Source organism: Aliivibrio wodanis, assembly GCF_052920805.1.
Genome location: NZ_JBREXA010000002.1, coordinates 2,996,677 through 3,054,347 on the forward strand (window position 1 = coordinate 2,996,677; position 57,671 = coordinate 3,054,347).

At 39.4% G+C, this 57,671-nt stretch carries 52 protein-coding genes and 3 pseudogenes (1 of these 55 running past the window's edge); 39 read left to right on the forward strand and 16 right to left on the reverse strand.

The window, feature by feature from the left end; genetic code table 11:
- Positions 1-665, forward strand: the final stretch of a protein-coding gene (gene aceB / locus ACU5DF_RS21935) for a malate synthase A (protein ID WP_045102745.1). 940 nt of this gene lie to the left of the window's left edge; the window shows 665 of its 1,605 coding nt (coding positions 941-1,605); its start codon lies off the left edge, out of view; the stop codon is at positions 663-665.
- 14 nt (positions 666-679) lie between these two features.
- On the forward strand, positions 680-2,008 hold the full coding sequence (aceA, locus tag ACU5DF_RS21940; protein ID WP_446714171.1) for an isocitrate lyase: 1,329 nt from the start codon (positions 680-682) through the stop codon (positions 2,006-2,008).
- A gap of 93 nt (positions 2,009-2,101) precedes the next feature.
- On the opposite strand, the gene ACU5DF_RS21945 is transcribed toward aceA, so the two are convergent.
- Entirely contained in the window at positions 2,102-2,548 is a 447-nt protein-coding gene (locus ACU5DF_RS21945; protein WP_446714172.1) for a CBS domain-containing protein, read from the reverse strand.
- Positions 2,549-2,790: 242 nt separating this feature from the next.
- On the opposite strand from ACU5DF_RS21945, the gene queA reads away from it, so the two are divergent.
- The 5 genes and pseudogenes from queA to secF all read left to right on the forward strand — a co-directional run bounded on the left by queA (position 2,791) and on the right by secF (position 8,463).
- Positions 2,791-3,843 carry a tRNA preQ1(34) S-adenosylmethionine ribosyltransferase-isomerase QueA gene (gene queA / locus ACU5DF_RS21950; RefSeq protein WP_446714173.1) on the forward strand — a complete coding sequence of 351 codons (1,053 nt, stop codon included), beginning with the start codon at positions 2,791-2,793 and terminating at the stop codon, positions 3,841-3,843.
- A 197-nt stretch (positions 3,844-4,040) separates the two neighbouring features.
- The gene (tgt, locus tag ACU5DF_RS21955; protein ID WP_446714174.1) at positions 4,041-5,168 is read left to right on the forward strand and encodes a tRNA guanosine(34) transglycosylase Tgt; all 1,128 of its coding nucleotides are present in this window, start codon (positions 4,041-4,043) and stop codon (positions 5,166-5,168) included.
- An 87-nt stretch (positions 5,169-5,255) separates the two neighbouring features.
- Positions 5,256-5,588: a preprotein translocase subunit YajC gene (gene yajC, locus ACU5DF_RS21960; protein WP_045102740.1), complete on the forward strand. Its 333-nt coding sequence runs from the start codon at positions 5,256-5,258 to the stop codon at positions 5,586-5,588.
- A gap of 53 nt (positions 5,589-5,641) precedes the next feature.
- Positions 5,642-7,498, forward strand: a complete 1,857-nt coding sequence (gene secD / locus ACU5DF_RS21965; protein ID WP_080889812.1) for a protein translocase subunit SecD — start codon at positions 5,642-5,644, stop codon at positions 7,496-7,498.
- Positions 7,499-7,510: 12 nt separating this feature from the next.
- Positions 7,511-8,463, forward strand: a pseudogene (gene secF, locus ACU5DF_RS21970) (protein translocase subunit SecF).
- 89 nt (positions 8,464-8,552) lie between these two features.
- Here the strand turns inward: secF and ACU5DF_RS21975 are convergent.
- The 3 genes from ACU5DF_RS21975 to map are packed head-to-tail and all read right to left on the reverse strand — an operon-like array spanning position 8,553 to position 12,459.
- Positions 8,553-8,933: a DUF3461 family protein gene (locus tag ACU5DF_RS21975; protein ID WP_446714175.1), complete on the reverse strand. Its 381-nt coding sequence runs from the start codon at positions 8,931-8,933 to the stop codon at positions 8,553-8,555.
- A 24-nt stretch (positions 8,934-8,957) separates the two neighbouring features.
- Positions 8,958-11,579: a bifunctional uridylyltransferase/uridylyl-removing protein GlnD gene (gene glnD / locus ACU5DF_RS21980; protein WP_446714176.1), complete on the reverse strand. Its 2,622-nt coding sequence runs from the start codon at positions 11,577-11,579 to the stop codon at positions 8,958-8,960.
- A 52-nt stretch (positions 11,580-11,631) separates the two neighbouring features.
- Positions 11,632-12,459, reverse strand: a complete 828-nt coding sequence (gene map / locus ACU5DF_RS21985) for a type I methionyl aminopeptidase (RefSeq protein ID WP_446714177.1) — start codon at positions 12,457-12,459, stop codon at positions 11,632-11,634.
- Positions 12,460-12,806: 347 nt separating this feature from the next.
- Between map and rpsB the strand changes: the two genes are divergently transcribed.
- From rpsB to ACU5DF_RS22095, 22 genes are all read left to right on the forward strand, one after another.
- Complete coding sequence (rpsB, locus tag ACU5DF_RS21990) at positions 12,807-13,538, forward strand: 30S ribosomal protein S2 (protein WP_446714178.1); 732 nt, start codon at positions 12,807-12,809, stop codon at positions 13,536-13,538.
- A 132-nt stretch (positions 13,539-13,670) separates the two neighbouring features.
- Positions 13,671-14,519: a translation elongation factor Ts gene (gene tsf, locus ACU5DF_RS21995; RefSeq protein ID WP_446714179.1), complete on the forward strand. Its 849-nt coding sequence runs from the start codon at positions 13,671-13,673 to the stop codon at positions 14,517-14,519.
- Positions 14,520-14,748: 229 nt separating this feature from the next.
- Positions 14,749-15,480, forward strand: a complete 732-nt coding sequence (pyrH, locus tag ACU5DF_RS22000) for a UMP kinase (protein ID WP_045102732.1) — start codon at positions 14,749-14,751, stop codon at positions 15,478-15,480.
- Between the two features lie 35 nt (positions 15,481-15,515).
- Positions 15,516-16,073, forward strand: coding sequence for a ribosome recycling factor (gene frr, locus ACU5DF_RS22005; RefSeq protein WP_446714180.1), 558 nt, complete (start codon positions 15,516-15,518; stop codon positions 16,071-16,073).
- Positions 16,074-16,197: 124 nt separating this feature from the next.
- Entirely contained in the window at positions 16,198-16,971 is a 774-nt protein-coding gene (gene uppS, locus ACU5DF_RS22010) for an undecaprenyl pyrophosphate synthase (protein WP_446714181.1), read from the forward strand.
- 3 nt (positions 16,972-16,974) lie between these two features.
- Complete coding sequence (locus ACU5DF_RS22015) at positions 16,975-17,814, forward strand: phosphatidate cytidylyltransferase (RefSeq protein WP_446714182.1); 840 nt, start codon at positions 16,975-16,977, stop codon at positions 17,812-17,814.
- Positions 17,815-17,916: 102 nt separating this feature from the next.
- Complete coding sequence (ispC, locus tag ACU5DF_RS22020; protein ID WP_446714183.1) at positions 17,917-19,119, forward strand: 1-deoxy-D-xylulose-5-phosphate reductoisomerase; 1,203 nt, start codon at positions 17,917-17,919, stop codon at positions 19,117-19,119.
- 2 nt (positions 19,120-19,121) lie between these two features.
- Complete coding sequence (gene rseP / locus ACU5DF_RS22025) at positions 19,122-20,480, forward strand: sigma E protease regulator RseP (protein WP_446714184.1); 1,359 nt, start codon at positions 19,122-19,124, stop codon at positions 20,478-20,480.
- Positions 20,481-20,509: 29 nt separating this feature from the next.
- Complete coding sequence (bamA, locus tag ACU5DF_RS22030; protein ID WP_045102726.1) at positions 20,510-22,936, forward strand: outer membrane protein assembly factor BamA; 2,427 nt, start codon at positions 20,510-20,512, stop codon at positions 22,934-22,936.
- Positions 22,937-23,010: 74 nt separating this feature from the next.
- Positions 23,011-23,526 (forward strand): OmpH family outer membrane protein, encoded by a 516-nt coding sequence (locus tag ACU5DF_RS22035; RefSeq protein ID WP_045102725.1) that lies wholly within the window; start codon positions 23,011-23,013, stop codon positions 23,524-23,526.
- Between the two features lie 8 nt (positions 23,527-23,534).
- The gene (gene lpxD / locus ACU5DF_RS22040; RefSeq protein WP_045102724.1) at positions 23,535-24,554 is read left to right on the forward strand and encodes a UDP-3-O-(3-hydroxymyristoyl)glucosamine N-acyltransferase; all 1,020 of its coding nucleotides are present in this window, start codon (positions 23,535-23,537) and stop codon (positions 24,552-24,554) included.
- Between the two features lie 128 nt (positions 24,555-24,682).
- Positions 24,683-25,135, forward strand: a complete 453-nt coding sequence (gene fabZ, locus ACU5DF_RS22045; RefSeq protein ID WP_045102723.1) for a 3-hydroxyacyl-ACP dehydratase FabZ — start codon at positions 24,683-24,685, stop codon at positions 25,133-25,135.
- Between the two features lie 2 nt (positions 25,136-25,137).
- A complete protein-coding gene (gene lpxA / locus ACU5DF_RS22050) occupies positions 25,138-25,926 on the forward strand; it encodes an acyl-ACP--UDP-N-acetylglucosamine O-acyltransferase (protein WP_446714185.1) in 789 nt (262 codons plus the stop codon).
- A gap of 74 nt (positions 25,927-26,000) precedes the next feature.
- Positions 26,001-27,152 carry a lipid-A-disaccharide synthase gene (gene lpxB, locus ACU5DF_RS22055; RefSeq protein ID WP_446714186.1) on the forward strand — a complete coding sequence of 384 codons (1,152 nt, stop codon included), beginning with the start codon at positions 26,001-26,003 and terminating at the stop codon, positions 27,150-27,152.
- A 4-nt stretch (positions 27,153-27,156) separates the two neighbouring features.
- Positions 27,157-27,780 carry a ribonuclease HII gene (gene rnhB, locus ACU5DF_RS22060; protein WP_446714187.1) on the forward strand — a complete coding sequence of 208 codons (624 nt, stop codon included), beginning with the start codon at positions 27,157-27,159 and terminating at the stop codon, positions 27,778-27,780.
- Positions 27,780-31,259 (forward strand): DNA polymerase III subunit alpha, encoded by a 3,480-nt coding sequence (gene dnaE, locus ACU5DF_RS22065; RefSeq protein WP_446714188.1) that lies wholly within the window; start codon positions 27,780-27,782, stop codon positions 31,257-31,259. Before rnhB ends, dnaE begins: the two co-directional genes overlap by 1 nt.
- A 51-nt stretch (positions 31,260-31,310) precedes the next feature.
- The gene (gene accA / locus ACU5DF_RS22070) at positions 31,311-32,270 is read left to right on the forward strand and encodes an acetyl-CoA carboxylase carboxyl transferase subunit alpha (RefSeq protein WP_045102718.1); all 960 of its coding nucleotides are present in this window, start codon (positions 31,311-31,313) and stop codon (positions 32,268-32,270) included.
- 73 nt (positions 32,271-32,343) lie between these two features.
- Positions 32,344-33,687: a tRNA lysidine(34) synthetase TilS gene (tilS, locus tag ACU5DF_RS22075; RefSeq protein WP_446714189.1), complete on the forward strand. Its 1,344-nt coding sequence runs from the start codon at positions 32,344-32,346 to the stop codon at positions 33,685-33,687.
- Between the two features lie 52 nt (positions 33,688-33,739).
- Entirely contained in the window at positions 33,740-34,051 is a 312-nt protein-coding gene (locus ACU5DF_RS22080) for a c-type cytochrome (RefSeq protein WP_045102716.1), read from the forward strand.
- A 196-nt stretch (positions 34,052-34,247) separates the two neighbouring features.
- Positions 34,248-34,931, forward strand: a complete 684-nt coding sequence (locus ACU5DF_RS22085; RefSeq protein ID WP_446714190.1) for an HAD family hydrolase — start codon at positions 34,248-34,250, stop codon at positions 34,929-34,931.
- Between the two features lie 84 nt (positions 34,932-35,015).
- A complete protein-coding gene (gene glnB / locus ACU5DF_RS22090; protein WP_045102714.1) occupies positions 35,016-35,354 on the forward strand; it encodes a nitrogen regulatory protein P-II in 339 nt (112 codons plus the stop codon).
- 90 nt (positions 35,355-35,444) lie between these two features.
- Entirely contained in the window at positions 35,445-36,311 is an 867-nt protein-coding gene (locus ACU5DF_RS22095) for an endonuclease/exonuclease/phosphatase family protein (RefSeq protein ID WP_446714191.1), read from the forward strand.
- On the opposite strand, the gene ACU5DF_RS22100 is transcribed toward ACU5DF_RS22095, so the two are convergent.
- The 3 genes from ACU5DF_RS22100 to gloB all read right to left on the reverse strand — a co-directional run bounded on the left by ACU5DF_RS22100 (position 36,292) and on the right by gloB (position 39,422).
- Positions 36,292-36,984: a YIP1 family protein gene (locus tag ACU5DF_RS22100; protein WP_045102712.1), complete on the reverse strand. Its 693-nt coding sequence runs from the start codon at positions 36,982-36,984 to the stop codon at positions 36,292-36,294. The genes ACU5DF_RS22095 and ACU5DF_RS22100 overlap by 20 nt on opposite strands.
- Positions 36,981-38,546 carry a lytic transglycosylase gene (locus ACU5DF_RS22105; RefSeq protein WP_045102711.1) on the reverse strand — a complete coding sequence of 522 codons (1,566 nt, stop codon included), beginning with the start codon at positions 38,544-38,546 and terminating at the stop codon, positions 36,981-36,983. Before ACU5DF_RS22105 ends, ACU5DF_RS22100 begins: the two co-directional genes overlap by 4 nt.
- A gap of 117 nt (positions 38,547-38,663) precedes the next feature.
- Positions 38,664-39,422, reverse strand: coding sequence for a hydroxyacylglutathione hydrolase (gloB, locus tag ACU5DF_RS22110; protein WP_045102710.1), 759 nt, complete (start codon positions 39,420-39,422; stop codon positions 38,664-38,666).
- Positions 39,423-39,472: 50 nt separating this feature from the next.
- Between gloB and ACU5DF_RS22115 the strand changes: the two genes are divergently transcribed.
- Positions 39,473-40,222 (forward strand): methyltransferase domain-containing protein, encoded by a 750-nt coding sequence (locus tag ACU5DF_RS22115; RefSeq protein ID WP_446714295.1) that lies wholly within the window; start codon positions 39,473-39,475, stop codon positions 40,220-40,222.
- Here the strand turns inward: ACU5DF_RS22115 and rnhA are convergent.
- Positions 40,210-40,683, reverse strand: coding sequence for a ribonuclease HI (gene rnhA / locus ACU5DF_RS22120; protein ID WP_446714192.1), 474 nt, complete (start codon positions 40,681-40,683; stop codon positions 40,210-40,212). The genes ACU5DF_RS22115 and rnhA overlap by 13 nt on opposite strands.
- A 37-nt stretch (positions 40,684-40,720) precedes the next feature.
- Between rnhA and dnaQ the strand changes: the two genes are divergently transcribed.
- Positions 40,721-41,449 (forward strand): DNA polymerase III subunit epsilon, encoded by a 729-nt coding sequence (gene dnaQ / locus ACU5DF_RS22125; protein ID WP_045102708.1) that lies wholly within the window; start codon positions 40,721-40,723, stop codon positions 41,447-41,449.
- Positions 41,450-41,460: 11 nt separating this feature from the next.
- Positions 41,461-42,723 carry a TIGR03503 family protein gene (locus ACU5DF_RS22130; RefSeq protein WP_045102707.1) on the forward strand — a complete coding sequence of 421 codons (1,263 nt, stop codon included), beginning with the start codon at positions 41,461-41,463 and terminating at the stop codon, positions 42,721-42,723.
- 378 nt (positions 42,724-43,101) lie between these two features.
- Here the strand turns inward: ACU5DF_RS22130 and fadE are convergent, their stop codons facing one another.
- On the reverse strand, positions 43,102-45,549 hold the full coding sequence (gene fadE, locus ACU5DF_RS22135) for an acyl-CoA dehydrogenase FadE (RefSeq protein WP_446714193.1): 2,448 nt from the start codon (positions 45,547-45,549) through the stop codon (positions 43,102-43,104).
- Positions 45,550-45,902: 353 nt separating this feature from the next.
- On the opposite strand from fadE, the gene lpcA reads away from it, so the two are divergent.
- Positions 45,903-46,484 (forward strand): D-sedoheptulose 7-phosphate isomerase, encoded by a 582-nt coding sequence (gene lpcA / locus ACU5DF_RS22140; protein WP_446714194.1) that lies wholly within the window; start codon positions 45,903-45,905, stop codon positions 46,482-46,484.
- A 74-nt stretch (positions 46,485-46,558) separates the two neighbouring features.
- Positions 46,559-47,386, forward strand: a complete 828-nt coding sequence (locus ACU5DF_RS22145; RefSeq protein WP_446714195.1) for a class II glutamine amidotransferase — start codon at positions 46,559-46,561, stop codon at positions 47,384-47,386.
- Between the two features lie 65 nt (positions 47,387-47,451).
- Here the strand turns inward: ACU5DF_RS22145 and purN are convergent, their stop codons facing one another.
- Positions 47,452-48,090 (reverse strand): phosphoribosylglycinamide formyltransferase, encoded by a 639-nt coding sequence (purN, locus tag ACU5DF_RS22150; protein ID WP_446714296.1) that lies wholly within the window; start codon positions 48,088-48,090, stop codon positions 47,452-47,454.
- 129 nt (positions 48,091-48,219) lie between these two features.
- A pseudogene (purM, locus tag ACU5DF_RS22155) lies at positions 48,220-49,261 on the reverse strand (phosphoribosylformylglycinamidine cyclo-ligase).
- Between the two features lie 226 nt (positions 49,262-49,487).
- On the opposite strand from purM, the gene upp reads away from it, so the two are divergent.
- Positions 49,488-50,114: a uracil phosphoribosyltransferase gene (upp, locus tag ACU5DF_RS22160; protein WP_446714196.1), complete on the forward strand. Its 627-nt coding sequence runs from the start codon at positions 49,488-49,490 to the stop codon at positions 50,112-50,114.
- Positions 50,115-50,203: 89 nt separating this feature from the next.
- Here the strand turns inward: upp and ACU5DF_RS22165 are convergent, their stop codons facing one another.
- Positions 50,204-51,454, reverse strand: coding sequence for a uracil-xanthine permease family protein (locus tag ACU5DF_RS22165; protein WP_446714197.1), 1,251 nt, complete (start codon positions 51,452-51,454; stop codon positions 50,204-50,206).
- Between the two features lie 206 nt (positions 51,455-51,660).
- Between ACU5DF_RS22165 and ACU5DF_RS22170 the strand changes: the two genes are divergently transcribed.
- Both ACU5DF_RS22170 and ACU5DF_RS22175 read left to right on the forward strand, forming a co-directional pair.
- On the forward strand, positions 51,661-52,338 hold the full coding sequence (locus ACU5DF_RS22170) for a DUF2066 domain-containing protein (RefSeq protein ID WP_446714198.1): 678 nt from the start codon (positions 51,661-51,663) through the stop codon (positions 52,336-52,338).
- Positions 52,310-52,828 (forward strand): DUF2066 domain-containing protein, encoded by a 519-nt coding sequence (locus ACU5DF_RS22175; RefSeq protein ID WP_446714199.1) that lies wholly within the window; start codon positions 52,310-52,312, stop codon positions 52,826-52,828. Before ACU5DF_RS22170 ends, ACU5DF_RS22175 begins: the two co-directional genes overlap by 29 nt.
- A 266-nt stretch (positions 52,829-53,094) precedes the next feature.
- Here the strand turns inward: ACU5DF_RS22175 and ACU5DF_RS22180 are convergent, their stop codons facing one another.
- The 3 genes from ACU5DF_RS22180 to bepA are packed head-to-tail and all read right to left on the reverse strand — an operon-like array spanning position 53,095 to position 55,371.
- Positions 53,095-53,529: a DUF2069 domain-containing protein gene (locus ACU5DF_RS22180; RefSeq protein WP_446714200.1), complete on the reverse strand. Its 435-nt coding sequence runs from the start codon at positions 53,527-53,529 to the stop codon at positions 53,095-53,097.
- Between the two features lie 19 nt (positions 53,530-53,548).
- Positions 53,549-53,899, reverse strand: coding sequence for an arsenate reductase (glutaredoxin) (gene arsC, locus ACU5DF_RS22185; RefSeq protein ID WP_045102698.1), 351 nt, complete (start codon positions 53,897-53,899; stop codon positions 53,549-53,551).
- 17 nt (positions 53,900-53,916) lie between these two features.
- A complete protein-coding gene (bepA, locus tag ACU5DF_RS22190; protein ID WP_446714201.1) occupies positions 53,917-55,371 on the reverse strand; it encodes a beta-barrel assembly-enhancing protease in 1,455 nt (484 codons plus the stop codon).
- Positions 55,372-55,548: 177 nt separating this feature from the next.
- Here bepA and ACU5DF_RS22195 point away from each other — a divergent pair, with 177 nt between their 5' ends.
- A complete protein-coding gene (locus ACU5DF_RS22195) occupies positions 55,549-55,770 on the forward strand; it encodes a sulfurtransferase TusA family protein (protein ID WP_446714202.1) in 222 nt (73 codons plus the stop codon).
- An 8-nt stretch (positions 55,771-55,778) separates the two neighbouring features.
- Positions 55,779-56,849, forward strand: a complete 1,071-nt coding sequence (locus ACU5DF_RS22200; RefSeq protein WP_446714203.1) for an AI-2E family transporter — start codon at positions 55,779-55,781, stop codon at positions 56,847-56,849.
- A 76-nt stretch (positions 56,850-56,925) separates the two neighbouring features.
- Here ACU5DF_RS22200 and ACU5DF_RS22205 read toward each other — a convergent pair.
- Positions 56,926-57,060 (reverse strand): annotated as a pseudogene (locus tag ACU5DF_RS22205) (bacterioferritin comigratory protein); the annotation flags it as partial.
- Between the last annotated feature and the right edge of the window lie 611 nt (positions 57,061-57,671).

The window sequence follows — 57,671 nt, forward strand, 5'->3', positions numbered from 1 at the left end:
CACGATTATTGATCAGAACGTGTCACCGAAGAGGAGCGTTTGCGATGGGAGGAATGGCCGCCTTTATTCCATCGAAAGATCCGGTAAAAAATGATTGGGTACTAAATAAAATTCAAACCGATAAATCACTGGAAGCGAATAATGGACACGATGGTACTTGGGTGGCTCATCCTGGATTAGCAGGAACTGCAAGAGCAGAGTTTGACAAGGTACTAGGTGAACGAATCAATCAGATAGATGTAAGCCGAGATACTGATGAACCAATTACCGCAGAAGAATTATTAGCACCTTGTGAAGGAGAGAGAACAGAAGAGGGCATGCGTCATAACATTCGGGTGGCGGTTCAATATATTGAAGCGTGGATCACCGGCAATGGGTGTGTGCCGATTTATGGATTAATGGAAGATGCCGCAACGGCTGAAATATCACGAACGTCTATTTGGCAATGGATACAACATGGGAAATCACTAGATAACGGCGAAACCGTAACGGCGGATCTATTTAGAACCATGTTATTAGAAGAAATAAAAGTAATAGAAGATGAATTGGGAACTGAGCGTTTTGACTCCGGCCAATTCACTCAAGCTGCAAAATTAATGGAGCAATTAACCACCAGTGATCAACTAACGGACTTTTTAACACTACCTGGCTATGAATATTTATAAGAGAGGGAACTATTATGACTACATTTAAACCGCAAACTCGCCAACAACAAATTGATGCACTTAAAAAAGATTGGGCTGATAACCCTCGTTGGAACGGGGTAACTCGTCCATATACTGCTGAAGAAGTTATTAACCTTCGTGGGTCTTTTGCACCAGAGAATACCATTGCCCAGAAAGGGGCAGACAGATTATGGTCGTTGGTGAATGGCTCGTCTAAAAAAGGATATGTGAATTGTCTTGGTGCATTAACTGGTGGACAAGCAGTTCAGCAAGCAAAAGCGGGAATTGAAGCTATTTACCTTTCAGGTTGGCAGGTCGCTGCGGATAATAATACCGCGTCAACCATGTACCCAGACCAATCATTGTACCCGGTAGACTCTGTGCCTTCGGTAGTTAAGCGTATTAATAATTCTTTCCGTCGTGCGGATCAAATTCAGTGGTCAACAGGAACAGCTCCTGAAGATGGTATTGATTATTTTCTTCCGATTGTTGCCGATGCAGAAGCTGGTTTTGGTGGTGTACTTAATGGTTATGAATTAATGCGTAACATGATTGAATCTGGTGCCGCAGGGGTTCACTTTGAAGATCAGCTAGCATCTGTGAAAAAATGTGGTCATATGGGTGGTAAAGTATTAGTACCAACTCAAGAAGCAGTACAAAAGCTGGTTGCAGCGCGATTAGCAGCCGATGTAGCAGGAACAACAACACTCGTTATCGCAAGAACCGATGCTAATGCGGCGGATTTATTAACATCAGATTGTGACCCATACGATCAAGAGTTCATTGAAGGCGAACGTACAGCGGAAGGTTTCTACAAAGTAACCGCGGGTATTGACCAAGCAATTTCTCGTGGTCTTGCGTATTCACCATACGCTGATTTAGTGTGGTGTGAAACGGCAACCCCATGTTTGGAAGAGGCTCGTAAGTTTGCTGAAGCTATTCATGCAGAATACCCAGATCAATTACTGGCGTATAACTGTTCGCCATCGTTTAACTGGGAGAAAAATCTCGATTCAGAAACCATTGCTAAGTTCCAACAAGAATTGGCTGATATGGGCTACAAATACCAATTTATTACGCTAGCTGGCATTCATAGTATGTGGTTTAACATGTTTGAACTCGCACATTCTTATGCGCAAGGTGAAGGTATGCGTCACTATGTTGAAATGGTTCAACGTAAAGAGTTTGAATCAGCATCTAAAGGGTATACATTCGTGGCACACCAACAAGAAGTGGGTACGGGTTACTTTGATATTATGACCAATACCATTCAAGGTGGAAAATCGTCAGTGACTGCATTAACAGGATCAACTGAAGAAGAGCAATTTAAAACCAATGCTTAATTAATACCAATTCTATACCCACATAACAAAAAAGAGTCGTATTATTACGTTTTAGGGAGAATGGAGTCTCCCTTTCTTTTTTCCTGTTAATTATTATTCCTCATCAATCTCTATCGGATCAACTTCCTCTTGCAGTTCTAATAGATTAATTGCAATGGTAACAAAATCTGAATCTGTGATTATTCCTACCAACTTTCCATGCTCAACAACAGGTAAGCAACCCACTTTGTGTTTTTGCATGAATACTGCCGCTGATTTTAATCCTCCGTGTGGAGAAATACTCATGATATTTTCATGCATAATAGCATTGAGTGGAATATCTAGCGTTGAGATATCTTCGAAGGTTGGTTTTTCTAAACACGATGTTTGAGCTGCCAATAAATCTCGTTGAGTGACTAATCCAATCAGTGTGTGCTCAGTATCTACAATAGGTATATGCCTAATACCGTGCTCGTCCATTAATGCTTTGGCATCTTCTAAAGAATTAGAACGAAGCAGAGTATGAGGATGAGTTGTCATTAAGTCGCTAATGGTAAACATAATTGCTCCTGCTGATTTATGTATCTTTAGTAAATATAGAGGCAGATGAAAGAAAAAAGTGCGAGCTAGCTAGAGGTTTGGAGAGATAAAAAGATTGATGCTACTTTCTCTGCTTAAGGTCAATTTCGTTAATTAAAATGGAAAAACATTGAAAATTTGAGAGGTATATTGCTTCATCCCTTGCTATTGCTCTGGGCGTGAATATACTACTCTGTCTGCCATTTTTGATGAAGAAGTAAACCATGCAAGTATCCGATTTCCACTTTGAATTACCCGATGAACTTATTGCCCGTTACCCTCAACCTGAGCGTACGGCAAGTCGCCTATTACAATTAAACGGTAATAGCGGTGAATTAGTCGATGGTCAGTTTACTAATGTGCTGGATTTAGTGCAGAGTGGCGATCTTGTCGTCTTTAACAATACTCGTGTTATTCCTGCGCGTATGTTTGGTGTAAAAGCATCAGGCGGAAAATTGGAAGTTTTGGTTGAACGTGTTCTTGATGAGCATTCAGTTTTAGCGCATGTACGTTGCTCTAAATCACCAAAGCCTGGCAATCAACTGTGGTTAGGTGAGAATCAAGAGTACGAAGCAGAAATGGTTGCCCGCCATGATACTTTATTTGAAATTCGTTTTATTTCTGAAAAGAAAGTATTAGATATTTTAGATGAAATCGGTCATATGCCATTACCGCCTTATATCGATCGTCCAGATGAAGATGCAGATAAAGAACGCTATCAAACGGTTTATAATGAAAAACCGGGAGCCGTTGCTGCGCCAACCGCTGGTTTACACTTTGATACAGAGATTCTAGAAAAAATGAAAGCAAAAGGCGTAGAATTTGCCTACGTTACGCTTCATGTTGGTGCCGGTACATTCCAACCTGTTCGTGTTGATAATATTTTAGAGCATCACATGCATTCAGAGTATGCGGAAGTATCTCAAGAAGTGGTTGATGCCATTAAAGCAACCAAAGCACGTGGTGGCCGAGTAATTTCTATAGGAACAACCTCCGTTCGCTCGCTTGAAAGTGCTGCGCAACATGCGTTAAAACAAGGCACAGAATTAGCGCCATTTTTTGATGACACTGAAATATTTATCTACCCAGGTTACGAATTCCAAGTAGTAGATGCATTGGTAACAAACTTCCATTTACCTGAATCAACTCTGATTATGCTTGTAAGTGCTTTTGCGGGTTATGAAAATACCATGAAGGCGTATGATCAAGCGGTAAATAATCAATACCGTTTCTTTAGTTACGGTGATGCGATGTTCATTACGAAGAAAACGGCGTAATTAATACACGTTAAACACATAGATAAATTTAGATTTCGCTCACGGAGCCAGTGAAATAGAAAACAGGATGTTTTCGACTGTGTTAGCCATCATTCTTTATAATCGTAAGGTGGTAATACAGAGGTGCCACATTAGTCTTTTAATGTGAGCAAATTAAACACATTGTCAGATTGTTTCTCTGGCTTATTGGAGGTTTCGTGAAATACGAACTACTTAAAAAACAAGGTCGCGCACGTCGCGGTCAATTACAATTTGACCGTGGTACGGTTGAGACTCCAGCATTTATGCCAGTAGGTACTTACGGTACTGTTAAAGGTATGACTCCTGAAGAAGTAAAAGACACTGGAGCTGAGATTTTACTGGGTAATACGTTCCATTTATGGTTACGTCCTGGTCAAGAAATCATGAAACTGCACGGTGATTTACATGACTTCATGAACTGGAAAGGTCCGATCTTAACAGATTCAGGCGGTTTCCAAGTATTCAGTCTCGGAAAAACACGTAAAATCACCGAAGAGGGTGTACATTTCCGTAGCCCTGTAAATGGTGATAAGATCTTTATGGATGCAGAGAAATCAATGCAAATCCAGTACGATCTTGGTTCTGATGTTGTAATGATTTTTGATGAATGTACGCCATATCCTGCAACGCATGATGAAGCGCGTATTTCAATGGAACGTTCAATTCGTTGGGCTGACCGTAGCCGTAATGAATTTGATCGTCAAGAAAACCCGAACGCACTGTTTGGTATCGTTCAAGGTGGTGTATACGAAGATTTACGTGATGTTTCAGTTGAAGCGCTAACTAAGATCGGTTTTGATGGCTATGCCGTTGGTGGTCTGGCTGTTGGTGAGCCAAAAGAAGACATGCACCGCATTTTAGAACATACATGCCCACAATTACCTGAAGATAAGCCACGATACTTAATGGGTGTTGGTAAGCCAGAAGATTTAGTTGAAGGTGTTCGTCGCGGTATTGATATGTTTGACTGTGTTATGCCAACGCGTAATGCACGTAATGGTCACCTATTTGTGACTGGCGGTGTGATCAAGATCCGTAATGCGAAACATAAAACAGATACAACACCACTAGATCCTGAGTGTGATTGTTATACTTGTCAAAACTACAGCAAGTCTTACTTACATCACTTAGATCGTTGTAATGAAATTTTAGGTGCGCGTTTAAATACGATTCATAATTTACGTTATTACCAACGTATTATGGCGAGCATCCGTAAGGCACTGGAAGAAGAACGTTTTGAGCAGTTCGTAGAAGAGTTCTATGCACGTCGCGAACGTGAAGTTCCACCATTAAAAGACCTTTAAAAGCAGAGTTATCACCCATATATCTAAAGGATATGTGTATGGTCACATTTTGGAAACTAGAAACTAGATTAACGAGGACGTTATTAAATGAATTTTTTCTCTCAAGCTCATGCAGCTGGTGAAGCAGGTGCACAAGGCGGTGGCATGCAAATGTTTATCATGCTGGGTATGTTTGCTGTTATTTTCTACTTTATGATTTATCGCCCACAAGCGAAACGTCAAAAAGAACACAAAAACCTAATGTCTTCTATGGGTAAGGGCGATGAAGTTCTTACTGCAGGCGGTTTAGTAGGTAAAATCACTAAAGCATCTGAAGAAAATGATTACGTTGTTATTGAGCTTAATGCGAATAATGAAGTGACAATTAAAAAGGATTTTGTTTCAGCAGTTCTGCCAAAGGGCACGCTGAAATCACTATAAAAAGAGTACCCTCTGACTTAGGTTAGAGGGTATTTTTCATTAAGGACATCGCTGTGCTAAACCGTTTCCCTTTATGGAAGTATTTGATGGTAGTTTCAGTACTACTTATCTCCGCTCTTTATGCACTTCCAAACCTCTATGGTGAAGATCCAGCCGTTCAAATCACGGGTAGCCGTGGTGCTGAGGTTCAGACCTCTACGCTGGATGTTGTCGCTGAAAATTTAAAGAACAATGGTATTGATTATAAGTCAATCGCATTTGAAAATGGCACTGTTCTTGTTCGTTTTAATGATACTGATTCTCAGATCAGTGCTCGAGATATCATTAACGAGTCATTAGGCAAAGATTATATTGTTGCACTTAACCTTGCTGCATTAACTCCTGATTGGCTAACGTCAATTGGTGCAGCTCCAATGAAGCTTGGTCTTGATTTACGTGGTGGTGTTCACTTCTTAATGGAAGTGGATATGGACGCGGCAATGAGTAAGTTAATTGGCCAACAAGAAGAATCATTTCGTACTGATTTACGTGAAGCAAAAGTACGTTACCGTGCAATACGTGAATCAGGTAAAGATGCTGTTGAAGTTATCCTTCGTAATGAAGAACAGTTAGCTAAAGCTAAAAAAGTTTTATCTGATGTTCATCGTGACATGACATTTGTTGATTCTGAGACAAATGGCCAATTCAAGTTGACGGCTACCTTCACCGAACAACGTATACAAGAAATCCGTAATTATGCGGTCGAGCAAAACATTACCATTATCCGTAACCGTGTTAATGAACTTGGTGTTGCAGAGCCTCTAGTTCAACGTCAAGGCGCTAGCCGTATTGTGGTTGAATTACCGGGTGTTCAAGATACTGCTCGTGCAAAAGAAATCTTAGGCGCAACGGCAACACTTGAGTTCCGTGAAGTTGATGATAAAGCGGATTTAGTTGCTGCAGCTAGTGGCCGTGCTCCTGCTGGTAGTGAAATAAAAGAAGATCGTAACGGTCGTCCTGTTGTTTTGAAAAAACGTATTATCCTTGGTGGAGCAAGCATTACTGATGCTAGCTCAAGCGCTGATGAATACGGTCGTCCACAAGTTAACATCTCACTGGATAGTGAAGGTGGTAGCAAGATGACGGCATTCTCTCGTAAAAATATCGGCAAGCTAATGGCTACGGTATTCACAGAGTACAAAGACAGTGGTCGCCGTACTCCTGAAGGTCGCGTTATTCTTGCTAAAACAGAAGAAGTCATTAACCAAGCAACTATTCAATCAGCATTGGGTCGTAGTTTCCGTATTACGGGCATCGACTCTCAAGCTGAAGCGCATAACCTTGCGTTACTGCTTCGTGCTGGTGCGCTAATTGCTCCAATCTCGATAGTTGAAGAGCGTACGATTGGTCCATCTATGGGTCAGCAAAATATCGATATGGGTATTCAAGCATGTATCTGGGGTATGGTTGCAGTAATGCTATTCACTCTAGTTTATTATCGTGGTTTTGGTTTGGTTGCTAACTTGGCGCTTGCTGCTAACTTGGTGTTAATTATTGGCGTTATGTCGATGATCCCTGGGGCAACAATGACCTTACCTGGTATTGCAGGTATTGTATTAACTGTTGGTATGGCTGTAGATGCAAACGTTCTTATTTTTGAGCGTATTCGTGAAGAATTGAGAGATGGACGTAATCCACAGCAAGCAATTCACCAAGGTTATGCGAATGCATTTAGTACTATTGCCGATGCAAACATTACAACATTAATTACAGCAATTATTCTTTTTGCTGTAGGTACTGGTGCAATCAAAGGTTTCGCAGTAACGCTGTCTATTGGTATTTTGACTTCAATGTTTACCGCTATTGTAGGTACTCGTTGTGTTATTAACTTAGTTTACGGCGGAAAGCGCGTAGACAAATTGTCGATCTAAGGACTCATTATTATGTTTCAATTAATGAAAACAGAGAAAACGATCGACTTTATGCGTTGGTCTAAACCTGCTTTCTTCTTTTCTGTATTGATGATCGTTGCTTCTATTGCAACACTATCAACAAAGTGGCTGAACTGGGGTTTAGACTTTACGGGTGGTACGCTAATTGAAGTAGGTTTTGAGCAGCCAGCTCATTTAACTGATATTCGTAATGCATTAGAAGCAAAAGGTTTTGGTGATGCAACAGTACAAAACTTTGGTACAGCTCGTGATGTTATTGTTCGCCTTCAGCCTCGTGAAGGGGTTAAGGGTGAGCAGTTAGGTAACCAGATATCATCGGTGCTATTAAAGAAGGTACGGGTGAGCAAGTTGAAATGCGTCGTATTGAGTTCGTTGGTCCAAATGTGGGTGATGAACTGACTGAAGCGGGTGGTTTAGCTATCCTTGTTTCTTTACTATGTATTTTGGCTTACGTATCGATTCGTTTTCAATGGCGTTTAGCTGCTGGTGCTGTATTAGCATTGGCACACGATATCATCATAACATTAGGTATCTTTTCATTCTTACAAATTGAAGTAGATTTGACGATTATTGCGGCATTGCTAACAGTGGTGGGCTATTCTTTGAATGATACCATTGTTGTATTTGACCGTATTCGTGAAAACTTCTTGAAGATGCGTAAGGGTGAGTCAGGAGATATAATGAATGATGCTATTACTCAAACATTAAGTCGTACCTTGATTACATCAGGCACTACCTTATTTGTTGTTATTGCATTGTTTACCCAAGGTGGAGCTATGATCCACGGTTTTGCTTTAGCATTACTATTGGGTATTACTGTTGGTACGTACTCTTCTATCTACGTAGCATCGGCATTGGCTCTGAAATTAGGCATCACTCGTGAGCACCTAATGCCAACACCAATTGATAAAGAAGGTGAGGAAGAGTTTGAAGAGATGCCTTAATCGGTGATCTTTAAAAATTTCTCATAAAAAATGGACCTTAATGGGTCCATTTTTATTTCTATCGTTATTCTACTTTAAAATTAAGTTCGTTATAGTTTATCTAAATCTCTCTCAATCTCTTCTATTTTACTTGCCACTACTTTTTCTAAATGGCGAAGATCATTAAGGATTTTCTTTTTTACATCAGAAGGCGTTTCTTTTTCTGGGCGAGTGATCTTATTTAATTCATCAATAATAAGCGTAAGATTACGGTTAATTTCTGTTGTTTCTTTGTATCGGTGACTGCCACCATCAACCAGTACATTTTTCACTTGGCGTGGGTATTTAAACTTTACACTTTTAGCAAATAACTCCCCTTTCTGCTTACCAAAATAAATCTTTAAGATATCTTTTTGAGCTTCTTGGCGTAGGGAGTAGCGTTCAATTTTTTCAGGTTCAGATATACCAAGGCTAATTAAGTGAGGGTACATAGTTTACTCCATTATCGTTATTATTTAGTTTATTAGGTCATCAACATTTTTGATTAAAGCTATCTGTAATTCTACTTGTTTCTCTTCATCAAGTCGTCCACCTGTTTCTGAAGTTAAAATAAACAGATCTTCAGCTCGTTCACCAATGGTTGTGATTTTCGCAGCATGCAGATTAACACCTACTTGCGCAAAGGTAGCTCCGACAGTAGCGAGTAATCCTGGAGTATCTAATGCTACAAATTCCATTAGGGTGCGCTTTCCTGTTTTAGTCGGTAAAAATTCCATTCGAGTTTTAACATGAAAATGCTGAAGTTGACGTGGTGGACGACGCGTTTTTATATGACTTTCTTGATTTTCTAATTCTACAGCGTATAGCTGATTAATGAGTCTTCGTTGTCTTTCTTCATCAATAGGTTCGTCGTTTTGGTCTAAAACCATAAATGTGTCAAGAGCATAACCATCTTTACTCGACATGACTTGAGCGTCATAAATAGTAATGCTACGTCTATCTAGTTCAGCGGCAACTGTTGCAAAGAGGTGAGCTTGATCTTTGCTATAAACAAATATCTCAGTTCCCCCTCGGCTCGCATTTTTACTGATCAGTATTAATGAACGCTCTTTATCGGAGTGATGAAGAAGGTTGCTAGTATGCCAAGCAATTTGTTGATGTGTATGACGCAAAAAATAGTCGGCTTTAAAGCGACGCCATAAATCTTCAATTTCCCACTGAGTAAAACCTTCACTGCGTAGTTGTGCTGAGGCCATATATTGATTATGACGAATACGAGCACGCAAATCGGGTGGATTTTCTAGCCCACGGCGTAGTGCACGTTGAGTTGCATTATATAAATCTGCAATAAGAGATCGTTTCCAACTGTTCCAAAGATCAGGGTTTGTTGCACAGATGTCGGCAACAGTAAGGCAGACTAAATAATCTAAGCGTTCTTCATCTCGAACTTGTTTCGCAAATTCAGTAATAACATCAGGATCATAAATATCACGCCGCTGTGCTGTGACGGACATAAGTAAATGGCTTTTAACTAACCATGCGACGAGATTTGCTTCTGGTTTCGATAAACCATGTATGACACAAAAATCATAGGCATCTACTGCACCTAACTCCGAGTGATCTCCGCCACGCCCTTTCGCTATATCGTGAAAGATAGCTGCAATGATGAGAAGCTCTTTTTTGATGATTTTAGGATAAACTTCGCAGCAAATAGGGTGTTTTTTTCTATTTTCAGAGTTTGAGAATTTATTAATGTGCTTGAGTAATCTAATACTGTGTTCATCAACAGTGTACGCATGAAATAAATCAAATTGCATCTGACCTACAATATGACTCCACTGAGGAAGGTAGGCGGATAGGACGCCTAATTTGTGCATAGAGCTAAATGCTTTATGAAGCGCATTAGGGTGCTGTGTTAATTGAATGAATTTCTCACGAGCCTCAGGAATATCGCATAAAAATCGATTTAGTCGGCGGCGAGCAGTACGAAGTTGTCGCATTGTTGATGGGGAGACGCCTTCAATGTTTGAGTCGCTTGCCATAAGCAGAAATATATCCAAGATAGTATCTGGACGAGCTTGAAATAATGCGGGTTTTCTTGCTTCAATGAAGCGACCTCGACGTTGAAAATCACTATTTATAATATGAGGATGTTCTTGTTCACCAGGGCTAATAATTGCTTGGTCAAAGATCTTTAAAAGCATGCTATTAAGTTCCGCTACACGGCGAAGCGTGCGGTAGAACTCTTTCATCATGCGTTCGACTCCTCGATTTCCTTCACCAATAAAGCCTAAATGGTCAGCGACTTGAGCTTGGTGGCCAAAAGTGAGTCGATTATCATAGCGCTTTAATTCAATATGCAAAGCAAAGCGAACTCGCCACAAGAACTCTTGGCACTCTACGAGTTCACGATATTCTGCGTCAGTTAAAAAACCAGCTTGGCTCATTTCTAATAGAGAGGTAGCACCAAAATGACGACGAGCAATCCAACTTAGAGTATGAATATCACGTAATCCCCCTGGACTTGATTTGATATCAGGTTCTAAGTTGTAGGTGGTATCATGATAACGGCTATGGCGTCTTTTTTGTTCATCAATCTTAGCTTGATAAAAAGATTCACTTGGCCAAAAACTGTCAGAGTGAATACTGAGCTTTAGCTGATGAGCAAGGTCTTCATTGCCACAAATGTAGCGTGCTTCTTGTAAGTTAGTCGCAACAGTTAAATCCTCCTTACCAATTTCTACACACTCAGATAGTGAACGAACACTATGGCCGACTTCTAACTTTAAATCCCATAATAAGGTAACGAACTCACTGACTTTTTGACAAAAATCATCTGAAGTATTGTCATTGGTTAAAAGGAGAATATCAATGTCTGATAGAGGATGTAGCTCACTTCTTCCATATCCACCCACTGCGATTAATGAGGTTTCTGATAGAGTATCAAATTTGAAAAAAAACCATAAACGAGAGAGTAATTGGTCAAAATAATCAGAGCGCTGTAATACTAAATTAGACACTGGATAGCTTTGATTAAAATCGTCAATTTGGCGTTGAGAGAAAAGGGCCAATTGTTCTTTTAGTTCAGAAATAGTGAGCTGTTGATCGGATAAAGAAAGAGGTGATGTATACGTCATAGCAATCCCTGCCAATAAAAAAACAGAAGACCGAAGCCTTCTGTTTTTAATATTATTTGTTATTCATATGGCGCGGAATACTTTCTTCGGCACGTAGTGTTAACACTTCACAGCCAGTTTCCGTTACCAAAATGGTATGTTCCCATTGTGCGGTATTCTTACCGTCACCGGTATAAACCGTCCAACCGTCATTATCATCCTGTAGACAGCCAAATTTACCTAAGTTGATCATTGGCTCAATAGTAAATGTCATGCCGGCTTTTAATACAGTACGATCATTGTTTTTATAATGAACTACTTGTGGGTCTTCGTGAAATTTAGCGCCAATGCCGTGGCCACAGTAATCACGAACGATAGAGCATTTTGGTGTTGTGCCCTTGATGTATTTTTGAATAGCAGTACCAATTTCACCCAGTTTCACGCCTGGTTTTACTTTACGCATACCGACATACAAACTTTCTTGTGCAATTAAGCACAGGCGTTTATCTGTTGCGCTAACTTCACCAATTAAAAACATCTTAGAAGTGTCGCCGTGGTAACCATCTTTGATTACTGTGATGTCGATATTAAGAATATCGCCGTCTTTTAGGACTGCTGGTTTAGTAAAACCATTGTATTGTTCATCTTGTGTTGCAGGTATACCGTGACAAACAATATGGTTAATTGAAGTACAAATAGATTTAGGGAAACCATGGTAGTTCAATGGGGCAGGGATTGCGCCCTGAACTTCAGTAATATGCTTATGACAAATTTGGTCAAGTTCCTCTGTTGTTACTCCTGCTTTCACATAAGGTTCAATCATTTCGAGTACTTCTGCGGCTAGTTGACCGGCTATGCGCATTTTTTCAATTTCATCGGCGTTTTTAATATTTACTGACATGGGCTTTTCTCTATCTAAAAATAAATCGTTCTGGTTAAACGATAATTGTTCTTAGTTTACCTAGGCTGTGTTTATCTTTCAATATGAAAAATAATTCAAAATTTGGAACTTTTAGAAATGATTTTTTTGAAAATAGTAGATTTTAACGGCATTTTTATGGTATAAAGCGCGCCGGATTGATGAATAATTTTGTTATTCTCAATACCAACTATACTTTAATCTTAAATCACACACATACCGTCACGCTGTCCGGGGTGCTCAACTTTTTGATTTTTATCACTCAGTTAGGGTCGGATTACAAGCGGGGTATGTGGAGGCTTAACCCCATTTAATAGAGGAATTCTCAAATGGCAACTGTATCAATGCGCGATATGCTTAAAGCTGGTGTTCACTTCGGTCACCAAACTCGTTACTGGAACCCAAAAATGAAGCCATTCATCTTTGGTGCTCGTAACAAAGTTCATATCATCAACTTAGAAAAAACTGTACCAATGTTCAACGAAGCTTTAGCTGAACTTGCTAAAATCGGCAACAAAAAAGGTAAAGTTCTTTTCGTTGGTACTAAGCGCGCTGCATCTGAAGCTGTTAAAGAAGCTGCAATCAACAGTGACCAGTACTACGTGAACAACCGTTGGTTAGGCGGCATGCTTACTAACTTTAAAACTGTTCGCCAGTCTATCAAACGTTTAAAAGAATTCGAAGTGCAAGCTCAAGACGGTACTTTCGAGCAAATCACTAAGAAAGAAGCGCTAATGCGTACGCGTAGCATGGAAAAACTAGAGAAATCTCTAGGCGGTATCAAAAACATGAACGGTCTTCCTGACGCGTTATTTGTTATCGATGCTGATCACGAGCACATTGCAGTTAAAGAAGCAAACAACCTAGGTATCCCAGTATTTGCTGTTGTTGATACTAACTCAAACCCAGATGGCGTTGACTACATTATCCCAGGTAACGATGACGCAATCCGCGCTATCCAACTTTACCTGAACGCTGCTGCTGATTCTGTAAAGTCTGGTCGTAACCAAGACGTTGCAGCTGCTGTAGCTGAAAAAGACGGTTTCGTAGAAGCTGAGTAATTTTCGACTCGTCGAATTATTATTTGCTCCTAGTGAGTCTTTTAGTTTCGTAGTAAACTAAATATAGTTAGCAGGGGCCCAATTTGGCCCCTGATTTTTAACTTTAAATCTATTTATATTGAGGAATTGAGAATGGCAACTGTAACTGCTGCTCTAGTTAAAGAACTTCGTGAACGCACTGCTGCTGGCATGATGGAATGTAAAAAAGCGCTTGTTGAAGCTGAAGGCGACATCGAATTAGCAATTGAAAACATGCGTAAATCTGGCGCAGCAAAAGCGGCTAAAAAAGCAGGCAACATCGCTGCTGAAGGCACAATCATCATTAAAGAAGAAGCTGGCGTTGCCGTTCTTCTTGAAGTTAACTGTCAAACTGACTTCGTAGCTAAAGATGCTGGTTTCCTAGCATTTGCTAACGAAGTTGCAGAAGCTGCTTTAACAGAGCGTCTAGAAGACATCGTGGCTCTTCAAGCTAAGTTTGAAGATACTCGTATCGCTCTAGTTACTAAAATTGGCGAAAACATCAGCATCCGTCGCGTTCAACTTGTTGAAGGTGTTGCACTAGCTTCTTACCGTCACGGCGAGAAAATCGGTGTTGTTGTTGCTGGTGAAGGCGAAGCTGAAACACTTAAGCACATCGCTATGCACGTTGCTGCTTCTAAGCCTGAGTACGTTAACCCATCTGACGTACCTGCTGAAGTAGTAGAAAAAGAAAAAGCTGTTCAAGTTGAAATCGCTATGAACGAAGGCAAGCCTCAAGAAATCGCTGAGAAAATGGTTATCGGCCGTATGAAGAAATTCACGGGCGAAGTTTCTCTAACAGGTCAAGCTTTCATCATGGAACCTAAGAAAACTGTTGCTGACATTCTTAAAGAAAAAGGCGCATCAGTATCTACCTTCGTTCGTTTAGAAGTTGGTGAAGGTATCGAGAAAGTAGCTGAAATGAGCTTTGCAGACGAAGTAGCCGCGGTACAAAAAGGTTAATCCTTTTGTATTGTTGATAAAAAAGACCGTGGCCTTGCTGCGGTCTTTTTGTGAATGCGGAGAAAACTTTTGAATTAGAGCTAGTACCTACATAAACACTAATCAAAATAAGTCTGAGTAAGTATAAGATTATTATTTGCGATAGTTGTGTCCATTTTCTGTTATAGAAAGTATTTAATTTAAAATGGCGACAGTTATTTCGACAACTCTTAGTGAAAAGGTAAGAACCATGACGACGAACCCGAAACCAGTATATCAACGTATTCTATTGAAACTTAGTGGTGAAGCACTTCAAGGCGAAGAGGGTTTTGGTATCGACCCTGCAACGCTTGAGCGTATGGCTCAAGAAATAAAAGAACTTATTGAACTAGGTGTTCAAGTTGGTGTTGTTATCGGCGGTGGTAACCTTTTCCGTGGTGCAGGTCTTGCAGAAGCAGGCATGAACCGTGTAGTTGGTGACCATATGGGTATGCTAGCAACAGTAATGAATGGCCTTGCAATGCGTGATGCGCTTCACCGTGCTTACGTTAATGCACGTGTAATGTCAGCAATTCCTCTTAAAGGTGTATGTGACGATTACAATTGGGCTGATGCTATCGCTCAACTTCGTCAAGGCCGAGTAGTAATTTTCTCTGCTGGTACTGGTAACCCATTCTTTACGACAGATTCTGCTGCGTGTTTACGTGGTATCGAAATTGAAGCTGATGTTGTTTTAAAAGCAACAAAAGTAGAGGGTGTGTTTACAGCTGACCCAGTATCTAACCCAGATGCAGAATTGTATGATAAACTGGATTACAACACAGTTCTTGAAAAAGAATTAAAAGTTATGGACTTAGCAGCATTCACTCTTGCTCGTGATCATAAAATGCCAATTCGTGTGTTCAATATGAACAAACCTGGTGCATTACGTCGCGTAGTTATGGGTGAGGCTGAAGGTACTTTAATCAGCAGCGCTGAGTAAATAGTCCGGAATAAAATAACAATTAAGGTGAAGTTGTGATTAACGAAATCAAAAAAGACGCTCAAGAGCGCATGGGAAAAAGCGTAGAAGCACTGAGAAACAGCCTGCTAAAAATTCGTACAGGTCGTGCTCACCCAAGTCTTCTAGCCGGTCTTTCTGTTGAGTACTACGGTGCAAGAACACCAATTAATCAAGTAGCAAACATCATTGCTGAAGATTCTCGTACTCTTGCTATTACTGTTTTTGACAAAGAGCTTGCTGGCCTTGTTGAGAAAGCAATCATGATGTCAGATCTTGGTTTAAATCCGATGTCAGCTGGTACAGTTATACGTGTACCACTTCCACCGTTAACAGAAGAGCGTCGTAAAGACCTTGTTAAAATCGTACGTGGTGAAGCTGAAAACGGTCGTGTTGCTGTACGTAACATTCGTCGTGATGCAAATGGTGATGTTAAAGCACTTCTAAAAGAGAAAGAAATCTCTGAAGATGACGATCGCAGAGCACAGGATGAAATCCAAAAATTAACTGACGCTGCAGTGAAAAGTATTGATGAAGTACTTGCAGTGAAAGAAAAAGAGTTAATGGAAGTATAATTTTACTTTTTTTGCTCACTGTTCGGACTGATTTTTTCATATAAATAATGATATGATATCGGTGATGAACGCAATAAGAAGCGCTGTGTGCAGACATTAGCGCTTTTATTTTTAAGGGAGTTATATGACCAATCAAACTAATAGCGAGTTATTATCACTTAAAGTGTTACCCAAGCATATTGCGGTAATTATGGATGGTAATGGGCGTTGGGCTAAGGCTCAAGGTAAACCTCGTGTATTTGGTCATAAAGCCGGTGTTGATGCGGTGAGAAAAACCATATCAGCAGCGAGTAAATTGGGCATCAATGCTATCACTCTTTTTGCGTTTAGCAGTGAAAATTGGCGTCGGCCTGAAGAAGAAGTTAGTGTACTTATGGAACTGTTTATTACGGTTCTTTCCCGTGAAGTAAAACGTCTTCATAAAAATAATATTCAGTTACGTGTAGTCGGTGATACTTCTCAATTTAGTACTCGTCTTCAAAAGAAGATAATGGATGCAGAAGCATTAACCTGTGGAAACTCAGGACTTGTGTTAAATGTTGCAGCCAATTACGGCGGCAAGTGGGATATTACTCAAGCGGTGCAACGTCTTGCCTATCAAGTAGAGCAAGGTAATTTACAGGCAAATAATATAGATGAAGCAATGATAGCTTCTAAGCTGACAATGTCAGATTTGCCTGATGTGGATTTGATGATACGAACCAGTGGTGAGTGCCGAATTAGCAATTTTATGCTATGGCAAATGGCCTATGCTGAGTTCTATTTCACTGACCAATATTGGCCTGACTTTAATGAACAAAGCTTAGCTGATGCTATCGCTTGGTTCGTTAGTCGAGAAAGACGATTTGGTTGTACAGGTGAGCAAATCCAAGCTCTAATGAACGAAAAGGATCAATAAAGTTTGAAACAGCGTATTATAACCGCTCTTATTTTAGCACCTCTAGTTATTGCTGGTATTTTCATGTTACCAATGCAAGGTTTCTTAATTGCTATTGCTGCTATTACTCTTATCGGCTTTTGGGAATGGACTCAATTTACAGAGTCAAAATCTCGATATATTGCTTTAATTCCTTCAGTTGCGGCCCTTGCTGCTTCTCTATTTTTATTACCAACAGCTACGTTAGACTTGACTACCCCAAGTGACGGTCATCAAATGATATTGTTGGTTGGCTCTATATGGTGGTTAATAGCATCAGGCTTAGTACTGACTTTTCCAACCAGTAAACACCTGTGGCAAAACAACCTACCTTTAAAACACCTTTTTGGTTGGCTAACCATGATCCCATTTTTATGGAGTATTTTATTACTGCGTGCTGACAGTTACGTCTTAGACAGTTTTTATGGCGCTAAGCTAGTGTTATTGGTTTGTCTATTAGTATGGGCAGCAGACAGCGGCGCTTATTTTGCGGGTAAATCTTTTGGTAAGCGTAAAATGTCACCTGCAGTGAGCCCAAATAAAACCATTGAAGGACTTATTGGTGGGATAATTACTGCGATTATTGTTGGATGGGTAGCAGCTGATGCCTTTGATATTCGATTTGAAAGTACAGCAGCTATGCTCGGTATTTTTATAGCAACTATTATTATTTCAGTACTCGGTGATCTTGTTGAAAGTATGTTTAAACGAGCATCTGGTATTAAAGATAGCGGAACTATAATTCCTGGTCATGGTGGTATCTTAGATCGTATTGATAGTTTAACTGCCGCATTCCCAGTATTTGCCTTCTTGTACTTTCTATAGTTATTTTTCTCTTCTATTTTTAAGGGTTAAATAAATTAAATTTATACGGTAGATATTATAATCTACCGTTTTTCTATTCAATTTTCACTGTGGTCATTCATTATGCGCAAGTTAACCATTTTAGGTGCTACTGGCTCTATTGGTAGTAGTACACTTTCAGTCGCAAAACAAAACGCCGATAAATTTGATGTTGTTGCATTGGGTGCAGGAAGTAACGTTGAAAAGATGCTGGAGCTTTGTTGTGAATGGCAGCCTAAATATGTTGCTATGGCAAGTGCTGACGCTGCAAATACGTTAGTGATTAAATTAAAAGAGCATAGCCTTAATATCGAGGTTTTTTCTGGTGAAGAAGGATTGTGTCATATAGCTCAGCTTGATGATGTTGATACCGTCATGGCAGCTATTGTTGGCGCAGCAGGTCTACTGCCAACTATGTCTGCTGTAAAAGCAGGGAAACGTATTTTACTTGCCAATAAAGAAGCACTAGTAATGTCTGGTCAATTATTTATTGATGCCGTCGAAAAGTATGGTGCAGAGTTACTTCCTGTAGATAGCGAGCATAATGCTATTTTCCAATGCCTTCCAGAGCATATTCAAACCAATTTAGGCCGATGTGATTTAGATAAAAATGGCATAAGTGCTATTTTATTGACTGGTTCTGGTGGTCCTTTTCGCTATACCGATGTGTCAGAGCTTGATGCTGTAACACCTGAAATGGCCATTGCACACCCCAACTGGTCAATGGGCCCTAAAATTTCTGTTGATTCAGCGACGATGATGAATAAAGGGTTGGAATATATTGAAGCTCGTTGGTTGTTTAATGCAAACAAAGATCAATTAAAAGTAGTGATTCATCCGCAATCTGTCATTCATTCTATGGTGCAATATAAGGATGGTTCTGTGTTAGCTCAGATGGGACTGCCTGATATGAGAACACCAATCGCCTGCACGATGTCATATCCTCAGCGAATTAATGCAGGGGTAGAACCTTTAGACTTTACTAAAGTAGGTGAATTTAGCTTTATATCGCCTGACTTTTCTCGTTACCCATGTTTAAAATTGGCCATTGATGCTTGTTATTTAGGCCAACATGCAACAACAGGTTTAAATGCAGCAAATGAACAGTCTGTAGCTGCTTTTTTGAACGGTGAAATTAAATTTACCGATATCGCTCGAATTAATGAGCTGGTTTTGAACAAAGTATGTGCAAACTTCCAAAACCTTGAGCTAGATAGCTTGGAAAGCCTGATTGACCTAGATAGAATGGCGCGTCATTATGCCGATGAGGCAATTAAAAAGGTTTAACTATGTCAGAACTTCTATGGAATTTATCATCATTTATTATTGCACTAGGCATTTTAGTTGCTGTGCATGAATACGGCCACTTTTGGGTTGCGCGCCGTTGTGGTGTAATTGTTGAGAAGTTTTCAATCGGTTTCGGTAAATCGCTTTGGAGTAAAACAGGCAAAGATGGCACTGAATACAGTATTTCAATGATCCCTCTTGGCGGTTATGTGAAGATGCTGGATGAACGTGTTGATGATGTGCCTGAAGAGTTAAAAAAGCACGCATTCAATAACCGTCCTTTATGGCAGAGAAGTGCCATTGTTGCCGCTGGTCCAATTGCTAATTTTCTATTTGCTGTTGTGGCTTGTTGGTTAGCATTCATGATTGGTGTCACTGCTCTTAAACCTGTCGTTGGTCATGTAGAAAGTAATTCAATTTTTTCTCAAGCAGGAATTGAATCAGGAGTGGAACTAAAATCTATTTCTGGAATCAAAACTTCCGATTGGGAAGCTGTAAATATGGCGATTGTTTCTCATATCGGTGATGAAACAATGAGTGTAACTTATAGCGATAACGAAAATATTGGTGTCGATGTAACAAAGCGTCTTGATTTAAAAGATTGGGCCTTTGATCCTGAAAAAGATTCTCCAATGTTATCACTTGGCTTTGTTCCTTATCGCCCTGCGCTTACGTTGGATGTAGCGAATGTTGGTGCCAGCAGTGCAGCCGACAATGCAGGTATTATGGTTAATGATCGGTTGTATTCGATCAATGGTAAAGTGTTAACAGAGTGGCAAGAAGTTGTAGATGCTATTCAAGCAAATCCAAATCAGGCAGTAGCGTTAGTTGTACTTCGTGATGGAATGAAGGTAAGCGTATCCTTGACTCCTGATAGTAAAGAGATAGCTAATGGAAAAATTATTGGTTTTGCTGGTGTGTCACCGATTTATGAAGCGTGGCCAGAAGGCTATCGTTATGAAAAACAATATGGACCAGTGGTTGCACTTGGCAAAGCAATCGAAAAAACAGGCAATATTATTGACTTAACGCTTACCATGACAAAAAAATTGTTCACAGGTGATGTCGCTTTAAATAATTTAAGTGGCCCCATTTCGATTGCGAAGGGAGCTGGGGCGACAGCAGAATATGGCCTTGTGTCATTTTTAGGATTTTTAGCGTTAATTAGTGTTAATTTAGGCATTATTAACTTATTACCTCTTCCGGTTCTGGACGGCGGGCATTTACTCTTTTTTGCAATAGAAGGGATTACGCGTAAGCCAGTATCGGAAAAGATTCAAGAAATTGGTTATAAAGTAGGAACAGCAATGATCATGTCATTAATGGCTGTCGCTTTATTTAACGACTTTATGCGCCTTTAAGTAGTAGCAAGGGAATTATTAGACATATTATGGCGATGAAAAAATTGTTGATTGCTTCACTGCTTTTTGGCAGCGTAGCAGCACAGAGCGCAGAAACATTCGTTATTGATGATATACGCTTTGAAGGATTACAGCGTGTTGCCTTAGGTGCAGCGTTATTAAAAACACCGATTCGAATTGGCGATAGTATGAGCCAACAAGACGTCTCGAAAGTTATTCAAGCATTATTTGCTTCTGGTAATTTTGAAGACGTAAAGGTTTTTCGTGATGGTAATGCATTACTTATTCGAGTGACGGAGCGTCCAACGATTGCAAATATCTCTTTTTCTGGTAACAAAGCCATTAAAGAAGAGCAGATGCAGCAAAATTTAGAAGCTTCTTCTATTCGTATTGGTGAAGCTTTAGATAGAACGACATTAAGTAATATTGAGAAAGGACTGGAAGATTTCTATTACAGTGTCGGTAAATATAACGCCACTGTACATGCCGTTGTTACTCCACTTCCTCGTAACCGTGCGGATTTAAAGTTTGTCTTTACTGAAGGTGTTTCAGCTAAAATTCAACAAATTAACTTTATTGGTAATAACGTATTTACTGATGACCAACTGCGTGATCGCTTTAATTTAAATGTAGATGTAGCGTGGTGGAACTTTTTAGCAGATGAAAAGTACCAGAAACAAGTATTAGCTGGTGATATTGAAGCACTACGTTCATATTATTTAGATCGTGGTTACCTAAAATTTCAAGTTGATTCAACTCAAGTATCTATCTCTCCAGATAAGAAAGGGGTTTACATTGCCTTAACTGTAAAAGAGGGTAATCCTTATACGGTAAATGGTGTTAAATTCCAAGGTGAGTTGATTGGCAAAAAAGAAGAGTTTGAAAAACAAGTTACTTTTGAAGAGGGCGATGTATATAACGGCTCCGCAGTAACGCGTTTAGAAGAAAATGTAAAACGTATTTTAGGTGAGGCAGGTTATGCATACCCTCAAGTGCGTACCATGCCAGAGTTTGATGATGAAAACCAAACGGTATCATTAGTCATTAACGTTGAAGCGGGAAACCGTATGTACGTGCGTGATATTAAATTTGTTGGTAATACATCAACTAAAGATGAAGTATTGCGCCGTGAAATGCGTCAAATGGAAAGTGCATGGTTGAACTCTAAATCTATTGAAACGGGTAAGAATCGTCTAAACCGTTTGGGTTTCTTTGAAACAGTAGATGTACAAACCGTTCGAGTTCCAGGAACTGATGATCAGGTTGATTTGGTTTATTCTGTAAAAGAAGCCAACTCAGGCAGTGTTAACTTTGGTGTCGGCTATGGTACAGAATCAGGTATAAGCTTCCAGGTTGGTCTTCAGCAAGATAACTTCATTGGTTCAGGTAACCGTGTAGGTATCAACGCAATGATGAACGATTACCAAAAGAACATTAGTTTAGATTATCGCGACCCTTACTGGAACCTTGATGGTGTCAGTTTAGGTGGTAAGATTTTCTATAATGAATTTGAAGCGTCTGATGCAGGTATTGTTGATTATACCAACCAAAGTTACGGTGCAAACTTAACTTGGGGTTTCCCATTTGATGAGCTTAATTTCTTTGAAGCTGGTATTGGTTATACGCATAATAAAATTTCAAATTTAGAAGGTTATCTTCAAATTGAGCAATACTTGAATTCAGTTGGTGATGCTTATGATGATAAAGGGACTCTTATTGTAAGTGATTTTGATCTTACTCTTTCATGGACTCGTAATAACCTGAATAAAGGGTATTTCCCAACAGCGGGTAACTACCAACGAGCGTCGTATAAGATTACCACTCCAAACTCTGACTCACAGTTTTTTAAAGCACAATATGAAGTACGTCAATATTATCCATTAACTAAAAAGCATGAGTTTGCTTTATTAATGCGTGGTAAAGCTGGCTATGGTAATGGATACGGTCAAACGGATGGCAATGATAACCTATACCCATTTTATGAAAACTTTTATGCGGGTGGTTTCTCAACCTTACGTGGTTTTGGCTCTAACTCTGCAGGCCCTAAAGCTGTGTATGCTCAAGGATCAAATGGCGGAATAGGTAATAATACTTCTTATGCTGCGACAGATGACTCTGTGGGTGGTAACGCCACAGCTCTAGCAAGTATTGAGCTAATTGTACCAACCCCCTTTGCTGGTGAAGAAGCTCAAAACCAGATCCGAACCAGTGTGTTCTTTGACATGGCGAGTGTCTGGGATACCGAATTTGCTTATAAAGAGCCAAAATCGGATATGGACGGTAAGCAATATTACTATGATTACTCTGATCCATCGAACTTCCGTTCTTCGTACGGTGCAGCATTACAATGGATGTCTCCTATGGGGCCGCTAGTATTCTCAATTGCGAAGCCTGTGAAAATTTACGAAGGTGATGATGAAGAATTCTTTAGTTTCACCATCGGGCGAACTTTCTAAGCATTGATAGCTCTAATAGAAAAGTGTTAATGTAAATTGTATTGATATTGATACCCTAATAATTAAGTAAGGATATGATTTTGAAAAAATTAGTTAAAGTAGCCGCTTTAGGCGCAGTATTGTTGAGTGGTTCTTTCTTTGCTAATGCAGCAGAAGCAGCAACTAAGGTTGGTTATGTAAACATGGCTCAAATCGTTCAGCAAATGCCGCAACGTGAAGCTATTTCAGAGAAGCTTCGTGCTGAATTTAAAGATCGTATTGATGAGCTACGCAGCTTAGAGTCAAAAATTAAAGGCAAAGTTGAAACGATTAAACGTGACGGTGAGCTTTTAGGTGCTTCTGGTCAGACAAAACTTGAGCGTGAAATCGCATCTCTTCAGTCTGATTATAAGCTGAAAGCACAAGCATTAGATGAAGATAACCGCCGCCGTCAAGGTGAAGAACGTCAGAAATTGATTATGCAAGTGCAGCAAACTGTTGAAAAAGTAGCAAATAAAGAAGGTTACGATATGGTTGTTGATGCAGCGACACTGCTTTGGGCAAAACCAGAAGACAACCTATCAGAAAAAGTTATCAAAGCAATTAAATAAGGCTCACCATGACACGTATTACGCTTGCTGAATTGGCAGAAAAACTAGGTGCAACAGTCCACGGAAATGGTGACGTTGTTGTTCATTCTATCGCCTCGATGAGTAAAGCAGGAGAAGGAGACATTACGTTTCTTTCTGATGCTAAATATCGTAAGCAAATGGGTGATTGCCAAGCCACTGCTGTGATAGTTAAAGAAGCAGATGTGGAATTTTGCCAATCAAACGCATTGATAATGAAAGACCCATATTTGGGTTTCGCATTAGCAGCGCAAGCGTTAGATACAACACCTGCACCAGCAAAAGACATTGCCGCGTCAGCATTCATTGCTGACGATGCTGTGATTGGTGAAGGTGTTGCTATTGGTCACAATGCGGTGATTGAATCAAAAGCCGTTATCGCAGATGGTGCGATTATTGGCGCTGGCTGTTTTATCGGGCAAGAAGCTAAAATTGGTAAGAATACCAAGTTATGGGCTAACGTATCTGTTTATCATCGAGTTGAAATTGGTAATGAGTGTTTAGTTCAATCAGGTACAGTTATTGGTTCTGATGGTTTTGGTTATGCAAATGATCGTGGTACTTGGGTTAAAATTCCTCAGTTAGGCTCTGTGATTATTGGTGATAATGTTGAGATAGGTGCTAATACGACAATTGATCGTGGTGCCATTGATAATACTATTATTGAAAGTAATGTAATTATTGATAATCAAATTCAAATTGCGCATAACGTACAAATCGGATCTGGTACAGCGATAGCTGGTGGTACAATTATCGCAGGTAGTACCAAAATGGGTAAACACTGTATTGTTGGTGGTGGTGCAGTAATTAATGGCCATATCAATATTACTGATGGTGTAACCATTACAGGAATGGGAATGGTGATGAGAAGTATCGCTGAGAAAGGCATATATTCATCAGGAGTTCCAGTACAAACTAATAAAGAGTGGCGTAGAACTACGGCTCGCTTTTATAAAATCAATGACATGGATAAGCGATTAAAAGCGATTGAAAGAAAAATCGTAGATTAGGACTCGTTCACCAACATTCAAACTTAATAATTATTGGTCTGCATTTTGCAGACCTTTGTCTATCTATTATTATTCTATTTGGGCTACACTGTTGTTCAGATACGATATTGTTTTATAGGAATACTATTTTGACTCGTGAAAATAAAACACTTAACATTACCGAAATCCAAGAGTTATTGCCTCACCGTTACCCTTTCTTATTGATTGATCGAGTAACCGATTTCGAGGAAGAGCAATACCTACATGCAATTAAAAACGTGTCAATTAATGAGCCTCAATTTACAGGTCATTTCCCTCAAATGCCGATTTTTCCTGGTGTGTTAATTCTTGAAGCGATGGCTCAAGCGACTGGTTTACTAGCATTTAAATCATTTGGTGCACCTGCCGAGAATGAATTGTATTACTTTGCAAGTATCGATAAAGCAAAATTCCGTAAGCCAGTAGTTCCAGGTGACCAATTGATTATTGAAGTTGAATTCATTAAAGACCGTCGTGGCATTGCACTATTTAATGGTGTAGCTAAAGTTGATGGCGCAGTAGTGTGTTCAGCAGAACTTAAGTGTGCTAGACGAGAGTTTTAATTATGATTCATGAAAGTGCTAATATTCATCCATCAGCCGTTATTGAAGGTAATGTAACGATTGGTGCGAATGCGTCTGTGGGACCATTCACTTATATTTCTGGTAACATCACTATTGGTGAAGGTACAGAAGTAATGTCGCATGTCGTTATTAAAGGCGACACAACGATTGGCAATGATAACCGTATTTTTGCTTTTGCGATTATTGGTGAAGAAAGCCAAGATAAGAAGTACAGTGGTGAACCAACTACTGTTACTATTGGTGACCGTAATGTTATCCGTGAAAGTGTTCAAATTCACCGTGGTACGATTCAAGACCGTGGTGTAACAACCGTTGGCAGTGATAACTTACTTTGTGTAAATGTTCATATTGCACATGATTGTATTGTTGGTGATAACATCATTATGGGTAACAATGCGACATTAGCTGGCCATGTAACAATTGAAGATTATGCAATTGTTTCTGCGTTATCTCCTGTTCACCAGTTCTGTACTGTTGGGGCTCATAGCTTTATTGGCGGTGCTTCTGTGGTGGTTCAAGATGTACCTCCTTTTGTGATGGCACAAGGTAATCATTGTAAGCCTTTTGGTATCAATATCGAAGGCTTGAAGCGTCGTGGTTTTGAGAAACCTGAAATTCATGCGATTCGTCGTGCCTATAAAGCGCTTTATCGTAATGGTAATACGCTAGACGAAGCAAAAGCTGAAATAAATAAAGAAATCGAGGCATTTCCAGTGCTTCAGGGCTTCTTAGATTTGTTTGAGAAATCAACGCGCGGTATTATTCGTTAATAACGGCGTTTAGAAAATATATAAGCATATTATAAAGGCCTCTTGATGTAGGCCTTTTTTATTTTGGAGCAAAAATGACCAAACCATTACGAATCGGCATTGTAGCTGGCGAACTATCAGGTGACACGTTAGGTGAAGGCTTTATTAAGTCAGTCAAAGCGCAATATCCTGATGCTGAGTTTGTTGGGATCGGTGGACCAAAAATGATAGCTCAAGGTTGTGAGTCATTATTTGATATGGAAGAACTGGCGGTAATGGGGTTGGTTGAAGTAGTCGGTCGTTTGCCGCGTTTATTAAAAGTTAAAGCGGAACTTGTGCGTTACTTTACACAAAATACACCGGATGTTTTTATTGGCATTGATGCTCCAGATTTTAACTTACGCTTAGAGAAAACATTAAAAGAAAAAGGCATTAAAACAGTTCATTATGTGAGCCCTTCAGTATGGGCTTGGCGTCCAAAACGTATCTTTAAAATTGATGCTGCCACTGATTTAGTGTTAGCGTTTTTGCCTTTTGAAAAAGCATTTTATGATAAATACAATGTAGCGTGTGAATTCATTGGTCACACATTGGCTGATGCTATTCCAATGCAGAGTGATAAAGTCACGGCTCGTGAGTTGTTAGGTTTAGAGCAAGATCGTCAATGGTTAGCGGTTTTACCGGGTAGTCGTGGTGGTGAAATGGCTTTAATTGCCAAACCATTTATTGAAACCTGTCAACGTATTCATAAACAGCATCCTGAAATGGGTTTTGTGGTTGCCGCTGTGAACGAAAAACGCCGTGAACAATTTGAAGCAATCTGGAAAGAAACTGCTTCAGAATTAGAATTTACTATTATTCAAGATACCGCTCGTAATGTAATGACAGCGGCTGATGCCGTGTTACTTGCTTCTGGCACCGTTGCTCTAGAATGTATGTTAGTTAAACGACCAATGGTTGTTGGTTATCAAGTAAACAAACTAACGGGTTGGATTGCTCAAAAGCTATCTATTACTGAGTTCGTTTCTTTGCCTAATGTATTGGCAGGAAAAGAATTAGTTCAAGAGTTTATTCAGGAAGAGTGCCATCCAGATTTTCTTTATCCCGCAATGGAAAAAGTATTAAGTAGCGATAACCATGAATTAATTGAGAAGTTCACTGAAATGCATCAGTGGATTAAAAAAGACGCGGATAAGCAAGCAGCTCAGGCCGTATTACGTCTAATCAATAAAGAAACAGCAGAATAATCACATGACAAAAAAAACAGATGCTAAAGAATTACCACCATTTGAATACCCTGAAGGTTATCAATTGTTTGCAGGGGTCGATGAAGTAGGCCGTGGTCCACTTGTCGGTGCTGTTGTAACTGCTGCCGTTATTTTAGATCCGAATAACCCAATTGAAGGGTTAACGGATTCTAAAAAATTAACAGATAAAAAACGTGATTTGCTGTTTCCTGAAATCCAAGAAAAAGCATTAGCATGGTCACTAGGCCGTTGTGAAGCGCATGAAATTGATGAACTTAATATTTTACAAGCCACTATGGTTGCGATGCAAAGAGCCATTGCTGGATTGAATATTACGCCAGATTTCGCCTTAATTGATGGCAATAAAGTCCCTGATTTACCAATGGCTGGCTTAGCGGTTGTTAAAGGTGATTTACGAGTGCAAGAGATCAGTGCCGCATCCATTATTGCTAAAGTTACCCGTGATAGAGAAATGGAAGTTCTAGACAAAGAATTTCCTCAATATGGCTTTGCTAAGCATAAAGGTTACCCAACCAAGGTACATTTTGCTGCAATTGAAGAGCATGGTGTGATTTCAGAGCACCGTCGTAGCTTTAAACCCGTAAAACGTGTGTTAGGAATAGAGTAATGTCTGACCCTAAATTCGTACACCTAAGAGTACACAGTGACTTTTCTTTAGTGGATGGACTTTCTAAAGTTCCACCATTAGTAAAGAAAGTGGCTGAAATGAACATGCCAGCGATGGCATTGACTGATTTCACTAACTTATGTGGATTGGTAAAATATTATTTTGCCGCACATGGGGCTGGTGTTAAACCCATTATTGGTGCTGACTTTACCGTTCAATCAAAAGAACTTGGTAAGGAGTTATTTAATTTAACCGTATTAGCGAAAAATAATGAAGGGTATAAAAATCTTACCTTATTAATATCTAAAGCTTATTTACGAGGTCATGTTCAACATACTCCCGTGATGGATAAAGAGTGGTTGATAGAACATAAAGAAGGCTTAATTCTTCTTTCTGGTGGTAAAACCGGTGATGTTGGTAAAGCCTTACTTAAAGGTAATAAAGAGCTTGCAAGTGAGTGTGTTGAGTTCTACCAAACTTATTTCCCGGAGCATTATTATCTTGAATTAACTCGAACGGGTCGTGCCGATGAAGAAAGCTATCTTCATTTAGCGGTAGAGTTAGCGGAAGAAGAAGGATTACCCGTTGTTGCAACCAATGATGTTCGTTTTATTAAAGCGGAAGATTTTGATGCTCATGAAATCCGAGTTGCGATTCATGATGGCTTTACTTTAGTCGATCCTAGAAGACCAAAACTTTATAGTGAGCAACAGTATTTACGCTCAGAAGATGAAATGTGCGAACTGTTTTCTGATATACCAGAAGCGCTAGAAAACAGTGTTGAAATTGCAAAGCGTTGTAATGTGACGGTACGTCTTGGTGAATATTTTCTTCCCAATTTTCCAACAGAAGGCATGACAATTGAAGACTTCTTAGTTAAGAAGTCTCAAGAAGGTTTAGAAAGACGTTTAGCCTTTTTGTTTCCTGATGAAAAAATACGTTTAGAGCGTCGCCCTGAGTATGATGAGCGTTTACAGATTGAATTAGACGTAATTAACCAAATGGGCTTCCCAGGTTACTTTTTGATCGTAATGGAGTTCATTCAGTGGTCTAAAGATAATCTGATCCCTGTAGGACCAGGACGAGGGTCAGGTGCAGGGTCATTAGTAGCTTATGCTTTAGATATTACCGATCTTGACCCTCTTGAATATGACCTCCTGTTTGAGCGATTCTTGAATCCAGAACGTGTATCCATGCCCGATTTCGATATCGATTTCTGTATGGATAAGCGTGATCAGGTTATTGAGCATGTTGCTGAAATGTATGGTCGTGATGCGGTATCTCAAATCATCACCTTTGGTACCATGGCGGCAAAAGCGGTAATTCGTGATGTAGGTCGTGTTCTTGGTCATCCTTATGGGTTTGTTGACCGTCTCTCTAAGTTGATCCCACCCGATCCAGGAATGACGCTTGCTAAAGCATTTGAAGCAGAACCTCAACTTCCAGAGCTATATAACGGAGATGAAGAAGTTAAGGCCTTGATCGACATGTGTCGTATCTTAGAAGGCTGCACCCGAAATGCTGGTAAACATGCGGGTGGTGTTGTTATTTCACCAACCACGATTACTGATTTTGCTCCGTTGTATTGTGATGCGGATGGTAATTTCCCCGTAACACAATTTGATAAAAATGATGTTGAAACTGCTGGCTTGGTTAAGTTTGACTTCTTGGGTCTGCGAACCTTAACCATCATTGATTGGACGTTAGGGTTAGTGAATCCTCGACGAGCGAAAGAGGGAAAATCTCCTGTTCGCATAGAATCGATACCTTTGGATGATCAAGCCTCATTTAAAGTGTTACAAAATTCAGAAACGACTGCGGTATTCCAGTTAGAATCTCGTGGTATGAAAGATCTTATCAAGCGATTACAGCCAGACAGCTTTGAAGATATCATCGCATTGGTAGCTCTATTCCGCCCAGGTCCTTTGCAATCAGGCATGGTAGATAACTTTATTGACCGAAAGCACGGTCGTGAAGAGGTGTCTTATCCTGATGTTAATTGGCAGCATGAGTCATTAAAAGAGACTCTAGAACCAACTTACGGCATCATCTTATATCAAGAACAAGTAATGCAAATTGCACAGATCTTAGCGGGTTATACGCTAGGTGGAGCGGATATGCTTCGTCGTGCAATGGGTAAGAAAAAACCCGAAGAGATGGCAAAGCAGCGTGGTACGTTTAAAGAAGGTGCTATTGCTAATGGGGTAGATGGCGAGTTGTCGATGAAAATCTTCGACTTGGTAGAAAAATTTGCGGGGTACGGTTTTAACAAATCTCACTCAGCGGCTTATGCTCTGGTTTCTTATCAAACATTATGGTTAAAAACGCATTATCCTGCTGAGTTTATGGCAGCGGTAATGACCGCAGATATGGATAACACTGATAAGATCATTGGTCTTGTTGATGAATGTTTCCGTATGAAACTAAAAGTGTTACCACCAGATGTAAATGCGGGTCTTTATCGTTTTAATGTTGATGAGAGTGGCGCGATTGTTTATGGAATCGGTGCAATCAAAGGGGTTGGTGAAGGCCCTATTGAAAATATTATTGAGGCGCGAAATAAAGGCGGTCATTTCCGTGACTTATTTGATTTTTGTTCTCGAATTGATACAAAAAAAGCCAATAAACGTGTCGTTGAAAAATTGATCCGCTCAGGTGCGTTAGATCGCCTTGGTCCACACCGTGCGGCATTAATGGCGTCATTAGATGATGCAATGAAAGCAGCAGGTCAACATCATCAAGCTGAATCGTTTGGTCAATCAGATATGTTTGGCGTATTAACCCAAGCGCCTGAAGAAGTTGAGCAAGCGTATATTCATGTTCCTAGATGGCCTGAAAAAGTCTGGCTTGAAGGGGAAAGGGAGACATTAGGCCTCTATTTAACGGGTCATCCAGTTAATGCGTATATTAAAGAATTATCTCGATATACGACGTGGCGTTTGAATGACGCTCACGTTACTAGGCGTGATCAAACCGTAACAGTTGCAGGTTTAGTTATTGCTGCTAGAGTAATGACCACAAAACGAGGCAGCCGTATCGGTTTAATGACATTGGATGATAGATCGGGCCGAATGGAGGTCATGTTATTCTCAGATGCGCTTGATCGATACGCAGATTTGCTAGAAACTGACAAAATAGTGCTTGTTTCTGGACAGGTCAGCTTTGATGATTTCAACGGGGGGCTTAAAATGTCTGCCCGTGAAGTGATGTCATTAGGAGATGCACGAGAAAAATACGCTCGTGGATTATCCGTTTCTGTTACAGATGCGCAAATTAACAACAATTTTTTTGAGCGCTTTAGTCAAATACTAGAGCCAAATCGGGCAGGGACTGTACCGGTAAATGTATATTATCAGCGAGCAGATGCTCGTGTTAAGTTGGTCTTAGGGACAGAGTGGCGAGTTACGCCAACAGATCAACTAATGGATGATTTGAAATCGTTGCTTGGCGAACAGCAAGTCGAGCTTGAATTTAACTAGAATAACTAAGGCTGCTAATTTGAGCGGCCTTGAATTAACAAGGATTCTTTGATGAGCCTAAATTTTCTTGAATTTGAAAAACCAATTGCAGAACTAGAAGCTAAAATTGAAGCACTGCGTGATATTTCTCGTCGTGGTGGAGATAATACGCTTGATCTAGAAAAAGAAATTAAGCAATTAGAAGATAAATGTTTAGAGCTTAAAAAGAAAACATTTAGCGATTTAAAAGCATGGGAAGTTGCTCAACTTGCCCGTCATCCTGAGCGTCCTTATGTTCTTGATTATATCGAACACGTGTTTACTGAGTTTGATGAATTAGCGGGTGATCGTGCTTTTGCTGATGATAAAGCCTTAGTTGGTGGTATGGCACGTTTAGATGGTCGTCCTGTTATGATTATTGGGCATCAAAAAGGCCGTGGTACAAAAGAAAAAGTACTGCGTAATTTTGGTATGCCAAAACCTGAAGGCTACCGTAAAGCAAAACGTTTAATGCAAATGGCAGAGCGCTTTAAAATGCCTATCATTACCTTCATCGATACCGCTGGTGCTTACCCAGGTGTTGGTGCAGAAGAGCGTGGACAATCTGAAGCGATCGCTACGAACCTAAAGATCATGTCAGAACTAAGTGTTCCAGTGATCTGTAACGTGGTTGGTGAAGGTGGTTCTGGTGGTGCATTGGCTATCGGCGTAGGTGATTACGTCAATATGCTTCAGTACTCTACTTACTCAGTAATCTCTCCTGAAGGTTGTGCTTCAATCTTATGGCGTGATTCAGATAAAGCACCACAAGCGGCAGAAGCGATGGGCCTTGTAGCTCCTCGTCTAAAAGAGCTAGAGCTTATTGATACGATTGTTGATGAACCATTAGGTGGTGCTCATCGTAATCATAAAGAAACAGCTGCAAATATTAAGGCTCGTTTGATTGAGCAATTAAATGAACTTGAAAGCTTTGATGAAGAAGCATTGCTTGATCGTCGTTACCAACGCTTAATGAGCTACGGTTACTGCTGATAATTTTGGTCAGATAGAGTAAAGTAAAAGCGAGCCTAGGTGCTCGCTTTTTTATTATCTGGACATCTTGTTTATGCTTTATTCTTGCTTCTCATCTCAATTAGACTCTTACCCTGTATCGAAACCAGATCTGCTTGTTGCTTTAAGTGGCGGTATTGATTCCATGGTGTTACTTCGTCTTGCTTCAATTTATGCCAACGAAAGGCACTTGAAGTGCATTGCTGTTCATGTAAATCATGGGTTAAGTCAGCATGCATTTGATTGGGAGGGAGTATGCCAAGCTCATTGTGATTTCTTATCTATTGATCTTTATATTGAACGAGTGCAACTTACCGTTACCGCTCAAGATAGCTTGGAAGAAGTGGCAAGAAAAGCCCGCTATCAAGTATTAGATAAGTACATGCAAGCCAATAGTTTATTGCTCACTGGTCAGCATCAGGATGATCAAGTTGAAACATTTTTTCTGGCATTAAAAAGAGGCAGTGGGCCTGCCGGCTTATCTTCTATGCCTTCAATTACGCCTTTATCTAATGGTTATAAGTGCCGACCATTACTCACGGTTTCTCGATCTGACATTGAGCAATACGCACAAGATAATGAACTTAAATGGGTTGAAGACGAAAGTAATAAGGATACTCGATTTGATCGCAATTTTTTGCGTCATGAGATTGTTCCTAATTTGGTACAACGTTGGCCAAGTTTCGCTTCTTCAGTATCACGCAGTGCTCAGTTATGTGCAGAGCAAGAAAGCCTGTTAAGTGAGTTACTTCAACCTAAATTAATGGCATTTCAAAATACGTATCAAGGGATTTCTATTTCACAATTAAATAGTGAATCAGAATTAGCTCGTAATATGTTATTAAGGCTTTGGTTAAAGCAGTTTGCTATCCCTTTACCAAGCCAAGTGCAATTATGGGTATTGTGGAATGAAGTAGCAAAAGCCAAAGAAGATGCTAATCCACAATTGGAGTTAGGCGCTATTCAGCTAAGGCGTTTTCAAGATAACCTATATTGTTTACCTCAATACCAAGATCTTTCGGCTTGGAAGAAAGAGCTGAGTAATACCTTAGATTTACCGGATGCACTTGGTAGATTAATTTTTTCCACGGGAGTGGAAGAGAGGGATTTAAACAATAAAAATGATGAACAAAGTTTATTGTTAAGAGCACCAAACCAAGATGAAAAAATAGAAGTTCGATTCAATGTATTAGGCCTTACCGCTCACCCTGAGGCACGAGAACGCAGCCGTAAAATGAAAAAATTGTATCAAGAGTATGGGATCCCGAGTTGGCAAAGAACCAGACTACCAATGATTTTTTATAATGAAGAGCTTGCTGCTATTGCTGGATTGTTTGTCTGTCGAACCTTTTCAGGAAAAGAGTGTGAGCTGATCTGGAAGAAAACAGACTTGAAATAGACTTTTTAAAGCAACTTGTCAAAATAACTGAAAATATAAATGGAGCAATATAATGAAAAAAACAATTGGATTAGCAGTTATCGCATTAGTGGCCTCAGCACCAACATTTGCAGCGGGAGATGCGGCAGCAGGTCAAGCAAAGTCGGCGATTTGTGCATCTTGTCATGGTGCTAATGGTATTGCTGTTATCCCTGGTTATCCAAATCTGAAAGGGCAAAATGCTCAATATATTGAATCGTCATTAAAAGCTTATAAAAACAAAGAGCGTAATGGTGGTAATGCAGCAGTCATGCAACCGATGGCTGCAATGTTAAATGATGCGGATATGGCTAATTTAGCGGCTTATTATTCAACTATGAAATAGTTTTTAACCTTTCTTGATTAAATATTATTTGAGAGAGAGACAGCTAATTGCTGTAAAAATCATAATTTTAGACCAAAGCACTGCATTATGCGGTGCTTTTTTGTGACTGAACTATAATTTCTATATTCAAAATAGTATATCGTCGTTATTTGCTGATATTAATATTACTAAATATAGAGATAAGTTGGAGCGCGTCATGATTTTTTTTGATTTAGATAATACGTTATTAGCCCATGATGATGCAGAAGGGAAAGCGATTACGGCTTTTTATCAAAAGTACCAATCTAGTTTAATTGTCACTGATAATATTGTACATACTTGGAGAAAAATTACAGATATACATCGCTCTGATTGGCGAGCAGGAAAACTTACTTACGCTCAACAGCGTTGCGCACGAATGAGCGAACTATTTATTGAGCCATTAAGTGAGAGGCAAGCTGGAGAGTATTTTGCTGAGTTTTACCAGTTTTATCAACAGAATTGGTCATTGTACCCAGATACATTAGAAGCAATTAAACGTCTTAGTGTGTTTCCTTTAGGTGTTATTTCTAATGGTTATACCATGAATCAAATGGCTAAATTAGAGCAAACAGGGTTAAGCTCATATTTTAAATTACTTATTACCTCTGAATCTGCTGGTGTCGCAAAGCCTTCTCCTGACATATTTCGATTTGCGGCAAATTTAGCCGGAGGTGATATTGCATCACATTGGTATATTGGTAATAACGCAGATATGGATGCTCAAGCGGCTCATAATGCAGGAATGAAAGCGGTATGGTTAAACCGAATTAATAAAGATGCAAAGACATCGACTCGTGTTGTAAGAAGCTTAACCGGGTTTAGTGATTTATTACTAGAAAGCTACCAATTATCAGCATAAAAAGAAATCGAAGACATAGATTGAATGTTATAGGCCCCTCGACGATAATAGCCGTAGAGTTAATATTGATGTTAAGGGACTAATATGAAAAAAATAGAAGCCATTATTAAACCATTTAAACTGGATGATGTGCGTGAAAGCCTCGCTGATGTTGGCATCACAGGCATGACGGTATCTGAAGTTAAAGGGTTTGGTCGCCAAAAAGGGCACACTGAATTGTACCGCGGTGCAGAATATATGGTTGATTTTTTACCAAAAGTGAAACTAGAAATCGTAGTAAGTGACGATGTGGTTGATCAATGTGTTGATGCGATCATTGAAACAGCCCAAACGGGTAAGATTGGTGATGGTAAAATATTTATCTCTGATGTGAGTCGAGTGATCCGTATTCGCACAGGTGAAGAAGACGAAGACGCTATTTAAACCTTGTACCAACACACATAAGTATCTGCTAATCTAGTTAGCATTATTGCTATTTTAAGGAAGGAGTGATGATTCACTCCTTTTTTGTTTATGAAAAAGAAAACTCTATTATTATTTGGTTCTGCTTTATTGGTGGGGTTAGCTTTCGCTGTCAAATCTATTGTATTTACTGTTCCTCTCGGACCTGAATTTATTGAGCTTTCCAAAGTTACTCCTGATGCATCGTTAACATATCAACCTGATTGTGTTCAATTTAATTCCTCAGTACCAATCGATCGTAATGGCCAATTGAATGTTCTCGTTTGGAATGTTTACAAGCAACAGAAAACCGATTGGCAGGCTGCATTAAATACACTGACCACTTCTTCTGATTTGGTTTTATTGCAAGAAGCCAGCTTAACACCTGAATTAAAACAGTTTGTGATGGATAAATCGTATTCTGCTGAATTAGTGCGAGCGTTTGATGTGTTTGATACCAGTGCTGGAGTTTTAACGTTAGCAAAAAAATCGTCAGAGAAAGTGTGTGCCTATACCGCGATAGAGCCTTGGTTACGTTTACCTAAATCAGCACTTCTTTCTGAATATGCTTTATCAAATGGACAAACGTTAATAGTCATTAATATTCATGCAATTAATTTTACGTTAGGAACCGAAGATTATAAAAATCAAATTGAAGCGTTATCACAAGAGGTTCAGGCACATGGTGGCCCTTTAATTATTGCGGGTGATTTTAATTCTTGGAGTGACGATAGGTTGGCAACGTTACAACAGCAAGTGAAACCATTAAGATTAAAAGAAGTAATATTTACACCAGATGAAAGAATGCGCTTTATTACCGGGTTACCGTTAGACCATATTTTTTATCGCGGTTTAGAAGTAAAAGAAGCGCACTCAACTAAGAGTAACGCTTCTGATCATAATCCATTACAGGTTAGCTTTACCCTGAAAAAGCAGTAACAAAACCCCAAAGCGTAAAGCAAGTAACCCAAGGAAGGATTGCTATGATAAGCGCTTTTGAACGATCTAAATCTGTCCATGCACCTAATGCTGCATAACTTAAAGCGATATACCAAGGCATAAGCAGTGGGAAAGAGCTCGCATACGCTGACCAGTGATCAGTCATTGGCAGCTTAATCAACCCATTTAAGCTGTTTAAATCGGCAGCGTAAGGCATGATGTTAGCGTGATTAAGTAGCAGGCTAGCATAACTTGCAATATCGCCAATTAGCGCAGGGAACATCACGACAGTACTACCAGCTACCCATTTGAAATAACCGTGTTGGTATTGACTCTGTTTTGTTGCAAGCTTAAACCATAGTGCTAATAATAAAATAGTTGCCGTTCGGCCCATCACATCATTAATTACTTCACCGGCTAATAAAATTTCTTTGGTTAGCCATTCGCCTTGAACTTGCCCGCCAATACTTTCTATTTGAGCGGTTAAGTTAGTAGTAACCCATTCAAAATTGACTAGATCAAAATAGGTTCCCCAAAACATAAATGGAGCGAAGATCAATAAAATATAAGGAAGCCAGGCCCATTTACCACGTTCATATAGTGCAGCAAAGCAGTCAGCTGGTGATCGAAAAATATCGACCAATAAAATTAACGGATTTGAAGAGGGTGTCATACGTTTACCTTAGTAACATCAACGTAAAGTTTTAATTTTTGTCCCGGCTTAATATAAGAGCCGCGTTTGATGTTATTCCATTTCATAATATCTGTCACAGAGACACTAAATTTTTGTGCGATAGCGCTTAGGTTATCACCTTCTCTGATTTTATAATGTACAGTTCGAATAATAGCACCGTCTGAATTACTCTTCCAAATGACTAGATTTTGCCCAACGCGAAGGGGATCTTTTGGTGCCATACCGTTCCATTTTGCTAAATCACGGTATGAAATTGAATTGTCACTAGCAATACTCCAAAGGCTTTCACCTTCTTGTACGTTATGGCTAAGCTTATATTTCCCTTTTGCTTTTGATTGTGTTTTTTTCAAACGTTGAGGAGCACTTAGCGCGTAGGTAGTATTACCTTGAGAAGCTGTAGGTATTAGTAAATACTTACCAACACGAATACTTGAACCATTAAGATCATTGGTTTGCTCAATAATCTTGGTCGTGGTGTTATGTTTTACTGCTAGTTGACTGATCGTATCACCAGGTTGTACTTTATAACGCACAACTTTCATGGTTTTATTATCATTTTTCTTTAAATTAGCATTAAATTTCGCCACGTTTTCAATAGGTAATAACAGGTGGTAAGGTCCGTCAGGAGAGGTAGCCCATTGATTATAAGCGGGGTTATATCCTTGTAATTCAGTGATAGTGATACCTGCAAATTTAGCTGCGATAGCAAGATCTAATTGTTGTTTTGGGTCAACCTTTTCAAGTACAGGTTTGTTTGCAATAGAAGGAAGGTCGACACCATATTTTTCATGGTTTTTAATAATGTCGGCTAATGCTAATAATTTAGGAACATAGCCACTGGTTTCTTTAGGAAGATCTAATGAGAAAAAATCAGTAGGTTTACCAAGCTTCTTGTTCTTTTTAATTGCTCTTGAGACTCGACCAGCACCACTATTATATGAAGCGATAGAATGTTGCCAATTACCATCAAAGCGGCTATCAAAATATTCCATGTAATCTAATGCTGCGGTGGTTGCAGCAGGTACATCTCTACGCCCGTCATACCACCAATTACGTTCTAATTTAAAACGATCAGCCGTTCCTGGAACAAATTGCCATAATCCTGCTGCACTGCCATGTGAGTAAGCAAATGGGTCAAAAGAACTTTCTACAACAGGAAGAAGTACTAATTCCATGGGTAGATTACGTTTTTCAACCTCGACGGTGATCATATACAAAAAGGGCTGTGCACGTTTAGCGACAGTACGTAAATGATTTGGATGCTTGATATACCAGTTACGATAATAGTCGATGGATTTATGCTTAGGGATTGGCATTTCTAATTGCATTGCAATACGTTGCCAAACATCTTCCTGCTCTTGAGGGGTTAATTTTGCTTGTTCAACGGGAGTGACTTGGGATGGTGCAGTGTCTGTTTTTGAAGGTGTAGTTACCGTAGACGTTATTCCTGATTGATTGGTATCAGGCTGAATTTTTTCGGGTGGTGCGGTTTGGCAGCCTGCTAAGAGCGCTAATCCAATCCAATGGAATTTCAGTTTCATTGTGCGTTGCCTTCAGTATTTTTATGCTAACCTCGTTCTCATTTAGAGATTAGCATTATATTTTTTTATTTGGATACGAATAATACTGTGCAACTACTCTTCAAACAAGTTTCCTAACTAAAACTCATCCTTCCATCGTCTTAATGCTGCAAAAGTCTCGACTTCTGTATTATCGAGTACTTTGCTTGCAACAGCATGTTTCACTGTGGGCTCATTAGTTCTTAAAAATGGGTTGATTAATTTCTCGCGTTGCATGGTAGATGGAATGGTTGATTTCCCATTAGCTCGAAGTCGTAATACTTTTTCACGATATTGCTGTAAGTAGTCATTATTTGGTTCAACCGCCAACGCAAAGGCCAAGTTTGATGCCGTATATTCATGCGCACAGTAGATTTTTGTTTCATCTGGTAGTGCTGAAAGTTTTTGCAATGAATGGAACATTTGTTCTGCTGTTCCTTCAAATAAACGACCACAACCAGCAGAGAACAAGGCATCACCACAGAAAAGTTTCTCATCACCAACATAGGCAATATGGCCCTTAGTATGCCCTTCAACACCTAAGACCATGAACCTTTCATCAAATAATTCAACAAAGTCGCCATCGCTAACTGGGTGAGTTAATGTTGGAATTGGTTCATCTTCAGGGCCAACGACATTAATAGAGGGAAACTGGCGAACTAATTCAGGGACTCCACCAATATGATCATGATGATGGTGAGTAATTAAGATTGCATCTAAAATAAAGTTATGTGCTTTAATACATGCTAATACAGGGGCTGCATCACCCGGATCAACAACAACACAATGATTGTCATTGTTGTGAATTAACCAAATGTAATTATCATTAAATGCAGGTATGCTTTTTATTGATAGCATTAACCTTTCTCCAAATTGTTTGTCATAAATTGTTATAGGTATCGATATTGATTAAGCCAGCACTGCTTGATAAAAAAATAGAAAAACCGCATTCATGGTCAGGGATCCCTCACGGTGAGTGGATAGGTGAGCTGATTCAATCACGTCTTGATGAGTGGTGTCCTAAACTGTTTGGTTACCATATGCTAAAAATTGGTGGATTGAGTGCTGAGCTTGATAGCCACTTTTGTAACATTAAACACCAAGTTAACCTAGATAACAAAAATTCGTTGAGAAATATTACTTCTGAATTACCTCAATTGCCTTTTTTAGAAAAAAGTATTGATGCATGTGTGCTTGCACATCAACTTGATTACTCATCAGACCCTCATCAATTATTGAGAGAAGTTGATCGTGTTTTAATCAATGATGGTTATATGATTTTGACAGGGTTTAATCCAATGAGTGCAATAGGGCTTGCTAGTTTGTTCCCATGGCGAAAGAACAATTTACCATGGAGTGGACGAATGTTTACTCCGCATCGTATCAAAGATTGGCTCAGTGTCTTAAATTTTGAAGTGGTTTATAGTGATTGCTTCGCTCTCGCACCAATGACTCGTTATCGAACAATATGGACATGGTTTGAGAATTTAGGAGGAGATTCAGTTAAACCTATTAGTGGTATTTATTTTATCGTAGCGAGAAAACGTACTTATCCACTACGACCAATAAAGTCAGCATGGAAAAAGAAGCCAAAATTGGCTCCTATTTCAGTGGCTCAAACGCGTCAGGGTAAAATTAAATCAGATCAACCAGGGTAACCCGTATCATCTTGAGTCGGGTTCTCGGCTGCGGTTCTTGCTAATTCATCACACATTTCATTTTCACGATGCCCAGCGTGGCCTTTAACCCAGCGCCAATCAATCGTGTGGCGTTCCGCTTCTGTATCTAATTTTTTCCAAAGATCGGCATTAACCACAGGCTTTTTATCTGCTTTTATCCAACCGCGTTTTTTCCACCCATGGATCCATTGAGTGATCCCTTGGCGAACATATTGGCTGTCTGTCGTTAACACTACAGAGCATGGCTCTTTTAAATTACGTAGAGCAATTACGGCTGCTAACATCTCCATGCGATTATTTGTGGTTTGATTAAACCCTTCGGCAAAGGTTTTTTCTGTGCCTTTATAACGCATCACAATGCCGTAACCACCAGGACCTGGGTTCCCTAAGCAAGAACCATCTGTGAAAATTTCAACCTGCTTCATTATCTCTGTTATCATTAGAAGAATTTAGAAATAGTCTGACACAAATGAGCCTATGAATACTAGCGACAATTCCCCGAATCGAATTATTGTACTCGATACAGAAACCACCGGTATGAACTTTTCTGGAGGCCCTGTTTATGAAGGTCATCGTATTGTTGAAATCGGTGCCGTTGAGATCATAAATCGAAAATTAACCGGCAATCACTTTCATGTTTATATCAAGCCTGATCGACTTATTGATCTTGAAGCGATTGATGTTCATGGTATTACTGATGAGTTTTTGTATGATAAACCTGAATATAAAGACATTCATGATGAATTTTTAGAATTCATTAAAGGTGCAGAGTTGGTCGCTCATAATGCCCCCTTTGATGTCGGCTTTATGGATTATGAGTTCAGTAAGTTAAACAAACTTATCGGTACGACAGAGCAGTATTGTAAAATTACCGATACTTTGGCGATGGCGAAAAAGATATTCCCAGGTAAGCGTAATAACCTGGATATTTTGTGTGAACGTTATGGTATCGATAACTCACATCGTACGCTTCATGGCGCTTTACTCGATGCTGAGATCTTAGCTGACGTATATCTATTAATGACAGGTGGGCAAACTAGTTTAAGTTTTTCTGCTGGAAATCAGTCCGATTTGTCAGAAGAAAGCATTAAAAGATTGAATTTAGAAAGAAAAGGATTAAAGGTTTTACGTGCAACGGCCGATGAATTAGAAGCGCATGAAAAGCGTTTGGATATAGTTGGCGATGCCTGTTTATGGCGTAATTAGGAGTTTTTAATATGTGGCGGTTATTGATAATTGCACTGTTTGTCCCGATGATTTCTTGGGCAAAAAGTTCAGAAATGTCGTGGTTGGATAACCGTTTTCGAGTCGATCCTACGATAAAACAAGTTTCTTTTTTAGTGTACCGAGAATCACCTTCTCAGGCTGTTACTTTGGTTCGTCCTGATGGTACAAAATATTATGCATGGGATCACCCAGATCATGTGGCATGGTATGAAGAAAGTGGTATGGATATTATTTCGATTGAGAATCCCATGCCAGGACCTTGGCAAGCAATAGGGAAGATCACACCTGAAAATAAAGTGAAAATTTTATCGAATCTGACGCTAAATGTAGACTCATTGCCAAAAAAACTCTATCAGTCTGAAAGTTTAAAGTTTACGGCTCGCTTGTTAAAAGAGGGAAAGCCTCTGGTATTGCGTGATTTTTTAAATCGAATCAAACTTAATGTTACTTTTACACCGTATCTTGCGAATGAAAAAGACTTGGTAAAAGAAGCTCGACCATTAGCCGAGGTTCTAGGGACTTTTGAAGATGATGGCCAGGATCTTGATGAAGTTGCAGCTGATGGAATATTTACTGTTAATCTGCCTATTAATATTAAACCGGGAAAGTATTGGGTTCGAATACAATCTCGTAATGGCGTATTTTTAAGAACGGTTGAACAAGATGTTTTAGTTTACCCCACCCCGATACGAGCAAGTTTTACTCAGGCTCGTAACGAGAGTCGATCTCACTCAATGAGTATTGATACTGAAGGTGGTGTTATTCGAGCAGGGTCACTTGCGGCTCATATCGAGCAAATTGATCCTAATAATGTGACCACTGTAACTCAGGCGCAATCAGAGAAAGATGAAAGTAAACTGTACTTTGATTTGCCGAATGATTATATCTCTGGGAAAAATACGTGGTCTGGCTTGGTTTATGCGACTGATTTAGCAACAGATCGCCCGTTACAGTTTAATCTTGGGCAACATAGTTATGGTGTTACAGAGCCAATTGATTTAAAAGCAGCCTATGAAGCACGATTAAAAGAAGAAGCTAAACAACGTAAAATTGAAGAGCTGAAAAAATTAGAAGAAGAACGTGCAGAAGCAAGAAAGTGGTTCTGGATTTATATTGGAGTCGGTAACTTACTTATTATTATTTTGATTTTTGCAGGTATATTTGGTTGGAAAAAGATAAAATCAATAAAAGAGAGAAGGGCTGCAGCGCCTAAGTCTGAAAAATTATCTATGCCTCCACCGCCTAAAGTATAATTATAATTTTGATATAAGTGTTCATAATCACTAACAAAGTTTAATAGCTCTTAAGTGGTAACATAAAAACGTTTGCTTTATTTTTTGTGATTGACATCACGCTTTATGATTTTATAATATTGCCTCCTTTCTGGTTAGGGTGATGGTTAAATGAATAAGTATAAAACCAAATTAAATAAAGCATTCGATTTCATCATGGAAATAGATAAGTGCTTAACGAAAAGGGATTTGGCTAATTATGTTGATGCAGGCAATGAAAGTAATCAATATCTCTCAATAGATGAGCAAATATATTTAAACTTGATGTTTAACGTAAAGAAGTAAAAAAAGCCCATAATCAAAATTAATCTGATTATGGGCTTTTTAGTTTTTAGATTATTACGCTATTTTACTGTGTTCAAAATGACTAACTTGTGGTTTTACAATTAGTTCACTTGGATCAAAATCTTCAACACTAATGGTTGCTAAACGACTCTTCTCAGCTTTACGAAGTAGTAGGGCTTCTTTATCAGAAATGATATTTAACTCTAATCCGATTTTAGCAACACGATCTAACTGCATGAAAGGTAAGCGTTGTTTTGACTCTTTACATACTCGGTCATAAATTGGCTCAGCAGTTAAGATATCAATCAAGGCTTCTTCCATTTTTCCTACTGGATTAAATCGACTTGCTTCTAAGAATAATCCACGACCAATTCGACTACGAACACCTGATGGTTCTTGAAGAATTCGAGCCAGTGTATGGTCTAGCTTATCACTTGGGCGTTGGCGACGAAGGCCCGTTGGTAATAAGATAAAGCGCATTGCACCTGCAACAAATCGATTTGGGAAGTTGGCAAGTAACCCATCAATCGCTTGTTCTGCTTGGTGTAATGAATCTTGCACACTCCAATGAACTAAAGCTAAATCTTCTTTTTGGCGACCTTCATCATCAAAACGTTTCAGAACCGATGTGGTTAAGTAAAGTTGACTTAAAATATCACCGAGACGAGCTGACATACGTTCGCGACGTTTTAAGCTACCACCGAGTACAGCCATTGAAATATCTGATAATAAAGCCATATTAGTACTGTAACGATTTACTTGTTGGTAATAGCGTTTAGTTTCATCACTAAACGGTGCTTTAGAGCCGTGGCCATCAGTTAAGCCAAACCAGAAGCTACGAACAAAGTTACTAATACCAAAGCCAATATGGCCAAAGACAGCAGCATCAAACTTCTCAAGAGAGGCTTGCTTATCTTCTAAATACGCAGCATCCATCTCTTCAAGAACATAAGGATGGCAACGAATTGCACCTTGACCGTAAATAATCATTGAGCGGGTTAAAATATTTGCGCCTTCAACAGTGATTGCAATTGGAGAGCCTTGGTAGCTACGCGCTAAGAAGTTTGAACTGCCTAAACAGATCCCTTTACCACCAGCGATGTCCATACCATCAATAGCAATGCGTTGTGCTCGGTGAGTACAGTGGTATTTAACGATGGCTGAGATAACCGATGGCTTTTCACCTTGAACGATACCTGCAACAGTTAATGCACTTGCTGCATCCATCATGTAGGCATTACCAGCCATACGTGCTAATGGTTCTTCAATCCCTTCCATCTTACCAATTGGTAATTTGAATTGACGACGAATACGAGCGTAAGCCCCTGTTGCAAGTGCGGCAGTTTTTGCACCACCCGTTGCATTTGAGGGTAACGTAATACCACGACCAACCGATAAACATTCAACCAGCATGCGCCAGCCGTGACCTGCCATTTTTTCACCACCGATGATGTAATCCAGTGGGACAAATAACTCGTCACCTTGCGTCGGACCGTTTTGGAATGGCACATTCATAGGGAAATGACGACGACCAATTTTAACGCCGTCTAAATTGGTAGGAATAAGTGCACAGGTAATACCTAGGTTTTTCTTATCACCTAATAAGCCATCTGGATCTTGCAGTTTAAATGCTAAACCAAGAACGGTCGCTACAGGTGCAAGGGTAATGTAACGTTTGTTCCAAGTAAGACGCATGCCTAAGACTTCTTTGCCTTCCCACATCCCTTTAGTTACGATCCCAAAATCAGGAATTGAGCCTGCATCTGAGCCTGCTTCTGGGCTTGTTAAAGCAAAACATGGGATCTCTTTGCCTTCAGCTAAACGAGGTAAGTAATGATTTTTTTGGTCTTCAGTACCATAGTGTTGCAACAATTCACCAGGACCTAATGAATTAGGAACACCAACGGTAATAGAAAGTACACCAGATACACTGGTTAGCTTTTGTAGAACACACGATTGAGCGTAAGCAGAGAACTCTAAGCCTCCGTATTTTTTCTTAATAATCATCGCGAAGAACTTATTATCTTTTAGATACTGCCATACTTCTGGTGGTAAATCGGCAAGCTCATGAGTGACTTCATAGTCATTTATCATGCGACAAACTTCGGTTACTGGCCCATCAAGAAACGCCTGTTCTTCATCTGATAGTGTGTTTTTAGGGATATTATGAAGAAACTTCCAATCTGGATTACCTTTAAATAATTCAGCTTCCCACCAGACAGTCCCTGCTTCAATCGCGTCTTTCTCGGTTTGTGACATTTCAGGCATCACGCCCTTAAAGAAACTTAGGGCTTTATTACTAAAGATAGATTGACGAATTGAAGGAATATTTACTGGCACTGCAATTACTAAGAAAACGGCCCAGGTAATAGAACCGGCATAACCTAGCCCTGAACTTACCGCTAAAATACCGGCGGTGATAAGGGTTGTAGTTCGTAGCGATTGTCGATGATAACTTAGTGCAGCAAGTGCAATAAAGGTTGTTAATAGTGTCAGGGCCATGTGATTCTCCTTTTCCGGCGCTGCTCTGTTTGTAGGAACAGAGGTGATTACGATACTCGGTCGTAATGTTATGTTTGAGTGTATTCCTGATAAGAGGTCTAACCAGTTAGGTTAAGTGTAGTGCTAATGTTAATAAAAAGTAAATAACGTTAATGATTAAAAAGTGATCTAGCTTGAGTAATTAATAAACAAATTTTGTTTTTAAGTGCGTGATATCAAATTTCATAGGGAAGAAATTGAAGAATTTTTGGCATAGATAGAAGAAAAACAGGGTGGATCTCTTTTAAAGGTTTAGTGGTATAGGTACACTGAGATTAACCCCAAGTAGGGAACATAATAAAAGAGAGTATCCTATGTCTTATCAAGATCTGATCCGTTCTGAATTAACAGAAGCCGCTCAAGTACTGAATGACTTTTTAGCTGACGATAAAAACCTAGTTCAAATTGAGTTAGCGGCCAAAACCATTGCAGATTCATTTAAACAAGGCGGTAAAGTATTGTCTTGTGGTAACGGCGGTTCACACTGTGACGCAATGCATTTCGCAGAAGAGTTAACTGGACGCTACCGTGAAAACCGTCCAGGTTACCCAGGTATTGCGATTTCTGATCCTAGCCATTTGTCTTGTGTGAGTAATGATTTTGGTTATGACCACGTGTTCTCTCGTTATACTCAAGCCGTAGGATCAAAAGGCGATGTATTGTTTGGCTTATCTACTTCAGGTAACTCTGGCAATATCTTAAAAGCGATTGAAGCGGCAAAAGAAAAAGGTATGAAAACCATCGCACTTACGGGTAAAGATGGCGGAAAAATGGCAGGCCTTGCTGATGTAGAGATCCGAGTGCCTCATTTTGGTTACGCAGACCGTATTCAAGAGATCCACATTAAAATCATCCATATCGTTATTCAGTTAATTGAAAAAGAGATGGAAAAATAATTCATTATACTGACCAACCTTATCGTTATTACACGTTAGATTGGTCAGATTGCGAATAAAGGAGTAGCGCAAGTATGTGTGAATTACTCGGAATGAGTGCTAACGTACCAACCGATATTTGTTTTAGTTTTAAAGGTTTAGTTCAACGTGGTGGTAACACGGGACCACATCGTGATGGCTGGGGGATTACTTTTTATGAAGGGAAAGGATTTCGCACATTTAAAGATCCAAAGCCAAGTTGCCACTCAAAAATTGCTGAGCTAGTGCAAGATTACCCAATAAAAAGTAAAGCGGTAATAAGCCACATTCGTCAAGCAAACCGCGGTGATGTTAATCTTGAGAATACACACCCTTTTACGCGTGAGCTATGGGGAAGATATTGGACGTTTGCGCATAATGGTCAACTGACTGGATTTAATGAATTATCAACAGGCCGCTTTCGACCTGTGGGTGAAACAGACAGTGAGCGTGCTTTTTGTTGGTTGCTGAATCAGCTAGAAGACAAATATCCTGAGCCACCTCAAGATATGATGTTGATGTTCGAATTTGTCTCTGAGTGCAGTGATCATCTTCGAGGCTTAGGGGTGTTTAATATGCTCTTGAGTGACGGTGAGTATCTAATGACTTATTGTTCAAACAATTTACATTGGATCACAAGGCGTGCCCCCTTTGGGCAAGCTTCGTTAATTGATGAAGATGTGACGATTGATTTTCATAAAGAAACCACGCCGAACGATGTGGTGTCAGTTGTTGTGACAAGACCATTAACGGATAATGAAGAGTGGCATAAAATGAAAGTAGGCGAATATGCGCTGTTTCATTTTGGTGAATTAACCGCAGGTAACCATGATACGGTGCCTGATATGGCTCCACCGCCATCAGAATGCCCAGTTAATGCGTAAACACATTTTAGGGCAAGATAATGTATAAAAAATGCCCATCAATATTACATTGATGGGCATTTTTATTATTCAGTTTCTAATCCTGATAGACCCAATATATTCCCATCTAACTGCGCCTTACCGTCTTGCATAGTCAATCTTTCTTCGGCTAACCAGTTAGCAACCATTGGGTAGATGACGTGCTCTTGAGCTTGTACGCGTGATGCAACCTCTTCAATCGTATCCTCTTCAAAAATTGGTACTTTAGCTTGAAGGATCACCGGGCCACCATCTAACTCAGGGGTAACAAAATGAACACTTGTGCCATGTTCTTTATCGCCGGCGTCAATGGCACGCTGATGTGTGTGTAGACCTGGGTATTTAGGTAAAAGGGAAGGGTGAATATTCAGCATTTTACCTTGATAACGCAGTACAAAAGCTTCACTTAAAATACGCATAAATCCGGCAAGGATAATGACATCAGGTTGATGAAGATCGATCAGTGTTGCTAATGCTTCATCATATTTTTCACGGCTTTCATAGCCTGTAGCGTTTAAGCTGTGAACATTAATTCCAGCATTAACGGCGCGTTGTAGTCCATAAGCATCACTCTTATTTGAAATGACGGCTGAAATACGCGCGTTAGGGATTTTGTTACCACAAGCATCAATAAACGCTTGTAAGTTACTGCCACTGCCTGAAACTAATACAACAATATTCTTCATCATAACGGTCTTATTTTTTGAGTAATGATAACTATTCGAACATAAATAATAGATATAAAAAAGGTGATCGAATAATTGATCACCTTTCTATTTATGCTTTATGAGCTAGCTCAAGTTTATGAAACCCGATTAACGGATCTCAACTTGTTCTTCACCTTGCTCTGCAACAGCAACTTCACCGATAACCCAAGCGTTTTCGCCTTCAGCATTCAGTAAAGCAACCGCTTGTTCAGCTTGTTCTTTTGGAAGGGCAACAACAAGACCTACACCACAGTTAAAGGTGCGGTACATTTCGTAAGTATCCACGTTGCCTTTTTCTTGTAGCCAGTTAAAGATAGCAGGCCATTCCCAGCTCTTACCATCAACAACCGCTTTAGTACCTTCAGGAAGTACGCGTGGGATATTTTCCCAGAAACCACCACCAGTAATATGAGAGATAGCATGAATGTCATGCTCTGCAATCATTTTAAGTGCTGATTTAATGTAGATTTTCGTTGGTTCGATTAAATGGTCTGCAATCGTTTTACCGTTTAATTCTTCAGTAAGATCAGCGTTTGATACTTCAAGAATTTTACGGATCAACGAATAGCCATTTGAGTGAGGGCCACTAGAGCCAACAGCGATTAATGCATCACCGGCTGCTACTTTTGTGCCATCGATGATGTCTTCTTTTTCAACAACACCCACACAGAAACCAGCTACATCGTAATCTTCGCCTTCATACATACCTGGCATTTTCAGCAGTTTCACCACCGATTAATGCACAACCAGCTTGAATACAACCTTCACCGATGCCTGTAACTACTTCAGCAGCTACATCAATATCAAGTTTTCCTGTTGCATAATAATCAAGGAAGAACAGAGGTTCGCCGCCTTGAACAATTAGGTCGTTTACACACATCGCCACTAAGTCGATACCAATAGTATCGTGCTTGTTTAGGTCTAAAGCTAAACGAAGCTTAGTACCAACGCCATCAGTACCCGAAACTAAAACAGGTTGCTTGTATTTCGTTGGAAGTTCACATAACGCACCAAAACCACCAATGCCACCCATTACTTCTGGGCGACGAGTACGTTTTACTACGCCTTTAATTCGATCAACAAGTGCATTACCAGCATCAATGTCTACGCCAGCATCTTTGTAGCTAAGAGAAGTTTTGTTGTCGCTCACGGTGGTGTCCTCGCCATAGGTTGGATTTCAAAAATCCGCGCCATTCTAACAGCACAATATAAAAGAGGGAAACGTTTGCGTAAGGAAATTTGCATAAATTTTGTAATAAAAAATAATAAATTTGGTAAACAACTTCTAGCGTTATAATTTATTTTACTATTTCGTCATTTTTTAATAGAAAAATATGTATAATTAAAGGGTTTGATTAATGTATCTGGAGTCAGAAATGAAAGTTGTTGAAGTAAAACACCCGCTAATAAAACATAAAATTGGTTTAATGCGTGAAGGCGAGATCAGTACTAAGCGTTTTCGTGAATTAGCAACAGAAGTAGGCAGCCTACTTACTTATGAAGCAACATCAGATTTTGAAACAGAAAAAGTAACTATCAATGGCTGGAATGGCCCTGTTGAAGTTGACCAAATTAAAGGTAAAAAAGTAACAGTTGTGCCAATTCTTCGTGCAGGCCTTGGCATGATGGATGGCGTACTTGAGCATATCCCAAGTGCACGTATTAGTGTTGTTGGTATTTACCGTGATGAAGAAACGCTTGAGCCAGTACCTTACTTTAACAAGTTAGCGTCTAACATCGATGAGCGTATTGCTTTAGTTGTTGACCCAATGCTAGCGACTGGCGGCTCTATGATCGCAACGCTTGATCTTCTAAAAGAGAAAGGCTGTAAGAACTTTAAAATCCTTGTTCTTGTTGCTGCTCCAGAAGGCATTGCTGCATTAGAAAAAGCACACCCAGATGTTGAGCTTTACACTGCCGCTATCGATGAAAAATTGAATGATAAAGGTTACATCATTCCAGGTCTTGGCGATGCTGGTGATAAGATCTTCGGTACTAAGTAATAATCTAGATCTTTAGCTTAGAAACTTACACCTTAAGAATTAAAAAAGGCTTGATGAATTAACCATCAAGCCTTTTTCTTTACCTAGAATTATTTATCATCTTCCATTTGAGCATTGTCGACAACGTGGCTTTCACCTAAGTCATCAGGTAGGATCAAATTAAGCGCAATAGCTACAATTCCACAAAGACTTACGCCTTGTAAGTTAAAGTCACCAATACCTACTGCCATGCCGCCAATACCAAAAACTAACGTCACACCAACAATTGTTAGGTTACGTGCTTTATGTAAATCAACTTGGTTTTTAATCAGCGTATTTAGACCTACCGTAGCGATAGAACCAAACAGTAAAATCATAATGCCTCCCATAACCGGTACAGGGATCGTCTGTAACATAGCCCCTAATTTTCCAACCAGAGCAAGTACAATGGCGCACACAGCAGCCCATGTCATGATCACTGGGTTGAATGCTTTGGTTAGCATTACAGCACCAGTAACTTCACTGTAAGTCGTATTTGGTGGCGCGCCGATAAGAGAGGCTGCCATTGTTGCAATACCATCACCCGTAATTGTGCGATGTAAACCTGGTTTTTTCAGGTAATCTTTTCCGGTTACGTTTGAGATTGCCAGCATATCGCCAACATGTTCAACTGCCGGTGCGATAGCTACTGGGATCATAAATAAGATCGCATTGATATTAAATTCAGGGTAAGTGAAGTTAGGTAGAGCAAACCAAGCGGCTTGATGTACGGGAGTAAAATCGACGATACCAAAAATTAAGCTTAAGGAGTAACCAACAATAATGCCTGACAGGATAGGCAGTAGCTTAAAGAAGCCTTTAGAGAAAACACTCACGCCAATAGTGGTAAATAATGAGGCAGCAGCAATCCAAAAAGCAAGTTGCCCATCAACAAGCTGAAACGCACCATCGCCAGTTTTACCTAATGCCATATTTACAGCGGTAGGGGCTAAGCCTAAACCGATCACCATAATTACAGGGCCAACCACCACAGGAGGCAGTAGTTTATGAATAAATGCGACACCTCGAACTTTAATTACTGCACCTAATAAGACATAAACTAAACCCGCGACCATTAATCCACCCATAGTGGCAGGTATTCCCCAGGTTTGGGTTCCATAAATAATAGGAGCGATAAAAGCAAAGGAAGAAGCAAGAAAGATAGGGACAGAGCGACGAGTAACTAATTGAAAGAGAAGGGTACCAACACCAGCACCAAAAAGAGCGACGTTAGGATCTAAACCTGTAAGCAGTGGAACAAGAACAAGAGCACCAAATGCAACGAACAGCATTTGAAAACCCTGGAATAAATTGTATAGCATTTCCATTTCCAGTAATGAATTTGAGGGATTCTATCACTAATCAATTAATAAATATCTTGATTTAGCTCGTGAAAAAATCAAACTTTTTAGAAAAGTACCACTCTAATCTTTTGAAATTTAGATCTGGGTTGATCCGCCCCCTTGCTGAATAAAGGGATAGCCCTTATTATCAGCGGTAAATTATAAAAGTATTTATAGGTTGTTTGATGTTACGTATTTTGTGTTTAGTCATTTGTATGATGAGCGGTTCTGTTTTTGCACAACAGCCAAGTGATCTTTATCATACAGAAGTGCAATTAACTGAGTCGGATAAAGCGGAAGGTTTGGCTAAAAAAGAAGGCTTAATCAATGTGTTGATTAAGGTATCAGGTCAGAAAGAAATTGCTCAAAACGAGGTGATTAAAAAAGCATTAGTACGAAGTGACCGTTATGTTACACAAGTTAGCTTTGTGGAATATGATAATGCTTCTCGTGCGATTAAATTAGGCTATAACTCTAAAATGGTGTTAAGCCTATTAACTCAAGCAGAACAAAGCATTTGGGAAACGCCACGCAAACCAGTATTAGTATGGGTTGTGAATGAACATAATTATCAAAAAAGTATTATTTGGGAGCAATCAAATAATAGCTTAATTGGGCGTATTAAAGGTGCTGCTAATGAACGCGGCTTACCAGTAATGTTCCCTGTTGGTGATTTTGATGACGTTACCTCTATTGAAATAACAGATTTATGGGGTAATTTTAAAAAGCCAATTGCAGATGCAAGTGAGCGATATAACCCTCAAGCAGTTTTAGTTGTTAAAGTTCGTGGTAATAGCTCAACATGGACATTGTTTGATACGATGCCGCAGTACCTTGTTAATACTGCAAAAAAAACCAGTTGAAGGACGTGCATCTGGTGCATTTCAATTAACAACAATGGTTAATGATGTAAGTGATTATTTTGCCGCAAACTACACGAAACATTTAGGTGCGGTAGCGAGTCAGTCTGAAGTTGTTTCGATTAATGGTATCCATACCACTCGTGATTTTTTTAAAATAGAGAAGCAATTAAAACAGATGAATTCAGTAGCCAATGTTCAGGTGAATACGATTCAAGGAGATAAAGTGACCTATACATTGAGTTTATTAGGAAGCTATCAACAATTTAATGATGAATTGCTAAGTAAAAATTCACGTATAACACTTACTCTACAAGCTATGGAAACGGAAGAATTGTTGCAGCCAGAGTCAACCGAAAGTAATGTTTTCTTACAGAGTAAAGCTACTGAGACATCGACAGTAGAAGATACAACTATAATGACAGATCTTGATAAGGTTGCAGAAGAGTCATTACCTTTGGTGCATGAGTATCAGTTCAATTCGAATAATTAGTAGTTCGTAACAAGATCAGCCAACAACGAATAATAAAAAGGTGACTATCGAGTCACCTTTTTATTATTCAGCATTCTAGTTATACCAATCACAGTAAGTAAGTGATCTGAAATAGCGAAGGGAAAATGCTTGAGAACAAGGCGAAATTCTTCGATAAGTAGTTATTCTACAATCAAACATTTCAACGCAGTTATCGAGTATTTTAACCAGTTAGGATGATCAGTTATTTACTACGATTGGTATTATATCACTTCAAGTAATTGAACTTACTCATTTTCAGTGTATTTTGCTTTTTCTATTTTTTCTACTTCAGATAAACGCTTTAGTTTTAGTCCTAATTCTTTACCTCGAAGACGAGCGTAATAAATATTACCCACAAAAGCACCGCTAGTTAGAATAACTTCAACTAATGCTAAATAACGTTCACCTTCATCTAGCCAAAGAATGCTTAAACCGTGTAGAAAATAGAACATTAAAATAAAGTTTGCCCATGCATGAGTATAAGGCTTACCCTGAATGATCCCCTTTAGTGGAAAAAGCATTGGAATAACCCATACCACCATAACCCCATACGGATTAATCAGTGGGTGAGGAGAAAGGGTACTATGCCAAAGCGCAACAAAGGCAAGTAATGCTAAGTTGCAAAATAGGGCAAGAAAACGATAGCGCTTTGTTTCTGCGCTCATTTCAACTGAATCCATGTTAGTTTCCTGCTTAAAACTATAAAATATCTAAAACTTGTTCAGGTGGACGTCCTATTTTAGCTTGGTTGTTATGAACAACAATAGGGCGCTCAATCAGTTTTGCTGTTTGTGCCATCGCTTCAAATAATTGTTCGTCAGTAACAGAGCTATCATCTAGGCCTTGTTCTTTATATTCAGTCTCTTTAGTTCGCATCATGTTACGAACAGAGTTAAAACCCAGCTGAGAAAATAAAGTTTTTAATTCAGTAACACTAGGTGTTTCATCAAGATATTTTACAACGATAGGAGTAATCCCTTTTTCTTCTAATAGTGCCATAGTTTCACGGCTTTTTGAGCAACGAGGGTTGTGGTAAATTACAACAGACATACTTTTTCCTTTTTTAATTATAACGCGCTAAAACGTTCACGAGAGAGACGTAATTGATCAATTCTAGCGTCGTACCTTGCTTGATCTAAACTTCCATACTCAACCAATTGACTTGCTTGAGTGTAATTACTGAGGGCTTTATTCCACATGCCTTTGAGCGCATAGATTTCAGCCCTTGCTGCCAATTCTCCATCAGTGCTACCATTATCATGGTAAGCCTTAGATAATAACTGCCATCCCGTTGGGTCTTCAGGGTTATCATGCGTATAACGTTGTAAAATGCGAACGGCTTCAGCGGGTTTATTTGATTCAGACAAAGCATGAGCATAATTAATGGCGAGTACAGGGTTATTGGGTAATTGTACCAAGCCATTTTCTAATCGCGTCAGCGCTTGTTGATTCTTTTTGGTGTAAAGATCTAAATCGGTGGCAGCATCAATATAAAACGTATTAAGGGGATCATTCTTTAATAAGGTATCCATGAGAGGTTGCGCTTTATCGTACTGTTTTGAATCGATATAAACTAACGCTTTACCATAATTTAGAGCGTTTTTAATGTCACTATTATGCGTTTTTGACTTACGAGAAAACCAATCTAATGCGGCATTGCTATCAATTCCGGCAAATCGAGCGACAATACGTGAGCGAGCAAGGTGGTAACGTAGAGAGGTATTGACTCGACGCATTGGATATTGTTGAGCTCTTTCGCGACTATCCGTAATACGAGACGTTGGTAATGGATGGGTTAACAACATTGCAGGAGGAGTGCTTGCATAACGATATTGGTCTGCTAAGCGAGAGAAAAATCGAGGCATGGCAGCAACCTCAAATCCTGATTTTGCCAAAGTATCAATACCGAACCTATCTGCTTCTTTTTCATTACTTCGAGTGTAGTTTATTGAGCTTTGCATCGCTCCCGCTGTTGTAGCATGAATAGCTGCTATTCCGGCTTCTGGTGCAGCTATAGCCAATAACAATGATCCCACAAGAGCGGCGATAGTAGCGGGAGAACGTCTTGCTTGGTCTTCCATACTACGAGCTAAGTGACGTTGAGTTATATGAGCAATTTCATGAGCAACAACCGAGGCTAATTCACTTTCTGATTGTGCGTGTAAAAATAATCCAGAATGGAGAGCAACATAACCACCAAAAAAAGCAAAGGCGTTAATTTCTCGATTATTAATTAAGAAAAAATGGAAAGGTGTTTTCACATCACTAGCATTAGCAACTAAGCGATGACCAAGATCCTGAACATATTCTGCTAAAACTGGATCATTAATGACAGGTTGGCTTGCTCGAAGCATGCGCATATACGCATCACCATAAATTAATTCTTGGTCAATCGTTAACGTTGATGCGGCTGTTGTGCCGATATCAGGTAAATTTAAATCGTTATTTGCATAAGCTGGGAGGTTGCTTGTCAATAATGAGGTGATCAGTAAACAACTGGCCAGTCTTTTTAATTTGAACATGTCGTATTTACAAATCCTTTTTAATAACACTCTGTTTATCAAGAGCTCTGTTATAAAGAGATAATAACTCAATCTTGAATGATAAGAGTACCAAAATGAAAATAGGTTTCTTTTTTGTATGAATTATGTGATTTATACTCTTCCAATTGAAATCTATCATATCTACAGAGTTGCAGAATGGAAACCCGAACTTTAGATTTATCACACTACCGTTGCCCTATGTCGCTGCTTTTAGCGAAACGTACCACTCAATCTTTAGTGCAAAACGAGAAATTAGACATCAAAGTCGTCGACAAAACATCGTTAACCGATATCATAAAGTACTTTGAGTACAATGCATTTGATATTCATGTAGAGCATGGGGAGTCATGTTCATTATTAACCGTTAATAAAAAGTAGAACTTAATATGTTAGATATGGTTACACAGTGGTATAAACGCCGCTTTTCAGATCCACACGCCGTTAGCCTAGTTGCCATTCTTATTGTTGGGTTTATTACGATTTACTTCTTTGGTCACTTAATTGCTCCATTACTAGTGGCTATTGTTTTAGCGTATTTACTAGAATGGCCAGTGGCTAAGCTCAGTAAGTTTGGGATACCAAGAACGCTTTCAGTTATGTTAGTTATTATTTTGTTTATTAGCGTAATGCTCATGGCTGTGTTTGGTCTAGTACCGACGATTTGGAATCAGGTCGGTAATTTGATTAATGATATGCCATCAATGTTTAATGGTTTACATCACTTCCTATCCAGTCTTCCTGAGCGTTATCCTGAATTAATTCAACCTCAATCAATTGATACCTTGTTAGAAACGCTACGCGGTAAAGCGCTTGGTATGGGGGAAAGCATGGTAAAAGGGTCACTTGCTTCATTGGTGAGTATAGCGGCTTTAGGTGTATATTTAATTTTGGTTCCATTACTGGTTTTCTTTTTATTAAAAGATAAAGAAGAAATGGTCAGTACAATGAGTAATCTTTTACCTAAGAACCGTCGTTTGGCGACTAAGGTCTGGATTGAAATGAACGAACAGATCAGTAACTATATTCGAGGCAAAGTCGTTGAGATATTGATTGTTGGTGGGGTGAGCTATATAACCTTCTTTATTATGGATTTACGTTATTCTTTACTATTAGCAGTAATGGTCGGTTTCTCAGTACTTATTCCGTATATTGGAGCCGCCGCCGTCACTGTACCTATTGCGATTGTCGCCTTGTTTCAATGGGGGTTAACGCCTGACTTTTATTGGCTAGTTTTAGCTTATGCAATCATTCAGGCTTTAGATGGTAATGTGTTAGTACCAGTACTCTTCTCTGAGGCGGTTAACCTTCATCCTGTGGCTATCATTGTGGCTGTCTTGGTCTTTGGTGGGCTATGGGGTTTCTGGGGAGTGTTCTTTGCAATTCCATTAGCGACGTTAGTTAAAGCAGTATGGAAAGCATTACCAGCCACTGAGATTTCTCTAAAAGAAAACGTTTAGTGGTCTCGGTATAATAAAGATAAACAATAAAAGGCGGGCTTTAGAATAAGCCCCGCCTTTATTTAAATACTGAACATTATTTCTCGTTTAAATAATCTAAAACGACTTCATGATGAGTTTTGGTTTTAAACTTATTGAATACGTGCTCGATAATACCTTCTTCATTTATCAGAAAACTAATACGATGTAGGCCATCGTATACTTTTCCCATGACAGAGCACCCTTGAAGATATTCTAAGACGATAACTTTGACAATTTCATAGAAAAATCTTCTTTAACAGTGGTTTAGGTTGATATTTTTCATTTATCAACTACAAATATAGCAGTTGTCATAATTTTTGTAAATTTGGTTATATTTACCGACTTTCCAAGATGAAAATCTGTCATAAAAATCTTAGGAGAGGTATGAAGTGGAGCCACTAGGCCATACGACTGAATCGCTTGGTGATTACACCTGTATGATTGAACTTGTAACTCACTTCTGGAAAAAGATGAGTTGGCGACTCTCATGTTCTCATAAGTGCATTAAATATTGTCTAATATATTACACATTACGGTCATATAAGCGACACTTCGTGATGTTTAAATTGATTTATGTTACTAATAGCAAGAGCCACCTAACTGCTAAATTTTGGTGTGAGCCTTTAGCCTAAAAGAACGGGCATAGAATATATTACTATCTCGTTAATTAAGGTTTGATAAAGGAACACCAAGCCTTAATTCATTCGAGGATAGTTACTGTTGACTATTACTATACTCTGTAAACTTTTTAATACCTTTCTTATTCAACTCTAAGGCCCAGTCGTATTCTCCTTCAGTTGG

What these genes read in the sequence shown, in the direction of transcription:
- upp (WP_446714196.1), top strand. Translation starts at nt 49,488, where the DNA reads ATGAAAGTTGTTGAAGTAAAACACCCGCTAATAAAACATAAAATTGGT.
- rnhB (WP_446714187.1), top strand. Translation starts at nt 27,157, where the DNA reads ATGACAAAAAAAACAGATGCTAAAGAATTACCACCATTTGAATACCCT.
- lpxB (WP_446714186.1), top strand. Translation starts at nt 26,001, where the DNA reads ATGACCAAACCATTACGAATCGGCATTGTAGCTGGCGAACTATCAGGT.
- pyrH (WP_045102732.1), top strand. Translation starts at nt 14,749, where the DNA reads ATGACGACGAACCCGAAACCAGTATATCAACGTATTCTATTGAAACTT.
- map (WP_446714177.1), bottom strand. Translation starts at nt 12,459, where the DNA reads ATGTCAGTAAATATTAAAAACGCCGATGAAATTGAAAAAATGCGCATA.
- glnD (WP_446714176.1), bottom strand. Translation starts at nt 11,579, where the DNA reads ATGACGTATACATCACCTCTTTCTTTATCCGATCAACAGCTCACTATT.
- lpxD (WP_045102724.1), top strand. Translation starts at nt 23,535, where the DNA reads ATGACACGTATTACGCTTGCTGAATTGGCAGAAAAACTAGGTGCAACA.
- ACU5DF_RS22085 (WP_446714190.1), top strand. Translation starts at nt 34,248, where the DNA reads ATGATTTTTTTTGATTTAGATAATACGTTATTAGCCCATGATGATGCA.
- rseP (WP_446714184.1), top strand. Translation starts at nt 19,122, where the DNA reads ATGTCAGAACTTCTATGGAATTTATCATCATTTATTATTGCACTAGGC.
- ACU5DF_RS22035 (WP_045102725.1), top strand. Translation starts at nt 23,011, where the DNA reads ATGATTTTGAAAAAATTAGTTAAAGTAGCCGCTTTAGGCGCAGTATTG.
- ACU5DF_RS21945 (WP_446714172.1), bottom strand. Translation starts at nt 2,548, where the DNA reads ATGTTTACCATTAGCGACTTAATGACAACTCATCCTCATACTCTGCTT.
- tsf (WP_446714179.1), top strand. Translation starts at nt 13,671, where the DNA reads ATGGCAACTGTAACTGCTGCTCTAGTTAAAGAACTTCGTGAACGCACT.
- purN (WP_446714296.1), bottom strand. Translation starts at nt 48,090, where the DNA reads ATGAAGAATATTGTTGTATTAGTTTCAGGCAGTGGCAGTAACTTACAA.
- ispC (WP_446714183.1), top strand. Translation starts at nt 17,917, where the DNA reads ATGCGCAAGTTAACCATTTTAGGTGCTACTGGCTCTATTGGTAGTAGT.
- glnB (WP_045102714.1), top strand. Translation starts at nt 35,016, where the DNA reads ATGAAAAAAATAGAAGCCATTATTAAACCATTTAAACTGGATGATGTG.
- aceA (WP_446714171.1), top strand. Translation starts at nt 680, where the DNA reads ATGACTACATTTAAACCGCAAACTCGCCAACAACAAATTGATGCACTT.
- bepA (WP_446714201.1), bottom strand. Translation starts at nt 55,371, where the DNA reads ATGTTCAAATTAAAAAGACTGGCCAGTTGTTTACTGATCACCTCATTA.
- ACU5DF_RS22095 (WP_446714191.1), top strand. Translation starts at nt 35,445, where the DNA reads ATGAAAAAGAAAACTCTATTATTATTTGGTTCTGCTTTATTGGTGGGG.
- lpcA (WP_446714194.1), top strand. Translation starts at nt 45,903, where the DNA reads ATGTCTTATCAAGATCTGATCCGTTCTGAATTAACAGAAGCCGCTCAA.
- lpxA (WP_446714185.1), top strand. Translation starts at nt 25,138, where the DNA reads ATGATTCATGAAAGTGCTAATATTCATCCATCAGCCGTTATTGAAGGT.
- dnaQ (WP_045102708.1), top strand. Translation starts at nt 40,721, where the DNA reads ATGAATACTAGCGACAATTCCCCGAATCGAATTATTGTACTCGATACA.
- ACU5DF_RS22130 (WP_045102707.1), top strand. Translation starts at nt 41,461, where the DNA reads ATGTGGCGGTTATTGATAATTGCACTGTTTGTCCCGATGATTTCTTGG.
- ACU5DF_RS22170 (WP_446714198.1), top strand. Translation starts at nt 51,661, where the DNA reads ATGTTACGTATTTTGTGTTTAGTCATTTGTATGATGAGCGGTTCTGTT.
- yajC (WP_045102740.1), top strand. Translation starts at nt 5,256, where the DNA reads ATGAATTTTTTCTCTCAAGCTCATGCAGCTGGTGAAGCAGGTGCACAA.
- gloB (WP_045102710.1), bottom strand. Translation starts at nt 39,422, where the DNA reads ATGCTATCAATAAAAAGCATACCTGCATTTAATGATAATTACATTTGG.
- fadE (WP_446714193.1), bottom strand. Translation starts at nt 45,549, where the DNA reads ATGGCCCTGACACTATTAACAACCTTTATTGCACTTGCTGCACTAAGT.
- rpsB (WP_446714178.1), top strand. Translation starts at nt 12,807, where the DNA reads ATGGCAACTGTATCAATGCGCGATATGCTTAAAGCTGGTGTTCACTTC.
- rnhA (WP_446714192.1), bottom strand. Translation starts at nt 40,683, where the DNA reads ATGATAACAGAGATAATGAAGCAGGTTGAAATTTTCACAGATGGTTCT.
- arsC (WP_045102698.1), bottom strand. Translation starts at nt 53,899, where the DNA reads ATGTCTGTTGTAATTTACCACAACCCTCGTTGCTCAAAAAGCCGTGAA.
- uppS (WP_446714181.1), top strand. Translation starts at nt 16,198, where the DNA reads ATGACCAATCAAACTAATAGCGAGTTATTATCACTTAAAGTGTTACCC.
- bamA (WP_045102726.1), top strand. Translation starts at nt 20,510, where the DNA reads ATGGCGATGAAAAAATTGTTGATTGCTTCACTGCTTTTTGGCAGCGTA.
- queA (WP_446714173.1), top strand. Translation starts at nt 2,791, where the DNA reads ATGCAAGTATCCGATTTCCACTTTGAATTACCCGATGAACTTATTGCC.
- tilS (WP_446714189.1), top strand. Translation starts at nt 32,344, where the DNA reads ATGCTTTATTCTTGCTTCTCATCTCAATTAGACTCTTACCCTGTATCG.
- ACU5DF_RS22165 (WP_446714197.1), bottom strand. Translation starts at nt 51,454, where the DNA reads ATGCTATACAATTTATTCCAGGGTTTTCAAATGCTGTTCGTTGCATTT.
- ACU5DF_RS22100 (WP_045102712.1), bottom strand. Translation starts at nt 36,984, where the DNA reads ATGACACCCTCTTCAAATCCGTTAATTTTATTGGTCGATATTTTTCGA.
- dnaE (WP_446714188.1), top strand. Translation starts at nt 27,780, where the DNA reads ATGTCTGACCCTAAATTCGTACACCTAAGAGTACACAGTGACTTTTCT.
- ACU5DF_RS22200 (WP_446714203.1), top strand. Translation starts at nt 55,779, where the DNA reads ATGTTAGATATGGTTACACAGTGGTATAAACGCCGCTTTTCAGATCCA.
- ACU5DF_RS22180 (WP_446714200.1), bottom strand. Translation starts at nt 53,529, where the DNA reads ATGGATTCAGTTGAAATGAGCGCAGAAACAAAGCGCTATCGTTTTCTT.
- ACU5DF_RS22080 (WP_045102716.1), top strand. Translation starts at nt 33,740, where the DNA reads ATGAAAAAAACAATTGGATTAGCAGTTATCGCATTAGTGGCCTCAGCA.
- ACU5DF_RS22145 (WP_446714195.1), top strand. Translation starts at nt 46,559, where the DNA reads ATGTGTGAATTACTCGGAATGAGTGCTAACGTACCAACCGATATTTGT.
- ACU5DF_RS22195 (WP_446714202.1), top strand. Translation starts at nt 55,549, where the DNA reads ATGGAAACCCGAACTTTAGATTTATCACACTACCGTTGCCCTATGTCG.
- ACU5DF_RS22105 (WP_045102711.1), bottom strand. Translation starts at nt 38,546, where the DNA reads ATGAAACTGAAATTCCATTGGATTGGATTAGCGCTCTTAGCAGGCTGC.
- ACU5DF_RS21975 (WP_446714175.1), bottom strand. Translation starts at nt 8,933, where the DNA reads ATGTACCCTCACTTAATTAGCCTTGGTATATCTGAACCTGAAAAAATT.
- accA (WP_045102718.1), top strand. Translation starts at nt 31,311, where the DNA reads ATGAGCCTAAATTTTCTTGAATTTGAAAAACCAATTGCAGAACTAGAA.